Source organism: Streptomyces flavotricini (assembly GCF_020639365.1).
Taxonomy (GTDB): domain Bacteria; phylum Actinomycetota; class Actinomycetes; order Streptomycetales; family Streptomycetaceae; genus Streptomyces; species Streptomyces flavotricini.
Genome location: NZ_JAINUL010000001.1, coordinates 4278631 through 4335834 on the forward strand (window position 1 = coordinate 4278631; position 57204 = coordinate 4335834).

Sequence of the window (57204 nt, forward strand, 5' to 3'; positions counted from 1 at the left end):
TGCGTGACCTGCGCCCGCGCCGCCGACACCGCGGTGTCGGAGAGCGTGGTGGAGTCCGTACGCATGTAGGTGATGAAGCCGTTCTCGTACAGCTTCTGCGCCACCTGCATCGTCGCCTTCGCGCCGAAGCCCAGCTTGCGCGAGGCCTCCTGCTGGAGCGTCGTCGTGCGGAACGGGGCGTACGGGGAGCGGCGGTACGGCTTGGACTCGACCGAGCGGACGGCGAACGAGGTGTCCGCCAGCGCGGCGGCCAGCGCCCGCGCGTTAGCCTCGTCGAGGTGCAGCACCTCGCTCTTCAGCTGCCCGTTGGAGCCGAAGTCGCGGCCCTGCGCGATGCGCTTGCCGTCCACCGTGTTCAGGCGGGCGACCAGCGTCGAGGGGTCGGAGGCGTCACCGGCGCGGCCGGTGGAGAAGGTTCCGGTCAGGTCCCAGTACTCGGCGGAGCGGAAGGCGATGCGCTCGCGCTCCCGCTCGACGACGAGGCGGGTGGCCACCGACTGGACGCGGCCCGCCGACAGCTTCGGCATGACCTTCTTCCACAGGACCGGCGAGACCTCGTAGCCGTAGAGGCGGTCGAGGATGCGGCGGGTCTCCTGGGCGTCGACCATGCGCTGGTTCAGCTCGCGCGGGTTGGCGACGGCGTCGCGGATCGCGTCCTTGGTGATCTCGTGGAAGACCATCCGGTGGACGGGGACCTTGGGCTTGAGGACTTCCTGCAGGTGCCACGCGATGGCTTCGCCCTCGCGGTCCTCATCGGTGGCGAGGAAGAGTTCGTCGGACTCGGCCAGCAGCTCCTTGAGCTTCCTGACCTGGGCCTTCTTATCGGCATTGACGACGTAGATCGGCGCGAAGTCGTGTTCGACGTCGACGCCGAGACGGCGGACCTCGCCGGTGTACTTGTCGGGAACCTCGGCCGCGCCGCTCGGGAGGTCGCGGATGTGCCCGACGCTCGCCTCGACGACGTATCCCGGGCCGAGGTAGCCCTTGATCGTCTTCGCCTTGGCAGGGGACTCGACGATGACGAGTCGGCGGCCGCCCTTTGCGGTCTCGCTAGTCGGGGACAACTTGGCTCTTCTCTCCGGTCGGCACTCGGTCGCGGTACGGCGACGCTGCGGAGTGTGACGGTACAACCCGCCCCCGTGTCAAACGGCAGAAGCCCGCAACGGCCACTCGAACGGTAACCCGACAAGTGCCATTTCTGCCGCCCGGATACCGCGCCGGACCCGTAGCGATCACCGGGCCGAGTGGCCAGGGGGCCGTCTGGCCCCGCCCCCGCACCCCCTCTGACGTCCTGTTCACCCCGCGCATCCGCGGGTCGGCGCGTCGGTGGCCGGGCCTGCGATCAGGCTCCGATCCGGCCTGCGAGCGGGCCCGCGATCACCGTCGTACGAGGCACCGGACGCCGAGCGCCAGGCAGGTCCCGGCGGCGAGCAGCTCCAGCGGAACGGCCACGGCGGGGCGCACACCCTCGGCCACCGGCGCCCGGCGCACCGCGCACGCCCCCGTCCAGCCCGGCAGGGCGGTGCCGAACAGCAGGAACACGGTTGCCGCGAAGATCGCCGGACCGCTCTCCACGCCGTTCCCCCCTTACTCCCGCCTGCTCCGGGGCCGCTCAGCGGGCCCCGTACGGATCCCCCCGGATCCCCGTGGCCGGCCCGTGGCCTCCGCCTGGTTTCGAGCCTGCCAGACACTGCGTAACGGCGCGCGAACCCGGGGTTACATGAAGGTTTCGGCCACGGCCGGACGCCCCGGAACCAGACCGCGGCGGACAGGGCCGCGGAAGCCGGCCAAGAAGCCGGAGGGGGCGGCCGGGGCGGCCGCCGAGGACCCGGCCGGCCATCGGCCGAGGACCCGGTCAGCCGGCGTCCGAGGAGCCGGTCAGCCGTCGGCCGGCTCCAGGAATCCCTGCTCGACCAGCACCCGGATCGCCTCCGGAGTCCGGTCCCGCAGCACCACGGGATCCTCCTGCACCAGATGCGCGATCGCGTCCAGGATCCGTCCCGCCGTGAGTGAGCCGTCACACACTCCGGCGAAGCCCGCCCCGACCGTGTCGACCTTGGTCGCCCGACGCATCCCGCGGTTCTGCCGCAGCACCACGTGCTCCGGGTCCTCCGCGCCGGGCGCGCCGACCTGCTCCTGGACGACCTCCGCCGCCAGTACGAAGCGGGCCTCCAGCAGAGCCGCGTCGTCGTGGTCCCGCAGGTAGTCCTGTCGGGCGAAGTGGGCCACGACGGCGTCGCCGAGCGGCTGCTCCACCGAGTGCGGCCACTCCTCGACCACGATCGAGGGCTCCGCCGCGTCGCTGCGCCGCAGGGTGATCCAGCCGAAGCCGACGGCCTTGGTCTTGCGCGCCTCGAACTCGTCCAGCCAGTCCTCGTACCGCCGCGCGTACTCGGCGGGGTCGGCGCGGTGGTCGCCCGCGTCGCGCAGCCACAGCTCCGCGTACTGCGTGACGTCCTGCACGTCACGCTGCACGATCCACGCGTCGCAGCCGCGCGGCACCCAGGCACGGACCCGGTCGTGCCAGTCCTCGCCCTCCACGTGCTGCCAGTTGCCGAGGAACTGCGCGTACCCGCCCGGGTTGAGGTGCGCGCCGGCCTCCTGGACGAGGGTCCGGCACAGGTCGTCGCCGCCCATCCCGCCGTCGCGGTACGTCAGCCGGGCGCCGGGGGAGATCACGAACGGCGGGTTCGACACGATCAGGTCGTACGTGGCCCCGCCGACCGGCTCGAACAGCGACCCCTGGAGCAGCTCGGCCTCCTGGGCGCCGGACAGTGCCAGGGTCAGCCGGGTGAAGTCCAGGGCCCGGGGGTTGACGTCGGTGGCGGTGACCCGGGTGGCGTGCTGGGCGGCGTGCAGGGCCTGGATGCCGGATCCGGTACCGAGGTCGAGGGCGCTGCCGACCGGGGTGCGGACGGTGATCCCGGCCAGGGTGGTGGAGGCCCCGCCGACGCCGAGTACGACACCCTCCTCGCGGCTGCCGATCCCGCCGGCCCCGCCGACGGCGCAGCCGAGGTCGGAGACGATGAACCAGTCCTCGCCGTCGGGACCGCCGTACGGGCGCACGTCGACGGTGGCGTGCACCTCATCGCCCTCGCGGCGCAGCCAGCCGTCCGCCAGCGCGGCCTCGACGGGCAGCGCCCGGGCGGCGTTCACGTACGGCTCCGGCTGCTGCAGCAGGAACAGCCGGACCAGGCTCGCGAGCGGGCCGTCACCGCGGCCGCGCGTGGCGCGCAGGGCGGGGACCGTCTCGCTGCGGGCCAGCGCGGCGTAGGCGGGGGCGCCGAGCAGGTCGAGCAGGCCGTCGGCGGTGAAGCCGGCGGCGAGCAGGGCCGTGCGGAGCTCGGCGGCGCGATCGGGAGAGGGAAGGCTGGTGGTACTCACCCGTCCATTGTGTCGGCTGCCGCCGCCGATGCGTATGCCGCGCGGCCGCAGCTCCGCGGACGAATGCCGCGGCCTCCCTCAACGGCGGCCGCGGGCCCCATCACTTCGGCGACGCCGACGGCGCCGCGACCTGGCAGCCCTTCTGGCTGTTCATCGCCTTGTCCAGGCCGCCGGCCTTGAGCGTGCTGAGCGCGTTCTTGCCGCCCTTGGTGGCCTCCTCGAGTCCGCCGGCCACGTCCTTGAGGCCCTCGGCGAACTTCGTCTGGTCCTTCGGGTCCAGGCCGTCCATCTTCGTCTTCAGGTCGGCATAGCCCTTGGACGATTCCTCGAAGCCCTTGATCGCAGTCGTCTGCGTCGTCTGGCCGTCCTTGACCGGCGGAACTCCCGCACCCTGCAGGGCGGTCCCCATCGCCTTGTACGAGGTGGACATGGTCCCGAACGCCGCCGAGTCGGTCGTCTGGACCTCTTCGGGCTTGCTGCTCTCGGTCGCCACCCGCTTGATGTCCGCGTTGGCGGTCTCGATCTTCTTCAGCTCGGGCTGCCACTTGTCGCAGACCTTCTTGGCCCAGGCGTTGGCCTTCTCGTCCCCGTCGTCGCCGCCGCAGCCGGACAGCACGATCATCAGTACCGCACCGCCGGACACCGCGGCCGCAAACTTCTTGTTCACCGGATTGGTCCCTTCGAAGGCTCTCGGCCCGGAAGATACACGTCCGCCATCCGGGCACGCAGAAAGGCGGACAGACGGCGCGTCAGTCCGCGCCGCCTGTCCGCCGTTCGGGCGTGTCTTCGAGTACCTCGGGCCGGGCGGCCCGCAGGCCCCCCGGGGGTCACCCCTCGGGTCAGGAAACCGCCGCGGGATCGGCCTGCTGGGCCACCCGCTCGGCGGGCGCGTCCTCGCCCTCGGAGTCGTCCCCGACCGCGATGCCGCGGCGCTTGGAGATGTACACCGCGCCGATGATGACGCCGATGGCCAGGACCGCGACGATCGCGCGTACGGTCGCGCTCGTGTCGGGCCCGTAGCTGAACTGCACGACCGCGGGGGCGATCAGCAGCGCCACCAGGTTCATGACCTTGAGCAGCGGGTTGATAGCGGGACCCGCGGTGTCCTTGAACGGGTCGCCGACCGTGTCGCCGATGACGGTCGCGGCGTGGGCCTCGCTGCCCTTGCCGCCGTGGTGGCCGTCCTCGACGAGCTTCTTCGCGTTGTCCCACGCGCCACCGGAGTTGGCGAGGAAGACCGCCATCAGGGTGCCGGTGCCGATGGCGCCCGCGAGGAACGAGCCGAGCGCGCCGACGCCGAGCGAGAAACCGACGGCGATCGGGGTGAGGACCGCGAGCAGGCCGGGCGTGGCGAGCTCGCGCAGGGCGTCCTTGGTGCAGATGTCCACGACGCGCCCGTACTCGGGCTTCTCGGTGTAGTCCATGATCCCGGGGTGCTCGCGGAACTGGCGGCGCACCTCGTAGACGACGGCGCCCGCGGAGCGGGAGACGGCGTTGATGGCGAGGCCGGAGAAGAGGAACACGACGGCCGCGCCCAGGATCAGGCCGACCAGGTTGTTGGGCTGTGCGATGTCCAGGCTGAGGTTCATCTCGCCCGCCTTGGCCCCGACTTCCCTGACCGCGTTCGCGATGGCGTCGCTGTACGAGCCGAACAGCGCGGCCGCGGCGAGCACGGCGGTGGCGATCGCGATGCCCTTGGTGATGGCCTTGGTGGTGTTGCCGACGGCGTCCAGGTCGGTCAGCACCTGCGCACCGGCGCCCTCGACGTCGCCGGACATCTCGGCGATGCCCTGGGCGTTGTCCGAGACGGGCCCGAAGGTGTCCATGGCGACGATGACGCCGACGGTGGTGAGCAGGCCGGTGCCGGCCAGGGCCACCGCGAAGAGGGCGAGCATGATCGACGTACCGCCGAGCAGGAACGCCCCGTACACGCCGAGGCCGATGAGCAGCGCCGTGTAGACGGCGGACTCCAGGCCGACGGAGATGCCGGCGAGGACGACGGTGGCCGCGCCGGTCAGGGAGGACTTGCCGATGTCCCGGACGGGACGGCGGTTGGTCTCGGTGAAGTAGCCGGTCAGCTGCTGGATCAGGGCCGCGAGCAGGATGCCGATCGCCACGGCGACGAGGGCCAGGATGCGCGGGTCGCCGGAGTGGTTGGTGATCGTGGCGTTCTCTACGCCGATGAGGTCCTTGTAGCTGGACGGCAGGTAGACGAAGACGGCGATCGCGACCAGGACCAGCGAGATCACGGCGGAGATGAAGAAGCCGCGGTTGATGGCGGTCATTCCGCTCCGGTCGGAGCGGCGCGGGGAGACCGCGAAGATGCCGATCATGGCGGTGATGACGCCGATCGCGGGCACGATCAGCGGGAAGGCCAGGCCGAGGTCGCCGAAGGCGGCCTTGCCGAGGATGAGCGCGGCCACGAGGGTGACGGCGTACGACTCGAAGAGGTCGGCCGCCATACCGGCGCAGTCGCCGACGTTGTCGCCCACATTGTCGGCGATGGTCGCGGCATTGCGCGGGTCGTCCTCCGGAATGCCCTGCTCGACCTTGCCGACCAGGTCGGCGCCGACGTCGGCGGCCTTGGTGAAGATGCCGCCGCCGACGCGCATGAACATCGCGATCAGGGCGGCCCCGAGGCCGAAGCCCTCCAGGACCTTGGGGGCGTCGGCGGCGTAGACCAGGACGACGCAGGAGGCGCCGAGCAGGCCGAGGCCGACGGTGAACATGCCGACGACGCCGCCGGTGCGGAAGGCGATCCGCATGGCCTTGTGCGAGACGTCGGTGAGGTCCTTGGCGGGCTCGCCCTCGGCGGGGGTGGCCTCGCGCGCCGCGGCGGCGACGCGCACGTTGGCGCGGACCGCGAGGCGCATGCCGATGTAGCCGGTGGCCGCCGAGAAGATGGCGCCCACGAGGAAGAAGGCGGAACGCCCTGCCCGCTGCGTCCAGTCGTCGGCGGGGAGCAGGAAGAGCAGGAAGAACACGACGACGGCGAAGATCCCGAGGGTGCGCAGCTGCCGGCCGAGGTAGGCGTTGGCGCCTTCCTGGACGGCGGCGGCGATTTTCTTCATGCTGTCGGTTCCCTCGTCGGCGGCGAGTACCTGGCGGACCAGGATCTGCGCGACGACGAGTGCGGCGAGTGCCACGGCCGCGATCACCATGACGATGAGCCGATTGTCATCGGTGAGTACTGCGGCTGCCAGATCGGAGTTACCGATCGGCGCGTTGGGGGTGAAGAGCCCCGTCATTCGTCCTCCTTGACGTGATGAGCTCAAGATGTGGACGGATTGTAGGGAGCTCTTCCCGATCAAAACAGTGCGCAGGAAACGGAATTGGCCTGCTCTTGCTCCTCAGCAATAGATCGCGTCACTCCATTACCCCCGAAAGAGGTAATGGGACAAAGGCATTGACGCCTGATCATTGATCTAGGAAATGCCCCGGGGTATGAAAAAAGGCCCTGCTCGGCAGGGCCTTGATGAAGATCGGAAGAATCCCCGAACCGCGGGATTTGTGATACCGGCGGGACTGGCGGGACGTGCGAAGCCCGACGGGACTTACGGGAGATCGGACGCGGCGGACACGGGCCAGCTCATCCGGATGGTCCCGCCCGCCTCCCCGCTCGTCACCTCGACGTCGTCGACGAGCCCGCTGATCACCGCGAGACCCATCTCGTCCTCGGTGTCGGTGTCCGGATCCAGGGCGGCGTCGATGCCGGACACGGCGCCCTCCGGGCCGCCGGCCGGTCCGGGCACCTCGTCGCCGACCTCGATGGAGAACAGCTTCTCCTCCTCGGTCAGGACCACCCGGACGGGCGCGGTCAGCCCGTTGCTGAGATGCAGACCGACGGCGCGCGAGCAGGCCTCGCCCACGGCGAGGCGGACCTCGTCGAGCACGGCTTCGTCCACGCCGGCCCGCCGCGCCACGGCGGCCGCGACGAGGCGGGCCGTCCTGACGTGCTCGGGCTGGGCGCTGAAGCGCAGTTCAACGGTGGCCATGCGCGTCCCCCTCGGACTACGGGCGTGCCTTACAGAGGCCCGGACCGCTGTCGGTCCGCGCCCCCGCTCCTCTTCGGCTCCCCTCCGCGGCGCCCAGCGGCGCCGCGGAGGGTGAAACCGTCAGTCGGTGGCTGCGACGGCGTCCTCCACCGTCGTGTGGATCGGGAACACCTTCGTCAGACCGGTGATGCGGAAAATCTTCAGGATGCGCTCCTGGTTGCACACCAGACGCAGCGAGCCCTCATGTGCACGGACGCGCTTGAGACCTCCCACGAGCACACCAAGCCCGGTGGAGTCGAGGAAGTCCACTCGCTCCATGTCGACAACCAGGTGGTAGCTGCCGTCATTCACCAACTCGACCAACTGCTCGCGCAGCTTGGGCGCGGTATACACATCAATCTCGCCACCGACCTCCACGACCGTGCGGTCGCCGACAGTGCGAGTCGACAGGGACAGGTCCACGGATCCTCCAGCACCTTGCTATCGAGCGGCGCCCCCCAGGGGCCTCCCCACCCGTAGGCAGGGGAGGGATTGGCTGCCGCGATGGCATTCAATCACTTACCGGCAGGCGCGCACGACGCCTTCCGACCATTGTCCCGCACGCCGGTGACACACTCGGTTCCAATGGCCAATACTCACCGTCCCGGTCGGCCCACGGCACCCGAGGACCCTCGACCCACTCCCGGCACGGTCCTGGACCGGCTCTCACGGGGGCCTTCTCGAGCTGCGCGCATCACTCATACGGAGCACTTGCCCCCTCGGGAGGGTCGTCATGCAGTCTGGCCCGACCGCATCCGAACGGATGTCGTAGCCGCGATCCAGGCCGCGGGCATCGACCATCCGTGGGAACACCAGGCCGCGGCCGCCGCGCACGCCCTGGACGGCGAGTCGGTGGTTGTCGCCACCGGCACCGCCTCGGGCAAGTCGCTGGCCTACCTCGCGCCCGTGCTCTCCGCCCTGGCCGACGGGGCGCAGGCCCCGAACGGGCGCGGTGCGACCGCCCTCTACCTGGCCCCGACCAAGGCCCTGGCCGCCGATCAGCGGCGCGCCGTACGAGAGCTGGCCGCTCCCCTCGGCAACGCGGTCCGGCCCGCGGTCTACGACGGCGACACGCCGGTCGAGGAACGCGAATGGGTGCGCCAGTACGCGAACTACGTGCTCACCAACCCCGACATGCTGCACCGGGGGATCCTGCCCGCCCATCCCCGCTGGGCCTCCTTCCTGCGCGCGCTGCGCTACGTGGTCATCGACGAGTGCCACACCTACCGGGGCGTATTCGGCTCCCACGTGGCACAGGTGCTGCGCCGTCTGCGGCGGCTGTGCGCCCGCTACGGCGCCGATCCGGTCTTCCTGCTGGCCTCGGCCACCGCGAGCGATCCGGCGGCCGCAGCGTCCCGCCTGACGGGCGTACCGGTGCTGGAGGTCGCCGACGACGCCTCCCCGCGCGGCGAGGTCGTCTTCGCCCTGTGGGAGCCGCCCCTGACCGAGCTGCGGGGCGAGAAGGGTGCCCCGGTGCGCCGCACCGCCACGGCCGAGACCGCCGACCTGCTGACCGACCTGGTCGTCCAGGGGGTCCGTACGGTCGCCTTCGTCCGCTCCCGGCGCGGCGCGGAGCTGATCTCTGTGATCGCCAAGGAGCGGCTGGCGGAGGTGGACCGGTCCCTGCCCCGGCGGGTCGCGGCCTACCGGGGCGGCTATCTGCCCGAGGAGCGCCGCGCCCTGGAGCGGGCCCTGCACTCCGGCGAGCTGCTCGGGCTGGCCGCCACCACGGCCCTGGAGCTGGGCGTGGACGTCTCGGGCCTGGACGCCGTCCTGATCACCGGCTACCCGGGCACCCGGGCCTCCCTGTGGCAGCAGGCGGGCCGGGCCGGACGCTCGGGCCAGGGCGCCCTGGCCGTGCTGATCGCCCGGGACGACCCCCTGGACACGTATCTGGTCCACCATCCGGAGGCCCTGTTCCGCCGACCGGTGGAAGCCACGGTCCTGGACCCGGACAACCCGTACGTCCTGGCCCCGCACCTGTGCGCGGCCGCCGCCGAGCTCCCGCTGACGGAGCCGGACCTCGCCCTGTTCGGCCCGGCGGCCGCGGAGCTGATCCCGCAGCTGGAGGCGGCCAAGCTGCTGCGCCGCCGGGCGACCGCCTGGCACTGGACCCGCCGGGAGCGGGCCTCGGACCTGACCGACATCCGCGGCGAGGGCGGCCGCCCGGTGCAGATCGTCGAGGCGGCGACCGGGCGCCTGCTGGGCACGGTCGACGAGTCGGCGGCCCACACCGCCGTCCACGAGGGGGCCGTCCACCTCCATCAGGGGCGCACCTATCTGGTGAAGCAGCTGGACCTGGAGGATTCGGTGGCGCTGGTCGAGGAGTCCAGCCCGCCGTTCTCGACCACCGCGCGCGACACCACCTCCATCTCCGTCCTGGAGACCGAGACCGAGATCCCCTGGGGTCCGGCCCGGCTCTGCTTCGGCTCGGTCGAGGTGACCAACCAGGTCGTCTCGTACCTGCGCCGCAAACTGATCACCGGCGAGGTGCTCGGCGAGGCCAAGCTGGACCTGCCGCCCCGCACCCTGCGCACCCGGGCCGTGTGGTGGACCGTGACCGAGGACCAGCTGGACGAGGCCCGGGTCAACCCGGAGATCCTCGGCGGCGCCCTGCACGCCGCCGAGCACGCCTCCATCGGCCTGCTCCCGCTCTTCGCCACCTGTGACCGCTGGGACATCGGCGGGGTCTCCGTCCCGCTTCATCCCGACACCCTCCTCCCCACCGTGTTCGTCTACGACGGCCACCCCGGCGGAGCCGGCTTCGCGGAGCGGGCCTTCCACACGGCCCGCGCCTGGCTGACGGCGACCCGCGACGCGATCGCCGCCTGCGAGTGCGAGGCCGGCTGCCCGTCCTGCATCCAGTCCCCCAAGTGCGGCAACGGCAACGACCCGCTCCACAAACGCGGCGCGATCCGCCTCCTCACCCGCCTCCTGTCCGAGGCCCCGCCCGCCTGAGAGCCCTCGTTCGGGGCCCCCGGGCCGCTCCGAGCCGGCCCGACGGCCCCGTACGCGAACCCCGGGACGGTCGGCGGCCGGCCCGGGCGGGCCCGCCCGGGCGGTGATCGTCGGGGCGAAGGGGCCCGTCGCGGGGCGGGCCCCCACCTCGGCGACCTCACCGTGGACGGTGCAGGAGGCCAGCGCCGCGCTCTGGGCCCCTGCGACGCGGCGGGCCGCGGCGCAGGCGGCCTCGGGGCCGTGGGTCCATGTCGCGGCCGCCGCCAGGGCCGCCAGGTCGGCGGCCGCCGCCGCGCGGTGCCGGGCCACGACGGCCTGGCCGAGCAGCAGCACCCCGCCGAACACCGCCCCCAGCACCGTCGCGACCAGGGCCGCCCACACCGTCGCCGAGCCCCGGTCCCGGCTCATGGCGGCGGCCCCACGCTGTCCTCGGCCAGGGCCACCGCCTGCGCCCCGAGCCGCACCTGCAGCCCGCCCGGGCCCGGCGCCGGCGCGGACACCCGGACCCGCCACAGGTCCCCCTCCCGCTCCAGCCCCACCTGCGCCCCCGGCGGGGCGGCCGCCCGGGCCGCCGCCTCCGCCACGCCCGGCGGCTCCGAGCGGGCCGCCGCCCGGGCACCGGCCCGGGCCGCGTCCACGCACCGGATCTGCGCGGCCGCCGCCATCAGCGCCCACACCAGCAGCGCCGCGAAGAGCACCAGCGCGGGAATCACCAGGGCGGCTTCCGCCGTGACATAGCCCCGGTCGTCCGGACGCCGCCGCTTTTCCTCAGAACGGCACATCGAGTGCCTTCCCGATGGTCGATTGAAGTGCCGTGGAGACCACGTCACTCGTCACCACCTTGTACAGAACGGCTGCGAATGCACACGCCGCGATCGTGCCCATGGCGTATTCGGAAGTGGACATGCCCGCGTCGTTCGTGTGACCGCTCATCGCCGACCGCAGACGAAACCAGATGATCCTCATGACAACCTCCTGTTGATTCGGTTCTTGACGTGATCTCAGTGCTGATCCGAGTGGCCTTCTCAAGCGCCGAGTTGAGGGCCGCCGTGAGAGACGAGTTGCCGGTGTTTCTGATGTGACTTCAGGTGGAGGAGAGAAGACCGGAGGCCATTCCGATCACCACCGGGGCCACTCCGACCGCGAGAAAGGCGGGCAGGAAACACAGCCCCACCGGAGCGGTCACGAGCACCGCCGCCCGCTGCGCCCGGGCACCGGCCTGCCGGGCCCGGTCCTCGCGCAGGGCCGTCGCCAGGCGGGAGACCGGTTCCGCGGCCGGGGCCCCCGTCCGGGCGGCCCGTTCCAGGCACTCGGCGAGCGCCCGGGCGCCCGGTATCTGCGCCAGCCTCCCCCACGCGGCGCCCGGTTCTCCTCCGAGCCGCAGCTCCGCCCCGGCCAGCGCCAGCCGCTCGCCGACCGGGCCGCCCAGTGACTCACCCACCACCTCGGCGGCCTCCACCGGCGCCGCCCCGGCCGCGAGGCACGCGGCCAGCAGATCGGCCGCGAAGGGAAGCTGCCGCTGCACCTCCCGCGGATCCACCCCGGCCGGCGGCCGCGCCCGCCGCAGCCAGCGCCACACCCCGATCGCCGCAGCGCAGCCGGCCAGCACCCCCGGCACTCCGCCGACCAGCACCCATGCCGCGAGCAGCGCCCCCGTCGGGCCCGCCCACACCGTCACCAGCGCCCGTATCCCGGACCCGAACACCGGTGCCCGCCGGGCCGGTTCCACCGAGAGCAGCGCGGCGATCCGGCGCCGGGCCGCCCGCGCCCGGATCCGGGCCGCCACCGCCGAGGCCGCCCACGGCACCACCACCGCGAGGCACAGCGCCGTCCCCAGCCTGTGGATCACGAAGCCGCCCATCACCGCTCCCCCGCCCGTACGATCCGCCGGCACCACAGCAGCCCCAGCGCCTCCAGCACCCCGCCGGCCAGCAGGCAGCCCCACCCGACCGGGGTGTGCAGCAGCACGCGCAGCGGGTCCGCGCCGAGCCCGGTGCCGATCAGCAGGCCGACCAACGGCAGCAGGGCCAGCACCACCGTGGTCGACCTGGCCCCCGCCAACTGGGCCCGCAGGGACTCCTGCCGGTCCCGCTCGGCCCGCAACGCCCCCTCCAACCGGTCCAGTCCGGCGGCGAGCCCCGCGCCCCCGTCCACCGAGATCGACCAGCACGCGGCCATCCCGGCCAGCCCTTCCGCCCCGGGCTCCCCCGACGCCTGCCGCAACGCCTCGGGGACGTCCCCGCCGAACGCCGCGGCGGCCAGCACCCCCGCCTCCGCCGGGCGCGGACCACCCGGGCCCGCGACCGTCCGCCGCATCGCCGCCGTCAGCGCCTGCCCCGGTTGGGGTCCCGACCGCAGCTCGCCCACCACCGCCCCGCACAGGGCGATCACCCCGGCGGCCCGGGCGCCGCGCTCCCGCTCCCGCTCCCGGACCCGCAGCCACCGGCGCACCAGCGGCACCGCCGCCGCGCCCACCGCCAGCGGGATCACCGACCCGCCGAGCAGCGCGACCACGAGCCCGACCCCGAGGCAGGACCACTCCCGCCACCGCACGACCCGTACCCGGACCGCGATCAACAGCCGCTCGCGGCGCACCGGACCGCGGGGCACCACGGGCCCGCCCCCGGCCAGCACCACCCGGGCCCGCCGGGCCACCCGGTCTCCCCCGGCCAGCGCCCAGGCGGCCGTCCCCGCGCAGAGCACCCCGGCGAACAGCGGCACCGGCACCGCGGCCACCCCGCTCACCGCGCACCCCGCAGCAGCGGACTCAGCCGCTCCCAGCCCCGCTCCCGCGCGAAGCCCCGGGCCGACCAGCGCAGCGCCGGTACGGTGACCACCAGCCCGGCGGCGTCCCGCTCCAGCACGTGCACCTCGGCCACCCGGCGCCGCCCGGCCCGGTCCCGGACCAGATGGACCACCAGGGTCAGCGCGGCCGCCAGCTGGCTGTGCAGGGCCGCCCGGTCGAGCCCGGCGGAAGTCCCGAGGGCCTCCAGCCGGGCCGGCACGTGCGCGGCTGCATTCGCGTGGACCGTGCCGCAGCCTCCCTCGTGACCCGTGTTCAAGGCCGCGAGGAGATCGGCCACTTCCGCGCCCCGGACCTCGCCGACGACCAGCCGGTCCGGGCGCATCCGCAGCGCCTGCCGCACCAGATCCGCCAGGGTGACCAGGCCCGCGCCCTCCTGGTTGGCCGGCCTGGTCTCCAGCCGCACCACGTGCGGGTGGTCGGGTCGCAGCTCGGCCGAATCCTCGGCCAGGACGATCCGCTCACCGGGGCCGACCAGTCCCAACAGGGCGCTGAGCAGGGTGGTCTTGCCGGTGCCGGTCCCTCCGGAGACGAGGAACGACAGCCGGGCCTCGACCATCTCCCCGAGCAGCCGCTGGCCGCCGGGCGGCAGCGTGCCCGCTTCGACCAGCTCGTCCAGCGTGAACGCCCTCGGCCGTACCACCCGCAGCGACAGGCAGGCCGAGCCGACCGCCACGGGCGGCAGCACGGCATGCAGCCGGGTGCCGTCCGGCATCCGGGCGTCCACCCAGGGCCGGGCGTCGTCCAGGCGACGGCCGGCGACGGCGGCCAGCCGCTGGGCGAGCCTGCGCACGGCATCGGCGTCGGCGAAGGTCACCCCGGTCAGCTCGAGCCCGCCCCCGCGGTCCACCCACACCCGGTCCGGGGCGGCCACCAGGACGTCGGTGACCTCCGGGTCGGCGAGCAGGGCCTCCAGCGGGCCCGCGCCGACCAGCTCGGACCGCAACTCGGCGGCAACTCCCAGCACTTCCGCATCCCCGAGCAGCCGGCCCTGTGCCCGCAGGGCCGCCGCCACCCGCGCCGGGGTCGGCTCCGCCCCGCTCTCGGCCAGCCGCTGGCGCACCGCGTCCAGGAGTACGGCGCTCATGCCGCCACCCCCGGGGCGGGGCCGAGTGCCCGCCGCCAGAAGCCGTCGCAGAACCGGGCCAGCGCTCCCCGCCCCTGCCCGCCCGGCGGTTCCCCTTCGGCGACCCTCCCCGGGAGCCCCACCTCGACCGGCACCTCACCGGCGAGCGGCACCCCCAGGAGCCCGGCCACCGCCTCGGCGTCGAGCCCGCCCGGACAGCGGCCCCGTACGACCACGCGGACATCCCGGGCCACCATCCGCACCCCGGCCGCGACCCGGCCCGCCGCGGCCACCGCCCGCAGCTCGCCCGGCACCACCATCAGCACCAGGTCCAGCTGGGCCAGCGCCTCGGCCACGGCTTCGTCCACCCGCCGGGGCAGGTCGACCACCACCACCCCGCCCCGGCGGCGCGCGGCGGCCAGCACCGAGCGCATCGCCGCGGGCGGCACCACCACCCGGTCCCCGCGGTCCCAGCTGAGGACCCGCAGGGCGTGCAGCTCCGGCAGGGACTCCTCCAGGGCGCCGGCGCCCACCCGGCCCCGCGAGCCCGCGAAGTCCGGCCAGCGCAGCCCCTCGGCGCTCTCGCCGCCGAGCAGTACGTCCATACCGCCGCCGAGCGGGTCCCCGTCGATGAGGATGGTCCGCTCCCCGGCGCGGGCGGCCCGCAGGGCCAGGGCGCAGGCGAGGGTGGAGGCTCCGGCTCCGCCGCTGCCGCCGATCACCCCGACGGCGAGGGCCGGTTTGCCGGCGCCCTCCACCACATCGGCGATGCGGTCGACGAGCCGGCTCTCGGCGTCGGGGAGCCGGAGCACCTCCTCGGCGCCGATCTCCACCGCCCGCCGCCACACGAGGGGATCGTCCGGATCCCGGCCGACGAGCAGTACCCCGCCCCGACGCGGAGCGCCGCGCACCCGGCGGGCGGCGTCATCCCCGACGAGCACGAGCGGCGCGGACTCCCATCCGACGCTCCCGCCCGTCTCCAGGGCGGCTCCGGAACCGCTTTCGCCCCTCACGGCACCCCCGCCGCAACCGCCTCCGCTTTGCTCGGGCACCGCATGGTGCACATGCGGCTCGGCGCCCGCGGCGGCGCACAGCCGCAGCAGATCGTCGAGCAGCTGCGGGTCCTCGGTGATGATCAGCGGCCGCCCGGCACCGGGCACAGCCCCGCCCGGAGCGTCCGATGGCCTGTTTCCGCCTGCTTCCACGCGCTCCTGCAGTTCACACGACTTCGATCCAGCCACGATCTCCGCCCCCTTCTCACTGCAAATCCCGGCACCGCGGACTTCGCGGCCGGAATCACCGTGAGGCCATCCGGAAAAAGAAGTGGATCTTGCCCAAAAACTGTGGACAACAGGAGCCCTGTGAATAACTCCATCACCCCAACAGGTGAGTTCAGAGCGCGGCGGAACCACTACGCAGCGTCACGAATTCCGAAGGGTGAGGGCCTTCGCCGCACGGGGCCCGCCGAGGAAGGAGGGCCGCGGGAATGGTCACTTGGGGCCGAAGGCAGGGACGCGAACCGCGTCCGGACATGCGACGACCCCCGCCGGGGGGGAGAGCGGGGGTCGTCCCCACGGTCCGACTCGGGGGGGGAGGAGCCAGACCGGGTTAGCACGGTCGCGAACGATCCGTGACTTCCATGGTGTACCCGAGAGCCTTCTCAGGCAAACCCACGCGCCACACCTTACGCCGAATGGTGGGCGCATATGCTCGGGGCGTGGAAATCCAGCCCTTGCCGCACTCGTCGCCCCGCACCGCAGCCTTCTTCGACCTGGACAAGACGGTCATTGCGAAGTCAAGCACTCTGACGTTCAGCAAGTCCTTCTACCAGGGCGGCCTCATCAACCGCCGAGCCGTGCTGCGCACCGCCTACACCCAGTTCATCTACCTGGTCGGCGGCGCCGACCACGATCAGATGGAGCGGATGCGTGAGTACCTGTCCTCGCTCTGCAAGGGATGGAACGTCCAGCAGGTGCGCGAGATCGTCGCCGAGACCCTGCACGACCTGATCGACCCGCTGATCTACGACGAGGCCGCGTCCCTCATCGAGGCCCACCACACGGCCGGCCGCGACGTGGTGATCGTCTCGACGTCCGGCGCCGAAGTCGTCGAGCCCATCGGCGAGATGCTCGGCGCGGACCGGGTCGTCGCGACGCGCATGGTCATCGGCGAGGACGGCTGCTTCACGGGCGAGATCGGGTACTACGCGTACGGGCCGACCAAGGCCGAGGCGGTGCGGGAGCTCGCGGAGTCCGAGGGGTACGACCTCGCGCGGTGCTACGCGTACAGCGACTCGGTGACGGACATCCCGATGCTGGAGGCGGTCGGGCACCCGCACGCCGTCAACCCCGACCGGGCGTTGCGGCGGGAGGCGGTGGCGCGGGAGTGGCCGGTGCTCGTGTTCAACCGGCCGGTGCGGCTGAAGCAGCGGCTGCCGGGGCTGTCCATGCCGGCACGGCCGGCGCTGGTGGCCGCCGCGGCCGTGGGCGCGGCGGCGGCCACCGCGGGGCTGGTGTGGTACGCCAGTCGGCGACGGGCCAGCGCACTGGCCGCCGCCTCCGCGTGACCGGTTCGCGGCGTGGCCCGGCTCGGCGGCGGTCACCGGCTCGGCGGGCTGGACGCGGCGGCGGGGCCGGTCGCGCACAGGGCGCCCCGGGAGGCCGGCAGGCGGCCGGCGCACTCCGGGTGCACCGCCCCTGAGGTGCACGAACAACCCCTGTCCGGTTCGCCCCACGGTGTCCCGGAAAGTAAAAAAAGCGGGCAGGGGTTCCGCTTGTCAGCGAAGCGGAGTACAAAGGAGTCAACGGCCCGCGAGACCAAAGAACATCCGAGAGGATCATCTTTAAAACGCAGTAAGGCCCACGGACCGAAGCATGAACGCCGAGCACCCACGCGACGTCGACCCGTCGATTACGGGCCAGCCGCACCAGGTGACGGGCAAAGTTCCCGACCTGATGGGCAACCATCGAGGACGCTTGGTAACTGGGCGTGAATGCCAGCGGCGACACCAAAGCAAGACGGTGTCGCCGCAACCCTGTGCGGGTGGAATCAGGCGGCGCCGCGCTGCAGGGCCTCGCAGACCGCCGTCGACTCGCGGACACCCAGCTCGATCGCGCGGCCGCAGTGCGCGATCCACGCCGCCATCCCCTCCGCCGTCCCCGAGACGTATCCCTCGAAGGCCGCCAGGTACGCGTCCCGCCCCTGCTCCGCGTGACCGACCTCCGCCGGGCAGATCGCCTTCGGGTCCAGACCGCTGTTGATCAGTACGATCCGCTCCGCGGCCCGCGCCACCAGCCCGTTGTACGAGCCGAACGGCCGCAGCGCCAGCAGCTCGCCGTGCACCACCGCCGACGTGATCAGCGCCGGGGCCGAGCCGCCCGCGATGATCAGACGGGACAGGCCGTCCAGCCGGCCCGCCACCTCCTGCGCGCTCGGCAGCGCCGCCGTGACGAACGGTTCGTCCACGGGTTCGCCCGCCAGACGCGGGCGGCCCACCACGTCACCCTCGGCGGTCGACCCCGACGCCACCAGGTGCAGGCGCGCCAGCACCCGCAGCGGCGACTGCCGCCAGATGCTCAGCAGCTGCCCGGCCTCCGCCGTCAGGCGCAGCGCCGCGCCCACCGTGCGCGCCTGTGCCTCCGCCCCGAAGTCGGTGCGGCGGCGCACCTCCTCCAGCGCCCAGTCCGCCCCGGACAGCGCAGCACTGCCGCGCGCGCCGCGCAGCGCGGCCTCCGAGGTGATCTCCCCGCCGCGCCGGCGCATGACCCGGTGCCCGTAGACACGGTCCACGGCCTTGCGTACGGAATCCACGGATTCGGCGACGCCCGGGAGGGAGCCCAGGGCGGCCAGCGGGTCAGAAGCGCTACTCATAAGTAGGGAGCGTACGCACTGCGGGTCCGTGGCGCCGACCCCTCCTTGGAGTGGTCTTCTTCACTTACAGGCACCACGCAAAGCGACGGAGCCACTACTCTTGGTGAACATGAAGATCGCTTTCGTGGGAAAGGGCGGCAGCGGCAAGACGACCCTGTCCTCCCTCTTCATCCGCCACCTCGCAGCCAATGAGGCCCCTGTCGTCGCGGTGGACGCCGACATCAACCAGCACTTGGGCGCCGCGCTCGGACTCGGGGAGGAAGAGGCCGCCGCGCTGCCCGCCCTGGGTGCGCACCTGCCCCTGATCAAGGAGTACCTGCGGGGCTCCAACCCGCGCATCGCCTCCGCCGACACGATGATCAAGACCACACCGCCGGGCGCCGGATCGCGCCTGCTGCGGGTCACCGAGGACAACCCGGTGTACGAGGCCTGCGCGCGGACGCTGATGTTCGACGGGGAGCCCGTGCGGCTGATGGCCACCGGCCCGTTCACCGAGTCGGACCTCGGGGTCGCCTGCTACCACTCCAAGGTCGGGGCGGTGGAGCTCTGTCTCAACCACCTGGTCGACGGCCCGGACGAGTACGTCGTCGTCGACATGACCGCGGGCTCCGACTCCTTCGCCTCGGGCATGTTCACCCGCTTCGACATGACCTTCCTGGTCGCGGAACCGACCCGCAAGGGCATCTCCGTCTACCGCCAGTACAAGGAGTACGCGCGGGACTTCGGGATCGCGCTCAAGGTCGTCGGCAACAAGGTGCAGGGCACGGACGACATCGAGTTCCTCCAGGACGAGGTCGGCGAGGACCTGCTCGTCACCGTCGGGCACTCCGACTGGGTGCGGGCGATGGAGAAGGGCCGCCCCGCGGCGTTCGAGCTGCTCGAAGCGAGCAACCGGCTCGCCCTCCAGTCCCTCCAGGACGCGGCCGACGACTCGTACGCCGACCGCGACTGGGAGCGGTACACCGCGCAGATGGTCCACTTCCACCTGCGGAACGCGGAGAGCTGGGGCAACGCCAAGACCGGGGCCGACCTGGCTGCCCAGGTCGACCCCGATTTCGTCCTGCGGGAGAGCCCGCAGCTCCCTACTCCTCGCCCGACTCCTCTTCGGCCGGCTCCGCAGCCGGCTTGACCGCGGGGGCGGCCGGCTTGGCCGGCGGCCCCGCCGTCAGGAACTTCGTCCAGCCCTCCTTGGGCGCCTCGCCGACGTCGAGACCGCGCATCCACTCCAGGACCTTCGGGTCCTGGGCGTCCAGCCAGTCCACCAGCTCGCGGAACGGCACGCAGCGGACCTCCTTCTGCGTGCACATCGACTCGATCGAGTCCTCGACGGCCTTCATGTACGTGCCGCCGTTCCACGACTCGAAGTGGTTGCCGATGATCAGCGGAGCGCGGTTGCCGGCGTAGACCCGGTCGAAGGCTTGCTGCAGGCCCTCGCGCATCTGCTCACCCCAGTACGCGTGCTGCGAGGGGTCGCCCTGCGTGGTCGTACCGGACTGGTTGACCAGGTAGTTGTAGTCCATGCTCAGCGTGTCGAACGCGCGGCCCGGCATGGGGACGAGCTGCAGCGGGACGTCCCAGAGCCCGTCCGTCTTCTTCGGCCAGATCTGCTTGCTGATGCCGCTGGAGTCGTAGCGGAAGCCCATGTCCTTGGCCGCCAGCATGAAGTTCTTCTGGCCTTCGAGACAGGGGGTGCGGGCGCCGATGAGCTCCTTGTCGTAGTCGAACGGGAGCGCCTCCATGCCCTTCAGGTCCGGCGTGTTCGTCTTCCAGCTCTTCACGAACGACTTGGCCTGGTTGATCTCGCTCTTCCACTCCGGCACGGACCAGGTGCCCACGCCGCCGTCGGGGCCGCAGAAGTGGCCGTTGAAGTGGGTGCCGATCTCGTTGCCCTCAAGCCAGGCCCCGCGGACCTGCTCGGCCGTGTCCTTGATGCCCTGGACATCGCCGAAGCCGATGTCGGAGCGGCCGGACTCGTGCTGCGGGGCCGTATAGAGGGAACGTTTCTCCTCCGGGAGCATGTACACGCCGCTCAGGAAGTAGGTCATCCGGGCGTTGTACTTCTTGCCGACCTCGCGGAAGTGCGAGAAGAGCTTCTGGCTGTCCTCCCCTGCCCCGTCCCACGAGAACACCACGAACTGCGGCGGCTTCTCGCCGGGCTTCAGCTTCTGCGGCTTCCGCACGTTCGGCTGCGCACCCGTGTACGCCGTCGAGCCGTCACCGATGGGCCGGTTGACGCTCCCGGGAGCGGCCTCCGGGGCCGCCGCCCCCTTCTTGCCGTTCGGGCTGCCCGGGGACGGCTTGGCGGGTCCCGAGGTGCTGCACCCGGCGACGCCCAGCACCAACGCCGTGGCGACCAGGCCGCCGGCGATCCTCTTCGTGGCGGCGATCATCCGTCCACCTCTCCTCGCAGTTCCATCGCGGGTCTTCCGTGCCGCAACGTCCCATGCGGTCCGCCGTGAAGATGATGTGACAAGCCGTACAAAATGCTTAATCACCCCTGGGCGCTAATTTCTAGGCCATTTGCCCCTATTCCCTATCGCGATCCTTTACTCTCCATTACCTTTCATTTACTGAGTGTTGAGACTCCCGCCGCTTCATCCCTCCGCAGAGGAGACGGGACCTATGACAGCCACCTCCCCCAAGGCCGAAGGCGCGCCGCACAAGGGCCACCGTGCCGATCTCCACGCCGACCTGTCCGCATCCCTGACCGTGTTCCTGATCGCCCTGCCGCTCTCCCTCGGCATCGCGCTCGCCACCGGCGCCCCGCTCCAGGCGGGCCTGGTGGCCGCGGCCGTCGGCGGGATCGTGGCCGGGCGCCTGGGCGGCACACCCCTGCTGGTGAGCGGACCCGCGACGGGACTCACCGTCGTCACCGCCGAGTTGATCCAGCACTACGGATGGCGCACCACCTGCGCCATCACCGTGCTCGCCGGCTGCTGCCAGCTCGGGCTCGCCGCGCTGCGCACCGCCCGCTCCGCGCTCATGGTCAGCCCGGCCATCGTGCACGGCATGCTCGCGGGCGTCGGCGTCACGATCGCGCTGGCCCAGCTGCACATCGTCCTCGGCGGCACCCCGCAGAGCTCCGCCTTCGCCAACGTCCTTGGCCTGCCGGGCCAGTTGGCGAACCTGCATCCGGCCGCGCTCGGCATCAGCGTCCTGACCCTGGCCGTCCTGCTCGGCTGGCCGCGGATGCCCGGGCGGATCGGGCTCGCGCTGCGCAAGGTGCCGGCCGCGCTGGCCGCCGTGGCCACGGCCACCGCGTTCGCCACGCTGACCGGGCTGACCCTGCCGAGGGTGGACCTGCCGTCCTGGCGCAGCCACGCCCTGCCCGAGCTGCCCGAGGGCCCGGTCCTCGGCATCATCGCGGCCGTCCTGACGGTCACCCTGGTCGGCAGCGTGGAATCCCTGCTGTCCGCGGTCGCCACCGACAAGCTGATCGCCTCGCAGCGGCGTACGGGCCACCGTCCGCCGCGCGCCGACCTCGACCGGGAACTGCGCGGTCAGGGCGCGGCGAACGTGCTCTCCGGACTGCTGGGCGGGCTGCCCATCGCGGGCGGGGCCGTCCGCAGCGTGGCCAACGTCAAGTCCGGGGCCGTGAGCCGCCGGTCGGTCATGCTGCACGGGCTCTGGATCCTGCTCGCGGCCGCCCTGCTCGTCCCGGTCCTCGACCTGATCCCGCTCGCCGCGCTGGCCGCCCTGGTGATGGCGCTCGGCGTACAGATGGTGAACGCCACGCATCTGCGTACGGTCACCCGGCACCGCGAGATCGTGGTGTACGTGACGACGATCGCGGCCGTGGTGCTCGGCGGGGTCCTGGAGGGGGTCGCCATCGGCATCGCGGTGGCCGTCGCGATCGCCCTGCACCGGCTGGCCCGGACCCGGATCACGGTCGAGGTGCAGGACGGTGTCCACCGGGTGTGGGCGCGCGGGCAGTTGACCTTCCTCGCGGTGCCCCGGCTGAGCCGGGTGCTGAACCAGATCCCGCCCGGCGGGCGCGTGGTGGTGGAGCTGGACGGCTCGTTCATGGACCACGCGGCGTACGAGACGCTGCAGGACTGGCAGCACGCCCACCTGGTGCACGGGGGCTCGCTGGAGGTCACCGGCCGCTCCACCACCCGGATGGCGGGGGCGGAGCGGGCCCACCAGGGCCACCCGGCACACCAGCCTCACCAGACGCACCAGACGCACCGCGCCGATCAGCGCTCCCACCACCGCGGGGCCCATCGCGGCGGGCACCAGTGCTGCCGCCCCTGGACCCCGTGGATGAACCACTGCGACCACAGGCCGGCGGCCGAGCCCACGATCCCCGGCGCGGCAGCGGCTCCCGACTCGCTGGAGGCCGTGGAGACCCCGGCCCCGGCCCCGGCTCCGGCACCGGCACCGCGCCGGCGGGGCGCCGGCCAACTGGCCAACGGGATCAGCGCCTTCCAGCGGGACACCGCACCCCACGTCCGCGAGGAGCTGGCCCGGCTGGCCCGGGAGGGGCAGCGGCCCTCCCAGCTCTTCCTGACCTGCGCGGACTCCCGCCTGGTGACCAGCATGATCACGGCCAGCGGCCCCGGAGACCTGTTCACGGTGCGCAACGTCGGCAACCTGGTCCCCCTGCCGGGCGCCGAGGCCACGGACGACTCGGTCGCGGCGGCCATCGAGTACGCGGTGGACGTGCTCAAGGTGGACAGCATCACGGTGTGCGGGCACTCGGGCTGCGGGGCCATGCAGGCGCTGCTGAACTCCACGCCCGGGGGCCCGATGACCCCGCTGCGCCGGTGGCTGCGGCACGGGCTGCCGAGCCTGGAGCGGATGGCCAGCCGCCACCACGCCTGGGCCCGGATCGCGGGCCGGCTCCCGGCGGACGCGGTGGAGCAGCTGTGCCTGACCAACGTGGTGCAGCAGCTGGAGCACCTGCGGGCCCACGAATCGGTGGCCCGGCGGCTCGCGGAGGGCACGCTGGAGCTGCACGGGATGTACTTCCACGTGGGCGAAGCGCAGGCCTACCTGCTGTCGGAGGGCGAGGACTTCTTCGACTGCCGGGTCTTCGACAGCGTCGGGCACCAGGCCGGGGAGCACGTCGGACAGCACGCCGGACAGCACGCCTGAAAGATGACCGAATGATGACCGAATCGCCGTGACCGGCGGATCCTGATCATGGACGCGGACGAACCGGTAACCTCCGGTATCCGTGTCACAGAGTGGCCCCTTCCCGCACCCTGCAGCGGGAAGGGGCCACTCTGCACGTCCGCCCGGCCGTGATATAGGTCTAAACCAATTTTCGGCTACCCCTTGTCACCAGGGCCGCTGACTGATGAGCTATGCCCGGGGACACAACGGACACCCTGGGAAAGGGAGATGTCGTGAGCAACGAAAGCCTGGCCAACCTGTTGAAGGAGGAGCGCCGATTCGCTCCTCCCGCCGACCTGGCCGCCGCCGCCAACGTGACGGGGGCTGCGTACGCACAGGCCGACGCGGACCGGCTGGGCTTCTGGGCCGAGCAGGCCCGCCGCCTGACCTGGGACACCGAGCCGACCGAGACGCTCGACTGGACCAACCCGCCCTTCGCCAAGTGGTTCGCGGACGGCAAGCTGAACGTCGCGTACAACTGCGTGGACCGGCACGTCGAGGCCGGCAACGGCGACCGCGTCGCCATCCACTTCGAGGGTGAGCCCGGCGACAGCCGCTCGATCACCTACGCCGAGCTCAAGGACGAGGTCTCCAGGGCCGCCAACGCCCTGACCGAGCTGGGCGTCCAGGCCGGCGACCGGGTCGCGGTCTACCTGCCGATGATCCCCGAGGCCGTCGTCGCGATGCTCGCGTGCGCCCGCGTCGGTGCCGCCCACTCCGTGGTCTTCGGCGGCTTCTCCGCCGACGCCGTGGCCTCCCGCATCCAGGACGCCGACGCCAAGCTGGTCATCACCGCCGACGGCGGCTACCGCCGCGGCAAGCCCAGCGCCCTCAAGCCGGCCATCGACGAGGCCGTCGCGAAGTGCCCGCAGGTCGAGCACGTGCTCGTCGTACGGCGCACCGGCCAGGACACCGCGTTCACCGAGGGCCGCGACGTCTGGTGGGACGAGATCGTCGGCCGCCAGTCCGCCGAGCACGCCCCGCAGGCCTTCGACGCCGAGCACCCGCTGTTCATCCTGTACACCTCGGGGACGACGGGTAAGCCCAAGGGCATCCTGCACACCTCCGGCGGCTACCTCACTCAGGCCTCGTACACCCACCACGCCGTCTTCGACCTCAAGCCGGAGAGCGACGTCTACTGGTGCACCGCCGACATCGGCTGGGTGACCGGGCACTCGTACATCGTCTACGGGCCGCTCGCCAACGGCGCCACCCAGGTGATGTACGAGGGCACGCCGGACACCCCGCACCAGGGCCGGTTCTGGGAGGTCGTGCAGAAGTACGGCGTCACCGTCCTCTACACCGCGCCGACGGCGATCCGCACGTTCATGAAGTGGGGCGACGACATCCCCGCGAAGTTCGACCTGTCGAGCCTGCGCGTGCTGGGCTCGGTCGGCGAGCCGATCAACCCCGAGGCCTGGGTCTGGTACCGCAAGCACATCGGTGGCGACCGCTGCCCGATCGTGGACACGTGGTGGCAGACCGAGACCGGCGCCATGATGATCTCCCCACTGCCCGGCGTCACGGCGACCAAGCCGGGCTCCGCCCAGCGAGCCCTGCCCGGCATCGGTGCCACCGTCGTGGACGACGAGGGCCACGAGGTCCCGAACGGCGGAGGCGGCTACCTGGTCCTCACCGAGCCGTGGCCGTCGATGCTGCGCACCATCTGGGGTGACGACCAGCGGTTCGTCGACACCTACTGGTCCCGCTTCGAGGGCAAGTACTTCGCGGGCGACGGCGCCAAGAAGGACGACGACGGCGACATCTGGCTGCTGGGCCGCGTCGACGACGTGATGCTGGTGTCCGGCCACAACATCTCGACCACCGAGGTGGAGTCGGCCCTCGTCTCGCACCCGTCGGTCGCCGAGGCGGCCGTGGTCGGCGCCAAGGACGAGACCACCGGCCAGGCCATCGTCGCCTTCGTGATCCTGCGCGGCAGCGCCTCCGAGACCGACACCCTGGTCGGCGAGCTGCGCAACCACGTGGGCGCCACGCTGGGCCCGATCGCGAAGCCCAAGCGCATCGTTCCCGTGCAGGAGCTGCCGAAGACCCGCTCGGGCAAGATCATGCGGCGCCTGCTGCGCGATGTCGCCGAGGACCGCGCGGTCGGCGACGTCACGACCCTGGCGGACTCCTCGGTCATGGACCTGATCCAGAACAAGCTGCCGTCCGCCTCCAGCGAGGACTGAGCGGCACACCGAGCGGCACAGTGAGAAGGGGCATCCGGCACATCGCGCCGGATGCCCCTTTCGCACATAAAGTGAAGATCGCCGGATTCGTTCTCGCGCACTCCTGTAAAGTATTGAAAGCGTAAAAAAGCAAGTCCACAGGGTGCGCCGGGAAGTCTGGTCGGCAACGAGTTCCGCCATGCCGTCCAACCACCCGGAGGTGTCCCCTCGTGGCCGCGCCCAGCCCCACCGACCGCCACAACCGCAAGTTCCTCGGCAGGCTCTCCCTGCCCGAACGGCGCTTCGTGGCCGACGCCCTGCGCGCCGAGACCGTCGGCGGCGTGCTCCTGCTCGCGGCCGCCATCGCCGCCCTGCTGTGGGCGAACATCCCCGCGCTCTCCGGCAGCTACTCCACCGTCAGCGACTTCCACATCGGCCCCGCCTCCCTCGGCCTGGACCTCTCGATCCAGCACTGGGCGGCCGACGGACTGCTGGCGATCTTCTTCTTCGTCGCCGGCATCGAGCTCAAGCGCGAGCTCGTCGCGGGCGATCTGCGCGACCCCAAGGCGGCCGCCCTCCCGGTGATCGCCGCCGTCTGCGGCATGGCCGTCCCGGCGCTGGTCTACGTACTGGTCAACACGGCCGGCGGCGGCTCGATGAACGGCTGGGCGGTCCCCACCGCCACCGACATCGCCTTCGCCCTCGCCGTCCTGGCCGTGATCGGCACCTCGCTGCCGTCCGCGCTGCGCGCCTTCCTGCTGACCCTCGCCGTCGTCGACGACCTGTTCGCCATCATGATCATCGCGGTGTTCTTCACCAGCGAGATCGACTTCCTGGCCCTCGGCGGCGCGGTCCTGGGCCTGGTCGTCTTCTGGTTCCTGCTCCGCAAGGGCGTCCGCGGCTGGTACGTGTACGTCCCGCTCGCCCTGGTCATCTGGGGGCTGATGTACAACAGCGGCGTCCACGCCACCATCGCCGGCGTGGCCATGGGCCTGATGCTCCGCTGCTCCCGCAAGGAAGGCGAGGAGACCTCCCCCGGCGAGCACATCGAGCACCTCGTGCGGCCCGTCTCGGCCGGCCTGGCCGTCCCGCTCTTCGCTCTGTTCTCCGCCGGGGTCTCGCTCTCCGACGACTCCATCGCCCAGGTCTTCACCCGGCCCGAGACGCTCGGCGTCGTCCTCGGCCTGGTCGTCGGCAAGGCCGTGGGCATCTTCGGCGGCACCTGGCTGGCCGCCCGCTTCACCAAGGCCGAACTCAACGAGGACCTGGCCTGGCCCGACGTACTCGCCGTGGCCTCCCTCGCCGGCATCGGCTTCACCGTCTCGCTCCTCATCGGCGAGCTCGCCTTCACCGGCGACGAGACCCTGACCGACGAGGTGAAGGCCGCCGTCCTGTTCGGCTCCCTCATCGCCGCCGTGGTCGCGAGCGTCATGCTCAAGCTCCGCAACCGCAAGTACCGGGCCCTCACCGAGGACGAGGAGCGCGACGAGGACCTCGACGGCATCCCGGACATCTACGAGCAGGACAAGCCGGAGTACCACCTGAGGATGGCGAAGATCTACGAGGCGAAGGCCGCGGAGCACCGGCGCAGGGCCGAGGCGGCCACGGCCGCCGCGCTCGAAGCGGCCACCGGGTCCAGCGCCGAGCGCGACCGTCCGGCATGATCTGAACTGACGCCGTGACGGGCGAAGGACAGCCGCCGCGCGGGGCGTCGACAGCAGACGACGGCAGAAGACAGAGGGAGAGAGCGATGAGCGCAGTGGACCAAGGGGCGCAAGGAGCCGAGCGCACACTCGGCCAGCTGGTCGCCTCGGCCACCGCCGAGATGTCCGCCCTGGTGCACGACGAGATCGCCCTCGCCAAGGCGGAGATCCGCCAGGACGTCAAGCGCGTGGGCATCGGCGGCACCGCCATCGGGATCGCAGGGGTGTTCGCCCTGTTCTCCCTGCCCGTGCTGAGCTTCGCCGCGGCGTACGGGATCCACAACCTCGGGCTCGGGCTGGCCTGGTCGTTCCTCATCGTCGGCGTGGCGTTCCTGCTGCTCGCGGGCCTGCTGGCGCTGATCGCCGTATCGAAGTTCAAGAAGGTCAAGCCGCCGGAGAAGACCATCGCCTCCGTCAAGCAGACCGCGGCGGTCGTCGGGACGGTCAAGCCGCACCCGCGGTCGGTGAGTGACCAGGCCGTGGGTGTGGCACGCTCGTCCTCATGACAGCGCCCTCTCCGGACTCCAGCACGCCGCCCACCGCCGCGACGGCGGTCCGGATCGATGTGCCCGGCGGGAGGACGGTGACCCACCGGGACGTCGCGGCCAACGGGGCCCGGTTCCACGTGGCCGAGATGGGCGACGGGCCGCTGGTCCTGCTGCTCCACGGTTTCCCACAGTTCTGGTGGACGTGGCGGCACCAGCTGACCGCGCTCGCAGACGCCGGATACCGGGCGGTCGCGATGGACCTGCGCGGGGTGGGCGGCAGCGACCGCACCCCGCGCGGCTACGACCCCGCGAACCTGGCGCTCGACATCACCGGGGTCGTACGGTCCCTCGGCGAGCCGGACGCCGCCCTCGTGGGGCACGACCTGGGCGGCTACCTCGCCTGGACCGCGGCCGTGATGCGCCCCAAGCTGGTGCGCCGGCTCGTGGTCTCCTCGATGCCGCACCCGCGGCGCTGGCGCTCGGCGATGCTCTCCGACTTCGGCCAGACCCGGGCCAGTTCGCACATCTGGGGCTTCCAGCGGCCGTTCATCCCGGAGCGGCAGCTCGTCGCCGACGACGGGGCGCTCGTGGGCGAGCTGATCCGGGACTGGTCCGGGCCGCTGCCGCCCGCGGCGGAGGACCTCGACGTGTACCGGCGGGCGATGTGCATCCCGTCCACCGCGCACTGCTCGATCGAGCCGTACCGCTGGATGATGCGTTCCATGGCCCGGCCGGACGGGCTCCAGTTCAACCGCCGGATGAAGCGACCGGTGCGCGTGCCGACGCTGCACCTGCACGGCTCCCTCGACCCGGTGATGCGGACCCGGAGCGCGGCCGGCTCCGGGGAGTACGTCGAAGCCCCGTACCGGTGGCGGCTGTTCGACGGCCTCGGGCACTTCCCCCACGAGGAGGACCCCTCGGCCTTCTCGACCGAGCTGGTGAACTGGCTGAAGGACCCCGAGCCGGACCGCTGACCCGACGGGATCTCAGCTGACCAGCCATCAGTACGACTGTCTTACGAACATTCAATTGCCTGGCGCATAGGCCAATTGGCCGCCCCGGACGGGGTTACCGACCTTGGGGCCCGGGCACAGCTCGTTGTATGGGCTGGACGCACGACTACGGTGACACCGCACGCGAACGCCGCCCGGCAGCGACGCCGGGCATGCACGGGAGGACGGGCCGGGACGGCCACGACCCCCGACTCGGGATTCCACGCATCCTGCGCCGCCGGGCCCGCTGGGTCTCGGCACGGCTGCGCCATCCACGGACGTAGCCGCGGCCGCGGCCCTTCCCGTACGGGCGCCCCGCGCGGACACGCCCGTACGGGGCCTGCGGACCCTACGGGCCCTCCGATCGGTACGGGCCCCACACGGACCCGCACGGATCAGAGGGCGCAGCCCTGGCTGTCGGCCCGCCGGTCGGAGACCTTCCCGATCCGGATGTCGTCGCGGACCTCGTCCGCCGTCAGCGCGTACCCGGTGTTCGGGTCGTCGAGCGACTTCGCGAAGACGACCCCGTACACCTTGCCGTCGGGCGTCAGCAGCGGCCCGCCGGAGTTGCCCTGGCGGACGGTCGCGAACAGCGAGTAGACATCGCGCCGGACGGTGCCCCGGTGGTAGATGTCCGGGCCGTTGGCGTTGATCCGGCCGCGGACGCGCGCCGCGCGGACGTCGTACGCGCCGTTCTCCGGGAAGCCGGCGACGATCGCGTCGCTGCCGCTCGTCGCGTCCTTGTCCGTGAACTCCAGCGCGGGCGCCTTCAGCTTGGGCACGTCCAGGACGGCGATGTCGCGCTCCCAGTCGTAGAGCACGACCTTGCCGTCGTAGAGCTTGCCCTCGCCGCCGATCTGCACGGTCGGCTCGCCGACCCCGCCGACCACGTGCGCGTTGGTCATGACCTTGCCGGGCGCGAAGACGAAGCCGGTGCCCTCCAGGACCTTGCTGCAGCTCGGCGCGGTACCGACGACCTTCACGATCGAGCGCTTGGCCGCCTCGGCGACGGGGCTGCGGGCGAGCGCCGGATCGGGTGCCTTCACCTCGGTGATCGGCTCGTTCGAGAACGGGCTGAAGACCTGCGGGAAGCCGCTGCGCGCGAGGGTGGAGCTGAAGTCCGAGAACCAGGTGTTGGCCTGGGCGGGCAGCACCCGCGACACGCCCAGCAGCACCTTGGAGTTGCGGACCTCCTTGCCCAGCGTGGGAAGCGACGTCCCGGCGAGGGCGGAGCCGATCAGCCACGCCACCAGCAGCATCGCGACGACGTTGACCAGGGCCCCGCCGGTCGCGTCGAGCGCGCGCGCCGGTGACCACGTGATGTGGCGGCGCAGGCGGTTGCCCAGATGGGTGGTGAAGGCCTGCCCGATCGAGGCACAGACGATGATCACGACGACGGCGATGACCACGACCGTGGTGGACACCTGGGTGCCGTTGTCGGTCACCCGGTCCCAGACCAGCGGGAGCAGGGACACGGCGATGAGACCACCGCCGAGGAAGCCGATCACCGACAGGATGCCGACGACGAACCCCTGGCGGTAGCCGACGATCGCGAACCACACGGCGGCGAGCAGCAACAGGATGTCCAGCACGTTCACGAGGGTCACCGTCTCATGCGCGCCAGTCGAGGGGGACCTGCCTCGAGCGGTCCCACGGCAGCTCCCATCCCGCGAAATGCAGGATCCGGTCGATCACTCCGGCGGTAAAACCCCAGACCAGAGCGGATTCGACGGTGAAAGCGGGCCCCAGGTGGCCGCTCGGGTGGACGGCCATGACCCGGTGATCGGGATCCGTGAGATCGGCCACGGGAACCGTGAAGACACGGGCGGTCTCGGCCGGGTCCACGGCGCCGACGGGGCTGGGATCGCGCCACCAGCCGAGCACCGGGGTCACCACGAACTCGCTGACCGGGATGTACAGGCGCGGCAGGACGCCGAAGAGCTGGACGCCCGCGGGGTCGAGCCCGGTCTCCTCCTCGGCCTCGCGCAGGGCCGCCCGCAGCGGGCCGGTGGTGTGCGGATCGCCGTCCTCCGGGTCGAGGGCGCCGCCGGGGAACGAGGGCTGGCCGGCGTGCGAGCGCAAGGTCCCGGCGCGCTCCATGAGCAGCAGCTCGGGGCCGCGGGGGCCCTCGCCGAAGAGGATCAGCACGGCGGACTGGCGGCCCCGGCCGTCCTCGGGCGGCAGGAACCGGCTGAGCTGGGTCGGCCTGAGGGTCGCCGCGGCCTCGACGACGGGACCGAGCCACCCGGGCAGGCCCTGGGTGCTGACGCGCAGAGCGCCCTGCTCCTCGTACGGGGCATGCGGCCCGCCCCGCTGCGGCCGCGCGGCCGCCTGGGTCACACCGCTGTCGTCCCGCGCTCCGCGCGTCATAGGCACCCCTGCTCCTTGCCGTCGCCGACACCGTCGCCGTCCCGATACGGGGACAACGCAGCCCCGGGCCGGATTCGTTCCTCCGCGGGCCGCCGTGCGGCGGCCCGCGGTCGTGCTGCGTGCTTCCGCGTTCCCGCGTTCCGGTCTCAGGGGCCGGTCGGGGCCGCCTGGGCGGCTTGGGCGGCCTGGCCCGCGCCCAGCGGCGGGGCCGGGAGGCCCGGGTAGTCCGGCGGCGGGCTCAGCCGCTGGCCGGGCTGGCCGCCCTTCTCGTACTTGAGCAGCTTCCGCGCCTTCTCCGGGTCCGTCTCGCCCTCCCCGTACGCCGGGCAGAGCGGGGCGATCGGGCAGGCGCCGCAGGCGGGCTTGCGGGAGTGGCAGATCCGGCGGCCGTGGAAGACGACGCGGTGCGAGAGCATCGTCCACTCGCTCTTCGGGAAGATCGCGCAGATCTCCGCCTCGACCTTCTCCGGGTCCTCCTGCTCCGTCCACTTCCAGCGGCGCACCAGCCGGCCGAAGTGGGTGTCCACGGTGATCCCGGGGACTCCGAACGCATTGCCGAGGACCACGTTGGCCGTCTTCCGGCCGACTCCCGGGAGCGTCACCAGGTCCTCGATCCGGCCCGGCACGTTCCCTCCGAAGTCGTCCCGCAGGGCCTGCGAGAGGCCGAGGAGGGAGCGCGCCTTCGCCCGGAAGAACCCGGTCGGCCGGATGATCTCCTCCAGATCCTCGGGCGCGGCCGCGGCCATGTCCTCGGGGGTCGGGTAGGCGGCGAACAGGGCCGGGGTCGTCTGGTTCACGCGCAGGTCGGTGGTCTGCGCGGAGAGGACCGTGGCGACCAGCAGTTCGAAGGGGTTCCGGAAGTCGAGCTCGGGATGGGCGTACGGATAGATCTCGGCCAGCTCGCGGTTGATGCGGCGGGCCCGGCGCACCATCGCCAGATGCGATTCCGGTTTCTTGGCCGAACCTTTGCCCTGGGGGCTCGGTTGGGCCGTCCGGCGCTTCCCGGGCGTCTTCTCGGGGGCTTGTTCGCCCACAGCTGAATTAGGGCCGCCCGTCACTCCTGCGGACCCCTTGGCCTGTGCTCTCACCGGCTTGTTGGACACCCGGCCAGCCTAAGGCCGGGCGCCGACACCCGTCTGGACCTCAGGTAACACCACTCTGATTGGCCTCTCACCGCACAGCACACGCGTACGTCCGGCATCCTTGGTAGTGATTGATCGCACTGTTTGAGCCGTCCGGCAAAATGGGGGACCAGGTCCCCCTGAGCCGGTCGACATAGGAGAGACACTCGTGGACGACGTTCTGCGGCGCGCCCCGCTCTTCGCGGCGCTCGATGATGAGCAGGCCGCGGAGCTCCGCGCCTCCATGGGCGAGGTGACCCTCGCACGCGGTGACGCCCTGTTCCACGAGGGCGACCCCGGCGACCGGCTGTATGTCGTGACCGAGGGCAAGGTGAAGCTGCACCGCACCTCCCCCGACGGTCGCGAGAACATGCTGGCCGTCCTCGGCCCCGGCGAGCTGATCGGCGAGCTGTCGCTGTTCGACCCCGGCCCGCGTACCGCCACCGCCACCGCCCTGACCGAGGTCAAGCTCCTCGGCCTCGGCCACGGCGACCTCCAGCCCTGGCTCAACGCCCGGCCCGAGGTCGCGACCGCGCTGCTGCGCGCGGTGGCACGGCGCCTGCGCAAGACCAACGACCAGATGTCCGACCTGGTCTTCTCCGACGTCCCGGGCCGCGTCGCCCGCGCCCTCCTGGACCTGTCGCGCCGCTTCGGCGTGCAGTCCGAGGAAGGCATCCACGTCGTGCACGACCTGACGCAGGAAGAGCTGGCCCAGCTGGTGGGCGCCTCCCGCGAGACGGTCAACAAGGCCCTCGCGGACTTCGCGGGCCGCGGCTGGCTCCGCCTGGAGGCCCGCGCGGTCATCCTGCTGGACGTGGAGCGGCTGGCCAAGCGGTCGCGCTGACCGCGCTCCGGATGTGCGTGGAGGGGTCCTGCCCGGTCGGGCGGGGCCCCTCTGCCGTCTCCGGGTACGGCGGCCGGACCTCGGCGCGTACGGCGGTCAGACCTCGGTCAGGGCCTCGACCGCCTGCTTCGCCTCCAGCAGACCGGCCCCGGTGATCCGCCGGTAGACCTTGATGGCCTCCACGGTGCGGCCGTCGCGCACGAGCGCCCGTACCTCGTCCAGCCCCGCCGGCTCCGGCTCCTCGATGCCGAAGTGGTCCAGGAGCAGGCCCAGCCGGCGCTCCAGCCGCTCCGAGCGGCGCTCCAGTGCCTTCATGCGCAGGGTCACCGACGAGGTGATCCACGAGGCCGTGGCGATGAGCGCGAGCAGCAGGAAGAGCGTGTTCATTCGGGTCCCCCGGGGATCAGTCCGTGATCTTGAAGGTACTCCAGCTGCGCCCGTACGGACCATTCCGCGGCCGGCCACAGCGAGCGGTCCACGTCCGCGTAGACGTGGGCGACCACCGCCTCCGGGCTCGTGTACCCGTCCTCCACGGCGGTCTCGACCTGGGCGAGCCGGTGCGCGCGGTGGGCGAGGTAGAACTCCACCGCTCCCTGTGCGTCGTCCAGGACCGGCCCGTGGCCCGGGAGCACCGTGTGCACGCCGTCGTCGACCGTCAGCGAGCGCAGCCGGCGCAGCGAGTCCAGGTAGTCGCCGAGGCGGCCGTCGGGGTGGGCCACGACGGTGGTGCCGCGGCCGAGGATCGTGTCCCCGGTCAGGACGGCGCGGTCGGCGGGCAGGTGGAAGCAGAGCGAGTCGGCGGTGTGGCCGGGGGTCGGGACCACGCGCAGTTCCAGGCCGCCCGTGCGGATCACGTCCCCGGCTCCGAGCCCTTCGCCGCCGAGACGCAGGGCCGGGTCCAGCGCGCGGACCTTCGTACGGGTCAGCTCGGCGAACCGGCCCGCGCCCTCGGCGTGGTCGGGGTGGCCGTGGGTGAGGAGGGTCAGCGCGATCCGCTTGCCGGCCTGCTCGGCGGCCGCCACGACGGCCCGCAGGTGGGCCTCGTCCAGCGGGCCGGGGTCGATGACGACGGCTTCCGCGGAACCGGGCTCCGAGACGAGCCAGGTGTTGGTGCCGTCCAGGGTCATCGCGGAGGCGTTGGGCGCCAGGATGTTGACCGCGCGGGCGGTGGCGGGCCCCGAAGTGACGATTCCGCGGGGCTGTCCGGGCAGAGCGGACGCATTCGTCACGGGGTGCCTCCGAGTCGGACGTGCTTGGTGAACTCGTCGTGGCCGGGCCAGCTGAGCACCAGTTCCCCGTTCTCCAGCGTGGCCTCGGCCAGTACGGGGGTCAGGTCCTGGGCGGTGGCCGCGGCGAGGGCGTCCACCGCGCTCCCGTACGGCTCCAGGGAGCGCAGCGTGGAGATGGTGGGCGGCATCATCAGCAGCTCGCCCTTGTCGTACCCGGAGGCGGCGTCCGCGGGACGGATCCAGACGGTCCGGTCGGCCTCGGTGGAGGCGTTGCGGGTGCGCTGCCCCTCCGGGAGGGCGGCGACGAAGAACCAGGTGTCGTAGCGGCGGGGCTCGAACTCCGGGGTGATCCAGCGGGCCCAGGCGCCGAGCAGGTCGGAGCGCAGGAGCAGGCCCCGGCGGTCGAGGAACTCGGCGAAGCTGAGCTCGCGGGCGACGAGGGCCACCCGATCGGCCTCCCAGTCGTCGCCGGTCGTGTCGCCCACGACCGTGTCGGGGGACTCGCCGGCGAGCAGGACGCCGGCCTCCTCGAAGGTCTCGCGCACGGCGCCGCAGACGATCGCCTGGGCGGTGCGGGGGTCGGTGGCGAGGCGGGCGGCCCAGTCGTCCCGGCTCGGACCGGCCCAGCCGACGAGGTGGTCCTCGTCGCGGGGGTCGACCCCACCGCCGGGGTAGGCGTACGCGCCGCCCGCGAAGGCCATGGAGGCCTTGCGGCGCAGCATGTGCACGGCGGGTCCGGCGGGGGTGTCGCGGAGCAGCATGACGGTGGCGGCCCGGCGGGGTGCCACCGGGACGAGGGAACCGTCCATGAGCGCGCGGATGCGGTCGGGCCACTCCGGCGGGTACCACTGGCCTCCGGCGGGGGGCTGCTGCTGACCGTGCTGACCATTCGGCATGTCGGGATGCTACGGGTATCCGGCCCGATGTTCGAGAGCCCCCCGGAGCGGGCCCGGGCGGGTGTCGGACCGGGTGGAAGAGGACGCCGGCCCGCCGGGGCCGGACGCGAACGGCCCCGGCGGGCCGCCGGACGGAGTCCGGCGCAGCGGCGCGAAGCCGGTGGGGCCCGCCAGGGCCGAAGCGCGCGAGTGGCGCGTCAAAAGAGGTACGGCGCGTCAGGAAGGGGCGCGGCGCGTCAGGAAGCGGAAACCTCGACCTGGAGCTCGACCTCGACCGGGGCGTCCAGCGGCAGGACCGCCACGCCGACCGCGCTGCGGGCGTGGACGCCCTTCTCGCCGAGCACCTCGCCCAGCAGCTCGCTCGCACCGTTCAGCACGCCGGGCTGGCCCGTGAAGTCGGGGGCCGAGGCGACGAAGCCGACGACCTTCACGATGCGCTCGATCTTGTCGAGGTCACCGATCACGGACTTCACCGCGGCCAGGGCGTTCAGCGCGCAGACCGCGGCCAGTTCCTTGGCCTGCTCCGGCGAGACCTCGGCGCCGACCTTGCCGGTCACCGGCAGGCTGCCCCGGACCATCGGGAGCTGCCCCGCGGTGAAGACGTACGAGCCCGAGCGCACGGCCGGCTGGTACGCGGCCAGCGGCGGGACGACGTCCGGCAGGGTCAGGCCGAGCTCGGCGAGCTTCGCCTCGACAGCGCCGCTCATGCCTTCTCCCGCTTGAGGTAGGCCACGAGCTGCTCGGGGTTGTTGGGGCCGGGCACGACCTGGACGAGCTCCCAGCCGTCCTCGCCCCAGGTGTCCAGGATCTGCTTGGTGGCGTGGACCAGCAGCGGGACCGTCGCGTATTCGAACTTCTTGGTCATGGGGGCGAGCGTAACGCGTGAGACAGAGGGCTCATGCGCAGCCCGAGGGGCGAGTGGTTAGGCTCAGACGCTGTGAGCAGGCTCCAGGTGGTCAGCGGCAAGGGCGGAACCGGAAAGACCACGGTCGCCGCGGCACTCGCGCTCGCCCTCGCGCGCGAGGGCAGACGGACGCTGCTGGTCGAGGTCGAGGGCAGGCAGGGGATCGCGCAGCTCTTCGGGGCCGAGGCGCTCCCGTACGAGGAGCGGAAGATCGCCGTCGCCTCGGGCGGCGGGGAGGTCTTCGCCCTGGCCATCGACGCCGAGCGGGCGCTCCTCGACTACCTGCAGATGTTCTACAAGCTGGGCTCCGCCGGCCGCGCCCTCAAGAAGCTCGGCGCCATCGACTTCGCGACGACCATCGCGCCCGGACTGCGGGACGTCCTGCTGACCGGCAAGGCGTGCGAGGCGGTCCGGCGCAAGGACAAGACCGGGCGGTACGTCTACGACCACGTGATCATGGACGCGCCGCCGACCGGGCGGATCACCCGCTTCCTGAACGTCAACGACGAGGTGGCGGGGCTGGCCCGGTTCGGGCCGATCCACAACCAGGCGCAGGCCGTCATGAAGGTGCTCAAGTCCCCGGAGACGGCCGTCCACCTGGTCACGCTGCTGGAGGAGATGCCCGTCCAGGAGACCGCCGACGGGATCGCCGAGCTGGAGCAGGCCGGACTGCCCGTGGGCCGGGTCGTCGTCAACATGGTGCGGCCGCACCACCTGGACGAGGACGCCCTGCGCGCCGCCGCCGGCGAGCGCCGGGCCGACGTGGCCAAGGCACTGTCCCGGGCGGGCCTGGGCGGCGCGCGCCGCGGCGGGCTCGCGGAGCGGCTGGTGGACCCGCTGCTCGCGCAGGCCGCCGAGCACGCGAGCCGGGTGGAGCTGGAGCGCGCGCAGCGGACCGTACTGGAGCAGCTGGACGTGCCGACGTACGAACTCCCGCTGCTCGGCGCGGGAATGGATCTGGCCGGGCTCTACGAGCTGGCCTCGGAGCTGCGGAAGCAGGCGGGCGAGGAATGACCGAGGTCACGACCGGAACGAAGGCCGGCGCCCGCATGGACGCGGCCCCGCGGCTGCCCGTGGACCGGCTGCTGGACGACCCCGGGACGCGGATCATCGTCTGCTGCGGCGCGGGCGGGGTCGGCAAGACCACGACCGCCGCGGCCCTCGGCGTACGGGCGGCGGAGCGCGGGCGGAAGGTGGTCGTGCTGACCATCGACCCGGCGCGGCGGCTCGCGCAGTCGATGGGGATCGACTCGCTGGACAACACCCCCCGCAGGGTGAAGGGGGTCGGGGGCGCGGACGGCGGCGAACTGCACGCCATGATGCTGGACATGAAGCGGACCTTCGACGAGATCGTCGAGGGGCACGCGGACGCCGAGCGCGCGGAGGCCATCCTCGCCAACCCCTTCTACCAGTCGCTGTCGGCCGGCTTCGCCGGCACGCAGGAGTACATGGCGATGGAGAAGCTGGGGCAGCTGCGGGCCCGCGACGACTGGGACCTGATCGTCGTGGACACCCCGCCGAGCCGGTCCGCGCTGGACTTCCTCGACGCGCCGAAGCGGCTGGGGTCCTTCCTGGACGGGAAGTTCATCCGGGTGCTGATGGCTCCGGCGAAGGTGGGCGGCCGGGCGGGGATGAAGTTCCTCAACGTCGGCATGTCCCTGATGACCGGCACGCTGAGCAAGCTGATGGGCGCCTCGCTGCTGAAGGACGTACAGACGTTCGTGGCGGCGATGGACACGATGTTCGGGGGCTTCCGCACCCGCGCGGACGCGACCTTCCGGCTGCTCCAGGCTCCGGGCACGGCCTTCCTCGTGGTCGCGGCGCCCGAGCCGGACGCGCTGCGGGAGGCGGCGTACTTCGTGCAGCGGCTGGCCGCGGAGGACATGCCGCTGGCCGGGCTCGTACTGAACCGGGTGCACGGCAGCGGCGCCGACCAGCTGTCCGCGGAGCGGGCGTTGGCCGCCGCAGAGAATCTTGAAGAAGGCGGCATTGTCGATCAGGAGTCCGGGAATGCTGGACTTCGTGACCCGGCCGCGGAAGCCGACGGGGCAGGGGCCGACGCGGCGGACGCCGGTGCCGACGCCTCCGTGGATGCCTCCACGGACGCCGACGTGGACGCCGACGTGGACGAGATCACCGCGGGACTGCTGCGTCTGCATGCCGAGCGGATGCAGGTGATCGCGCGTGAACAGCGCACACGCGACCGTTTCACCTCGCTGCACCCCGAGGTCGCGGTGGCCGAGGTGGCCGCCCTGCCCGGCGACGTGCACGACCTCGCCGGGCTGCGGGCCATCGGAGAGCGACTCGCGGCCGGGGTGCCGGCCGGAGCATAGGCGTTCGCAGGCCTACCCGTTCGTACGGCCTACCCGGCTGCCGCGTACGTCTCGTACGCGACGTCGATGTCCGCCATGTCCGCATCGACATCCACGGTGAGGATGCCCGTACTGCGCTCGTACTCCGTGCGGGCGGTTTCGAGCAGCCGTCGCCACGAGGTGACGGTGGGGCGCCGGCGCAGCAGTGCGCGACGCTCCCGCTCGGTCATTCCGCCCCATACTCCGAACTCGACACGATTGTCGAGCGCGTCGGCCAGGCACTCGGTCCGCACCGGACATCCGGTGCACACCGCCTTGGCCCTGTTCTGTGCCGCTCCTTGAACGAACAGTTCATCCGGATCGGTAGTGCGGCAGGCTGCCTGCGCACTCCAGTCGGTAACCCAGCCCATCCCGGCGCCGTCCTCTCCCGAATCGAGGCTCCCCCACGGCGGTAGCGGCATATTCACCGCTGCCAGTTGAGGACGTTACGGAAGGCGGGCACAGTGCAACACCCCCGACGGGCCCAATCTTGAATGGTCCGAACGGACTATGGGTAAGCGGCAGATCACCCGACGGAGTGATCCGGCGACATGCCCGACCATTCCGGCAATTCGGGTGGAATCGGCGGACCGTGGACGGGCGACCGTCGGAGTGAGGGGCGAGATTCGGACGTAAGTCCACCCCATTCGGGAAGGGTGAAAATCAAGCCGAGGGGTTGATGTCGCACCGCACTGCTGTGACAGTTGAGGACAGCTTAGGCCAAGGCATTCGCGCGTGTCCGGCGAATGAGAACGTAGGCTGCCCTCCATGGGAAAGAAGCGCTCGGGCGCCGGGCTCACGGGGCCGCAGCAGGCGGCCAAGTTCCTCGGGGTGTCCGTTCTCTCCGGAGTTGTGCTGGCCGGCATCGCGATCCCGGGCGCAGGCGCCCTGGGGCTCGCCGCCAAGGGAACGGTCGAGGGATTCGACGAGATCCCGGCCAATCTCAAGACACCGCCGCTGAGTCAGCGCACGACGATTCTGGACGCCGAGGGTGGCTTGATCGCCACGGTCTATTCGCGGGACCGGCAGGTGGTGCCGCTGACGGCCATCTCCCCGTACATGCAGAAGGCGATCGTCGCGATCGAGGACTCGCGTTTCTACGAGCACGGCGCGGTCGACGCGAAGGGCATCCTGCGCGCGGTCAACCGCAACGCCCAGGAGGGCGGAGCCGCACAGGGCGCCTCCACGCTCACGCAGCAGTACGTGAAGAACGTGTTCGTCGAAGAGGCCGGCGATGACGAGACCAAGGTGCGCGAGGCCCAGGAGAAGAGCCTCGGCCGCAAGGTCCGCGAGCTGAAGTACGCGATCCAGGTCGAGGAGGAACTCGGGAAGAAGAAGATCCTCGAGAACTACCTCAACATCACGTACTTCGGCCAGCAGGCATACGGAATCGAATCCGCCGCTCAGCGCTACTTCAGCAAGCCGGCCAAGGACCTGACCCTGGACGAGTCGGCGCTGCTGGCGGGCGTGGTGCAGTCGCCGAGCCGGTTCGACCCGGTGAACGACGCGCAGGAGGCGATGAAGCGCCGGAACGTCGTCCTCCAGCGGATGGCCGACATGAAGGACATCTCGCAGGCCGAGGCGGACGAGGCGAAGAAGAAGCCGGTGACGCTGAAGGTGACACGGCCGAAGAACGGCTGCATCACCGCGGTCAAGGGCGCGGGCTTCTTCTGCGACTACGTGCGCAACACCTTCCTGACCGACCCGGTCTTCGGCAAGACCCGCGAGGAGCGGGCCAAGCTCTGGAACCAGGGCGGCCTGACGGTGCGGACGACGCTGGACCCGCAGTCCCAGGAGTCCGTCAACGAGTCGATCAAGGACCACGTCAACCAGGACGACAAGGTCGCCACGGCCGTCACCCTGGTGCAGCCGGGTACGGGCCGGGTGCTCGGGATGGGCCAGTCCAAGCCGTACGGCTTCGGGAAGAACGAGACGCAGATCAACTTCTCGGTCGACAAGCGGATGGGCGGATCGAACTTCGGCTTCCCGACCGGTTCGACCTTCAAGCCCTTCGTCGCGGCCGCGGCCCTGGAGCGGGGCGTGGCGCCGGGCAAGACGTACCAGTCCCCGCACGACATGGAGTACCCGAGTCCGGTGCAGACCTGCGGCGACAAGCCGTGGGTCAACACCTCGCACGACCGGGTGGAGAACGAGTCGGAGTCCGAGGTCGGCCCGTACGCGATGAAGGACGCGATGGCCAAGTCGGTCAACACGTACTTCGTGGAGATGATCTCCGAGAACGGGCTCTGCCCCGTGACCGAGATGACCACCAGGCTCGGCGTGATCCCGGCCGACGGGACGAAGCTGCCGGAGGTCCCGGCGATCGCGCTCGGCACCGAGGGCATGTCCCCGCTGACCATGGCGAACGCGTACGCGACCTTCGCCAACCGCGGCGTGTACTGCACCCCGGTCGCCCTCGAGTCCATCACCGACGCGCACGGCAAGGCGCTGGCCGTGCCGAAGTCGAAGTGCGACCGCGTGATGAGCGAGAAGACCGCCGACACCGTCAACACGCTGCTGCTCGGCGTGATCGACTCCGGTACGGGTACGGCGGCGGGTCTGACCGACCGGCAGAGCGCCGGCAAGACCGGCACCACCGACAGCCGCTACAACGCCTGGTTCGTCGGGTACACGCCGAACATGGCGGGTGCGACGTGGGTCGGCTCGGGCGGTGCGAAGCAGGTCTCGATGGAGAACATCACCATCGGCGGCCAGTACTACGACAAGGTCTACGGCGGCGGGCTGCCCGGCCCGATCTGGAAGCAGGCGGTCTCGGGCGCGCTGGACGGCCGGGAGTCGGCGAACTTCGTCACGGTCGGCCTCGGGCCGGAGACCGGCATGCCGGCGGGCGGCGGCCGGCCCACCACCCCGAACCCGAACCCGAACAAGCCGGGCAAGCCCGGCAAGCCGGGTGGCGACAACAAGCCCGGCGGCCGCCCCGGCGGCCAGACGGCGGCGGGGGCCACGGGCGGCGCGACAGGCGGCGCGACCGGTGGCGCCACGGGTGGCGCCACGGGCGGTGCAACGGGCGGCAACACCCCGACCGACCCGTTCCCGGGCGGCGTGATCGGCGGCCTCGAGGACTAGCGGGCAGACGGAAGGACAGAGGGCCCCGGCCCGCGCACCGCGCGGCCGGGGCCCTCTGTCGTGCGCGCGCGTCCTCTCAGGACAGGTGCTTCTTGACGGCGGCGGCGACGCGGCCGCCCTCCGCCAGACCGGCGACCTTCGGGTTCACGATCTTCATGACGGCGCCCATGGCCCGCGGCCCCTCGGCACCCGCGGCCTTGGCCTCCTCGACGGCCTGCGCCACGATCGCGCCGAGCTCCTCGTCGCTGAGCTGCTTGGGCAGGTAGGTGTCGAGGAACTCGCCCTCCGCCGTCTCGCGCGCGGACTGCTCGGGACGACCGCCCTGCGCGAAGGCCTCCGCGGCCTCGCGGCGCTTCTTCGCCTCCTTGGCGATCACCTTGAGGACCTCGTCGTCGGAGAGCACACGCGCTTCCTTGCCCGCGACCTCCTCCTTGGTGATGGCGGCGAGGGTCAGGCGCAGCGTGGACGAGTGCAGCTCGTCGCGCGCCCTGATGGCGGTGGTGAGGTCTTCCTGGAGCTTGGCCTTGAGCGTGGTCATGACCCGAGTCTGCCAGGTGGAGGGGCAGTGGCGCCCGCCGGTTTTCCGCGTCTGCGACGATGGGGCCATGCGTGCGCGTTACGGAGTACCCCTGAAGGTCACGGCGTCGATCGCGGCGGTGGGGGCCGCCGGTGTGGCTTATGCCGCCGGTTTCGAGGCGCGGTCGTTCCGGCTGCGCCGGATCACCGTTCCGGTGCTCCCGGCCGGGATGCGCCCGCTGCGCGTCCTGCAGGTCTCCGACATCCACATGGTCGGCGGGCAGCACAAGAAGCGCGCCTGGCTGCAGTCGCTGGCCGGCCTGCGGCCGGACTTCGTGGTGAACACGGGCGACAACCTCTCCGACACGGAGGGCGTTCCGGAGGTGCTGGACGCCCTGGGCCCCCTGATGTCCTTCCCCGGGGTGTACGTCTTCGGGTCGAACGACTACTACGGGCCGCGGCTGCGCAACCCCGGGCGCTACCTGATCGAGAAGGTCCAGGGCCGGCACGGGCTGAACGGCAACAAGCCGGTCGTCGGCGCCGTGCACAACCCGTGGGAGGAGATGAGGGACGCCTTCGACGCGGCGGGCTGGGTGAACCTCACCAACACGCGCGGCCGCCTGAAACTACCTGGACTGGAGCTCGCCTTCACCGGGCTCGACGACCCGCACATCAAGCGCGACCGGTACGAGCGGGTCGCGGGCGGGCCGGAGGCGGACGCCGACTTCTCGATGGCCGTCGTGCACGCCCCGTACCTGCGGGTCCTGGAATCCTTCACGGCCGACCGGTACCCGCTGATCCTGGCCGGGCACACGCACGGCGGGCAGCTGTGCATCCCCTTCTACGGGGCGCTCGTCACCAACTGCGACCTGGACACGCAGCGCGTGAAGGGGCTCTCCACGCACGAGGCGAACGGGCACCGCGCGTACCTCCACGTCTCGGCGGGCTGCGGCACGAACCGCTACACCCCGGTCCGCTTCGCCTGCCCCCCGGAAGCCACCCTCCTGACGCTGACCCCGAAGGCGTAGCACCCCCGGCGACCCCCTCGCGAAAACCGGATTTCGTCTCCGGCCGAGGGTCCGCTAAAGTAATCGATGTCGCCAGGACAGCAGCAGCTGCAAGGCGGCGATCGGGGTGTAGCGCAGCTTGGCAGCGCGCTTCGTTCGGGACGAAGAGGTCGTGGGTTCAAATCCCGCCACCCCGACTTCGTAAGATCAGATCAGAGCCGGTGTCCTTTCGGGGGCACCGGCTCTGACTGTTTCCCCGGGGCGGGATGCCGGTCAGGGCGTCTCGCGGGCCTGCTGCCAGTGCTGCGCGACGGTGGCGTCGACCGTGTAGAAGAACTCCGTCTTGTAGTCCGGGCTCGGGCTGAGCTGCTCGATCCACGTCATCGGCCAGGGCCGGCGGTCGAAGTGCTTCTTCACGTGCCGGCTGAAAGCGGAGAGGGCGCCGCGCAGTTGGGTGCGGTCCATGTCCAGGAGTTCGACGAGGCGTGTGGTGCTGACGTAGTCGCCGGGGTGCTCGGCCAGGACGTCGAGCAACTTGCCGACGCTCTGCGTGGACGAGAGCCGGGTCTGCGACAGCCGCCGGAGGACCTCGACGGTCCACTGTTCGCTCAGCGTCTCGCCGGTCGGCCTTTCTTCCGCGTCCCCCCGGCCCGCCGCCTCGGCGGAGAGCTGAACGACGTAGGCCTGAACCTCCGGGACGAACTGCCGGGGCACCGGCACGTACACGTACTCGCTGTCCTGCAGCTGCATGGTCTCCACCCCTGAACGAAGCCGTTCCGACGATCACATCGTGACAGGCGAGCGAGGTTACGTCTACCCGAATCAAGACTCCATGTCTCCTGGAGTCTTGATTTGTTGGTTTCTAGCCTCTTGGCTAGACCAGGTGTCTCCGCTTCCCGCGTGAACCACCACCCGGGGCGCCGGGGCGCCACTGGGGGGCCACCGGGGGGACACCGGGGGTGGGGATGCTGTTCGGCAGTAGGTGACCGCTGACGCCGAGCGGAGGTGAATCAGATGAAGGTTTACGTCAAGCCGGAGGCCAAGAAGGTCGACCAGGGCACCATCGTCGCCGCTGTCCGCTAGCAGCGACCCCCATGCCACGCCTCCCGGTCGGGGGGGCGTGGCATGTCCGCTCCAGTCACCAGCCACAGGGGAATCGGAAGGCTTATGTGCGGAATTGCTGGATTCGCCCACACGGACGGAAGCGCTCTCGCCGGGTCCGCCGACGCGATTCTCCGGGACATGGCCCATGCGCTGCGGCCGCGCGGGCCGGATGACATGCAGTTCCACCACGCCGGGCCGGCCTGCATGTCGTTCACGCGGCTCGCGCTGATCGACCCCGAGGGCGGGCGGCAGCCGTTCATCAGCGAGGACGGGAACGTCATCCTCGCGGCGAACGGCGAGATCTACAACCACCGGGAGCTGCGGAAGGGCTTCGAGGGACGGGTCCCCTTCCGGAGCGAGTCCGACTGCGAAGTGCTGCTCCACCTGTACATGGAGAAGGGGCTCTCCTTCCTCGATGACGTGCGGGGGATGTTCGGGATCGCCGTCATCGATCTGCGGGAGCAACGGCTGCTGCTCGCCCGCGACCGGCTCGGCATCAAGCCGCTGTTCATCCACCGCAACCGCGACACCGTGCTCTTCGGCTCCGAGGTCAAAGCGCTCTTCGCGCACCCCGACTGCCCGCGTGAGCTGGACTGGGCGCGTGCCCTCGCCGACCAGGGGCTCAGCTCCGCGCCCGTGATGAGCCACGACGAGGCCATGACCTGGTTCGTCGGCGTCGATCAGGTCCCCGCCGGGGCCATCGTCGACATCAGCCTGCGCGGCGGGGACACCCGCGTCCACCGGTACTGGGAGCTGCCCGCACCGGCCGAGGCCGGCGGGCTGCCCGAGAGCTTCTTCGTGCGGAGCATGGGCGATCTGCTCGCCTCCTCCGTACGGGAGTGCCTGATCGCCGATGCCGAGATCGGGGTCTTCCTCAGCGGGGGCCTGGACTCCGCCGCCATCACCTCCCTCGCCGCCCACACCGGACTGCACACCTTCTCCGCGCTGACCGGCGCCACCGTCGTCAACAAGGACGCGCAGTACGCCCGCGAGACCGCCGACCTGCTGGGACTGCCCAACCACCAGGTCGCCTTCGGGGCCGACCGGATCCCCTCCCCCGACGAGTGGCGGCGGCTGCTCTGGCTGATGGAGACGCCGCTGTGCGGCCCCGAGCAGTTCTACAAGAGCGAGATGTACCGCTTCGCCCGCGCCGAGCGCCCCGAGCTCAAGGCGATCCTGCTCGGCTCCGGCGCCGACGAGTTCAGCGGCGGCTACAGCGTGGCCCTCTCCGGCGGCGGCGACTGGGAGGACTTCGAGGGCAACCTGCGCACCATGGCCCGCCGCAAGGCCCTCGGCTCGCAGTCCGCCCTCTCCGTCTGGTGGGAGGGCACCGACCTGCCGCTGCTCAGCGACGACGCCGTCGGCGCGTACGCCCCCGGCGCGGTGGACGACCCGTACGGCTCCTACCTGGCCTGGAAGTTCCGGGACATGCAGCAGTACAACTTCTGGGTCGAGGACCGCACCGCCTCCGGCAACGGCGTCGAAGCCCGCGTCCCCTTCCTCGACCACCGCATCATCGAGCTGCTCGCGACCGTGCCGCGCGCCTACCGCAAGCGGCTGTTCTGGGACAAGCGGGTGATCCGCGAGGCGGTGCGGGACATCCTGCCCGCCGAGGTGATCAGTCGGCCCAAGCTGGCCTTCTACGAGGGCGAGGGCGTGCGCCACACGCACCGCACCTTCACCCGCATGCTCGCGCAAGGCGGCGACGAGCTCGTCGAGCAGGCCCTGTCCTCCCCGCGAGCCGCCCAGTACCTCGACGGCGCGAACATGCACCGCGCCCTGCGCCGGCTGGAGCGGGACCAGGGCTCCGGCCACGTCGAGCTGCTCCTGCGCGTGGTCAACCTGGGCATCCTCGACCTGATGGCCGTAGACGTCCCCGGCAGCCGCGCACCGAACGGCCCGGCCCCGTACGAACTGCGCGTCACGGACTTCGAGGGCCCCGAGGTCCAGGAGCTCTTCCCACGGCAACGGATCGAGGAGGACTCGGTGTTCCGCCTCGCCGAGGGCGTCCTCGTGCTCGACGACGTACAGGGCGCGAACACCTCGTACGTCGTGGTCGACGGCGGCATCCGCTTCGTCATCGACCACCTCACCCACGCGGACTGGCTGCGGCTGCTGCGTGGATTCGACGGGCGCCGGCCGCTGTCGGAGGCGCTCGCCGCCACCGACAGCGCACTCGACGCGATGCGGCCGCTGCTGGACGGATCGCTCGAAGCCGGCCTCCTGGAGCCCGTCGAAGCCCCCTGAAAAGTGATCACGAGTGAGGTCATCCGATGACAGCCCATCTCTACTGGGACGAGGTCTGGCGCACCGACAGCGGGCGCACAGGCGACTGGTCGCGGCCGCACCCGTGGGTCGTGGACGAGGCCGCGCGACTGCGCAAGCTCGGCGCGCAGGACGTACTGGACCTCGGCTGCGGCGTGGGCCGGCACGCCCTCTGGTTCGCGGAGGCCGGCTTCGCCAGCTCCGGCACCGACGCCAGCGAGGCCGCGATACGCGCGGCCCGCGAGGAGAGCGAGAAGCGCGGGGTCCGGGTCGCCCTCGACATCGGCGACTTCGGCCGGCTCCCGTACGCGGACGACAGCTTCGACTACGTCCTCGCCTTCAACGTGGTCTACCACAACGACGAGGCCGGGCTCGGCCGCGTGCTCGAGGAGGTCCGGCGCGTCCTGCGCCCCGGCGGCATCTACCAGTCCACGATGCTCTCCAAGCGCAACGGCGAGTACGGGCACGGCATCGAGGTGAGCCCCAACACCTTCCGCCGGCCGGAGGCCACCGACGACAAGGTGCACCCGCACCTGTACGTCGACGCCGCCGACCTGCTGCGCCTGCACCCCGGGTTCCGCCTGCTCGGCGCGACCGACGCCGAGCACGCCCGGCCCGGCTCCTTCCACTGGCACTGCGTGTTCGAGTCGGCGGGGGAGGACGTGGCGGGTACGCACCACGGCCGTTTCGCGCAGAGGGCCGGGGCATAGTGTCGAAGGCGACGCGACTGCGCGAACTGCTGGAACGCAGGGCACTGGCCCGGATCGTCGGATCCCGGGACGCGCTGACCGCCCTGCTCGTCGAGGAGGCCGGGTTCGACGGCCTGTGGGCTTCGAGCTTCGAGATCTCCGCCTCCCGGGCCCTGCCCGACCTCGGCCTGCTGACCATGTCCGAGCTGCTCGACGCCTGCTCGCACGTGAACCAGGCGACCGGGCTGCCGCTGCTCGCGGACTGCGACACCGGCTTCGGCGGCAACATCAACGTCGTCCGCACGGTCCGCCAGTTCGAGGCGGCCGACATCGGCGGCATCTGCCTGGAGGACAAGGTGTTCCCCAAGCGGAACAGTTTCCTCGGCGGCGGCCAGAACCTGGAGGACGCGGGCGAGTTCGCCGGCCGGATCCAAGCCGCCGTACGGGCCCGGACCACCGCCGACTTCACCGTCGTCGCCCGCGTGGAGGCGCTGATCGCGGGGGCCGGGCTCGCCGAGGCGCTGCGCCGCGCGCACCTGTACGCGGACGCCGGGGCCGACGCGATCCTGATGCACTCCAAGAAGTCCACGCCGATCGAGATCCTGGAGTTCCTCCAGGCCTGGCAGGCGCGCACGCCCGTGGTCGTCGTACCGACCACCTACCCGCACTGGGACCTCGCCGAGGCCGAGGCGGCGGGCGTCTCGATGGTGATCTACGCGAACCACGCGCTGCGCGCCTCGGTCTCCGCGATGCGCGACGTCCTCGGCGAGATCCGGCTCCAGGGCGGCACCGGCGGGGTCGAGGACACCATCGCCCCGATGAAGGAGCTGTTCGGCCTCACGCAGGTGAACCGGTGGGAGGAGTGGAGCGCATGATCAGCGCCGAGTTCTTCTGCGCGGAGCTGGACCGCCGCGGGTACGGGTTCTTCAGCGGGGTGCCGTGCTCCTTCCTCAAGGGCCCGTTCGCGGTGCTGGAGCGGCGGGAGGGCTACGTACCGGCGCCCAACGAGGGCATCGCGCTCTCCATGGCCGCCGGCGCCGAGCTGGGCGGGACCCGGGCCGTGGTGCTGGCCCAGAACTCGGGGCTCGGCAACCTCCTCGACCCGCTGACCTCGCTCACCATGGCGTACGAGATCCCGCTGCTGCTCTTCGTCAGCCTGCGCGGCTGGCCCCGCGCCGAGGACGACGAACCGCACCACGCGGCCATGGGCGCCGGGACCATCGGCGTGCTGGAGGCCCTCGGGGTCGCCCACGGCATCCTCGGTCCCGCCGAGGAGAGCCTCGGCGGGCTCCTCGACCGGGCGGAGGCGGCCCGGCGCGAGAACCGCTCCTTCGTCGTCCTCGTCCCCGCGAAGACCGTCGACGCCCACCCGGCGGCGGCGCCCGCCCCGGACGCGCGGATGGACCGCCGCGACGCGGTGTCCCTCATCGCCGGGCACCTGGGCGACGCGCTGGTCTACAGCACCACCGGCATGATCAGCCGGGAGCTGTTCGGCGTCGTCGACGACCCGCGCAACTTCTACATGCAGGGCTCGATGGGGCACGCGATCGGCCTCGGCCTCGGCACCGCGCTGAACCGTCCCGACCGGGACGTCGTGGTCATCGACGGCGACGGCGCGGCGGTCATGCACCTCGGCGGGCTGGCGCTCGTCGGCGAGCGGCGGCCGCCGAACCTGACCCACTTCGTGCTCGACAACGGCGCCTACGACTCCACCGGCGGCCAGCGCACCCGCACCACGGCGGTGCGCTGGGACGAGTTGGCGCTCGCGGCCGGCTACCGCACGGCCGCGGTCTGCCGTACGCCCGAAGAAGTCACCGCCCATCTGGGGGAGATCAAGGGGCGGCCCGGCCCGCATCTGGTGGCGCTGCACATCGGCAGGGGTGGGCCCACGCCCCCGCGGGTAACTTCGGCGCACACCAACGCCGAGGTCAGGGCCCGTTTCCAGGCCGCGGCGAATCGAGCCCGGAAGGAAGACCTGCCGTGACGACCACCGTCATCGCCCATGTCAGCGATCTGCACCTGGACCTCTCGGAGCGCGCCACGCAGCGCGCGCTGACGGTCGTGAACCACCTGCGCGACATGCCCGGACCCATCGACGCCGTCCTGGTCACCGGTGACATCGCCGACCACGCGACGGCGGACGAGTACGCGCAGGCCCGCAAGTTGTTCGACCTGCCGTACCCGGTGCTGGTGCTGCCCGGCAACCACGACCGGCGGGGCCCGTTCCGCGCGGGCCTGCTCGACGCCGCGCCCGAGGACGGGGAGCTGAACCAGGTCGTCCGGACGCCCGGAGCCGTCTTCCTGCTGTGCGATTCGACGATCCCGGGCAGCGACGAGGGCCTGCTCGGCGACCCGACCCTGCGGTGGCTGGACGAGACGCTGACCGCCGCGGGCGGGGAGCTGCCCGTCTTCGTCTGCTTCCACCACCCGCCGGTCGATCTGCACACCCCGTACGTGGACCGGGTCCGGCAGTTCGGCGAGGAGCGCCTCGCCGCGGTGCTGGAACGGCATCCGCAGGTCGTGGCCCTGCTGTGCGGTCACGCGCACGTCGCCGCGGCCACGACGTTCGCGGGGCGTCCGCTGCTCGTGGCGCCCGGGGTCGCCTCGACCGTCCCGCTGCCCTTCGAGGGGCGGCCCGCCGTGGACTACGAGCTGGCCCCGGCGCTGGCCTTCCACGTACTCGACGACCGGCGGCGGCTGGTCACGCACTACCGGGCCCTCGGGCAGCCGCATCCCGAGCGCTGAAGCCACCGAGAGCCACCGCGAGCCACCGATTGCCACGAGAGGTGCTGGGAGAAGGCCATGAGAAGAGTCCTGATCGCCAACCGCGGTGCGATCGCGGCCCGGGCCGTCGACACCTTCCGCACGCTGGGCTGGTCGCCGATCGCCGTCGTCGCCTCATCGGACCCCCAGCGCCTCCACGCGCTCGCCGCGGACGGGTGCGAGTACCTCGAAGGCGACGGGCTCGCGGAGACGTACGACCACGTGGGCCGGATCGTCGAGGCGGCGCGGCGCTGCGGCGCCGCCGCCGTCTACCCGGGCTACGGGGCGCTGGCCGAGGACCCGGAGCTGCCCGGGCGGCTGGCCGCGGCGGGCATCGCCTTCGTCGGGCCGACGGCGGAGGTGCTCGCGGCGGCCCGCGACAAGGACCACGCGGTCGCCACCGCCGACCGGCTGGGCCTGCCCGTGCTGCCGCACGCGACCGGGCACGAGCGGATCGCCAAGCTGGTGGCGGACATCGGCCTGCCGGTCATCCTCAAGCCGGTCACCGGGTGCGGCGGCCTGGGCGTACGCATCGTGCGGACGGAGTCGGAGGCGGAGCGGGCGCTCGCGCTGATCGGCGCGGACGAGGACGACGGGGGCGATGGGGGCGACGGCTGGTACGCCGAGCGGTACGTGGAGCACGGGGCGGTGGTCGGGGTCACGGTCGCCGTCGACGCGGCCGCGACCGTGCACCCGCTCGGCGAGCGGGAGAGCCTGCTGGTCGACGGCAGCATGAAGCTGCTGGAGGCCTCGCCCGTCCGGAGCGTGGCCCCGGAGCTGGTCGAGCGGATGCGCGCGGACACGGCCCGGCTCGTCACCGGGATGGGGTTACGCGGCGTGGCGACGGTCGAGTTCATCGTCGGCTCGGGATCCGGCGCGGGCGCCGGAGGCCGGCGCCACTGGTTCCTGGAGGTCAACGGGCGGCTGCCGCTGGCCTACCGGATGTGCGAGGCGCAGACCGGCCTGGACGTGGTGGCCCTCCAGATGGAGCTGGCCCGGGGCACGCTGCCCGCCCCCGGCCGCATCCGCGTCGACCGGGACGCGCACTGCATGGAGGCCCGCCTGTTCATCGAGCCGGCGGCGGGCGGGGCACCCGGCCGGATCACCGCCCTGGAGCTGGCGCCCGAGCCGGGGGTGACGTACAACTGCGCGCTGGACGTACGCAGTCCGGTCGTCCTCGACAACATCGTCACGCAGGTCCTGGCCCTGGGCGGGAGCCGCGCGGCGGCGGCCGGGGCGGTGCTGCGGGCCGTCGAGGGCAGCGGGGTGTCGGGGGTCGGAACGTGCGCGGAAGAGATAGCCGTGTGGTTGCGGGGTTCGGGGCTGGTCCCGGAACGCCTCGGCAGCCAGGCCTTGGGAGTCTGATCTGAGATGAACAGCAACGATCCGTTCTCGACCGTCCGCCACCCCGTCGACCGCGCGCTCGCGACGGCCGTCGCCGAGGACGGGGAAGAGGACGTACGCGCGGACTGGTACCGGGAGTTCGGGGAGACCCTCGGCGGCCACGTACGGCGCCACCTCGACGCCCGTCCCGGCTACTTCGTGCTGAGCGGCCTGGACCACCTGAGCGAGGAGCAGGCGCGCCGGTTCACGGTCGCGGTCTCCCGGCTGGCCGGGGAGCTGCTGCCGCAGGACGGCGCGGGAGCGCTGCTGCGGGACGTACGGGACCGGGGGGTGCGGCTCGGCGAGGGCGCGACCGGCCGCTACTCGGACAGTCGGCAGGGCGGCAGCCTGCACACGGACGCGGCGCACCGGCCGGGGCGGCTTCCGGACATTTTCACGCTGTTCTGCGTTCGACAGGCCTCCAGCGGCGGGGCCCTCGTCACCGTGCACGTCAGCGATCTGCTGGAGATCCTCAGGGGTCACCCCGAGGAGCTGGCGGCGCTGCGGCTGCCGGTCCACTTCGACACCCGGGACGACACGCCGGGGGTGCCGCTCACGACCGAGCGGCCCGTACTGGAGTTCACGGACGGCCGGGAGCGCATGTACTACCTGCGGGACTACATCGAGATCGGGCACCGGCACGCGCACGTTCCGGCGCTGACGCCCGAGCAGGTCAAGGCGCTGGACCTGCTGGACTCGCTGCTGGAGCGGCGCGACCTGCAGACGCACGGGCGGCTGGCACCGGGCGAGATGATCTTCATCGACAACCGGTCGATCGTGCACGGCCGGACCGCGTTCGACGAGGACGGGCCGGTGGACGGCGGGCGGCTGATGCTCCGCACCTGGATCGGACTCCCGGCGCGGCACGGGGCCGGGGCCGGGGCCGGGGCGGGGGCCGACACCGACGCCGGGGCGGTCCGGTGACCCGGGTCGTCGCCGAGCTCGAACGGCTCGGACTGGCCGAGTTCCTGGCCGACTTCCCCGGGGACTCGGTGGACCGCCGCCAGTGGGCCGCCGGCGCCCGCGGCCTCGACGGGGAGCTGCGCGCCCTCGCCGGGTTCCTGCTGCTCGGGGAGCCCGCGGCGGCGGACCGGCTGCCGCCCGCCCTCGCCGGGGCGCTGCCGGCCCTGGTCGAGAGCGGGGTCGCGCACCGGAGCGGGGGCGAGGTCCGGCTGCTCGACGTCAGCCTGTTCCGCTCCGCCGGGGTGTGGCTTTTCGCGGAGCCGCCGAGCCCCTTCCCCGTCCGCCACTACTTCGGCCGGGACTCCGTCGCGCTGGCCAGGCGGACCGGTTTCCGGGCGGGGGCGCGGGTGCTCGACCTGTGCTCCGGGCCGGGGTTCCAGGGGCTGGTGGCCGCCCGCGGCGGCGCCCGGGCCACGCTGGTGGAGCTGCTGCCCGAGACCGCCGAAGTGGCCCGGCTCAACGCGGAGATCAACGGGGTGGCCGACCGGATCGAGGTCCTCGTGGGCGACCTGTACGAGCCGCTCCCGGCCGGGGCGCGGCCGTACGACCACGTCATCGCGAACATCCCCTTCCTGCCCACCCTCGCGGCCCCGGGCGAGGAGGCCGCCCACGACGGCGGCGAGGACGGGTTCGGCGTCGGGCGCCGGGTCCTCGCCGGACTCCCCCGGCACCTGGCCGCGGACGGCACGGCCCATCTGACCGCGCTCCTCCTCCAGGCGGACGAGCGGCTCGTCACCGACGGCGAGCTGCGGGCCTGGGCCGCGGAGAACGGCTACGGACTGACGGTCACGCTGACCGAGCGGATGGCGGTGGACGCCGACTCGGACCTCGTCCAGACCACGGTCTCGGACCACCTGGAGACCGACCCGCAGGCCGACCCCGAGGAGCTCACCACCGCCGCCGTCGCCATGTACGCGAGCCGGGGTGCGACGGCCGCCCGGCTGGCCTATCTGCGGATCGACGCCGGGATGGCCGACTTTCGTGTCCTCGACCGCACGGGCGGGTGAAGGTGGCTAGCGTGACCGGCGCACTCGATCACGACCGGGAAGGACGCACAGCGTGACGACGGCAGGGACGGCGGGGACGGACGGCGCGGGCAACGGCGGGACGCGGGGCACGGGCGACGGAGTGAACGGCTCGCAGCGCCCCGAGCTCGTCGAGCTCACCTCGATACGGGACGCGGAAGCCGACCGGTGGAACGCCCTCGCGGGTGACGCCGCCCTCTACTCGACCCACCGCTGGCTGCTCTACGGCGAGGAGCTGGCCGACGCCGGCTCCCGCCACCTGGTCGCCGCCTCCGGCGGCTCGTACACGGTCGGGCTCCCCACCCACCGCTTCACGGGGAAGGTCCCGCACTTCTACGATCCCGCCGTCCTGTTCCCCGGCGCCGCCGAGCCGGCGACGCCCGAGCGCCCGCTGCTCCTCGGCGGCACCCGCCTCGGCTACACCAGCGAGGTGATCGTCGCCCCCGGCACCGCCGGACCGGTCGCCGCGGCGGGCGTGCGGACCGTACTGGACCGGTTCCGCGCGCTGGGCGCCGACGGCGGCGGCCTCGCGGCGCTGCTCTACCTCACCGACGAGTCGGTGGAACGGCTCCTGCCGCACCTGGGCCCCCGGGACCAGGTGGTGATGATGGACGCGACCGCCGTCCTGCCCGTCGACCCCGACGGCCTGGAGGGTTACCGCAGACGGTTCACCTCGCACCAGTTCACCTCCATCCGCCGGGAGATGCGCCGCTACACCGACGCCGGCTGCCGCACCGAGGTCAAGCGGCTCTCCGAGTGCCACCACCTGCTCGGCCCGCTCTCCGCGCAGGTGCTCATCCGGTACGGGCACCCCGTCACCGACGCGAGCGAGTCGGAGCGCTTCGCCCAGCAGGCCGGGCTGTTCGACGACAACTGCCGGATCCTGGGCGCCTACCAGGGCGACCGGATGGTGGGCTTCACCCAGTACTTCTTCTGGGGGGACACCATGTACGCCCGCTCGCACGGCCTGGACGACTCCATCGCCCGCGAGGCCAAGCTCTACTTCAACCTCACCTACTACGAGGCGGTGAAGTACGCGGCGGACCACGGCTACCACCGCGTGGACCTGAGCTGCGACGCCTTCCAGGCCAAGGTGTCCCGGGCCGCCCGGCTCCAGCCCCTGTGGGGCGTGGTCCTCGACGCCCCGTGGACCGGGCCGGTCCTGGAACGCGTACGCGCCGAGGAGAAGGCGCGGCGCGAGGAGTTCGCCTCCCACGACCCCGGCATCGAGTCGCGGGTGGCGCAACTGGTGGACGCGCGCGGCCGGTAGCCCCCGCCGCGCCCCGAAGACGGGCCCAGGCCGGCCGCGACGCTCACCCGGCCGGTCTGGGCTCCCGCTCCCTCTCCCGTTCCCGCTGGTCACGCCCGCGCTCCGCGATCGCCGCCACCGGCGGCACCGCCGCCCCGGCCGCGACGATGAGCGTGACGAGCACCGCCCACCCCAGCGGGCCCGCGCTCAGGCAGAGCGCGTTCAGCACGGTCGGCGCCACGGCACCGCCGATGCCGACCCCGACGGAGAACACGCCCTGGTACTCGCCCTGCGCGTGCTCGGGGGCCAGCCCGAACGACAGCGCGTACTCCCCCGCCGTGAACAGCATCTCCCCGAAGGTCAGCGCCGCCGTGCCGATCAGGATCAGCCCCATCGCCGCGTACATCGGCACGTGCGCGGCGGCGAAGACGAGCCCCATCGCCAGCGCGATGACGGGACCGCTGCGCCGCATGGCCAGCGCCCCGTCCCGCGGGGTCTCGACCCCCTTGGCGACCTTGGTCTGGAGCAGGACCACCAGCGCGCAGCTCAGCGCGAAGACCAACGACACCGTCCAGCGGGGCGCCTTCGTGTACTCGGCGATCCACACCGGCATCAGCACCGTCATGAAGACGTCGAACATGACGAGGGTGCCCGCGAGCACGCTGACCGCGAGGAACGGGCGGTCGGTGAGCGCGTAGTGCCGACCGCTCCCCGGCTCCCTCGGGATAGGCGGCAGGTGCGGCAGCCGGGCCACCAGCACCGCCGCGACGAGGTACGAGACGACGTCGGCGCAGATCGCGATCACGTACGCGGTCCGGGTGTCGGCCTGCAGCGCCAGGCCGCCGAGGAGGGAACCGGAAACCATCGCGAGGTTCTGGAGGGAGTAGATCCGCGCCCGGTACGCGACCCGGTCCTCACCGCCGACGTACGCGATCAGCGCCCCGCTGATCGCGGGGAAGGCGCCGCGCCCCAGGGCGATCAGGGTGATCACCACGAGGAACCCGGTCATGCCCTCCACCAGCAGCAGCGCGCCCGCGGCGGCCGCCTGGGCGATCAGTCCGGCGATGCCCACCTCGCGCGGCCCGAACCGGTCGGCGAGCCGGCCGACGACCGGCCCGGCGACCAGGCCCGCGAGCCCGGCCGCCGTCAGCCCCATGACCACGTTGCCCGTGGACAGACCCACGGACCTGACGAAGAACAGGACTTGGAGAGGGGCCCAGCTGCCCGCCCCGAGGTAGCGGACGAACAGTGCGGCCGCCAGGCCGCGTCTCAGGCTCCGTCCGTCGCGCAGCATCAGTGGCCCGCCGGGGCGTCGACGACGGCGGGGCGGGGTTCGCCCACCGTGGGGCGCGGGTTGACCTCGACGCCCAGCTTGGGCGCCAGCAGTTTGCGCAGCTGCTGCGCCGCCGCCTCGGCGGTGTTCGCCCGTACGACGTCCCAGCCGCGGCGGGCCGCCCAGTCGAGCATGACGTCCCGGACGGCGGCCTGGTGCCTCAGGAAGCTCTCCGGCCGGCACTGCGGGTCCCGGCCGCATTCGTACGGGGTGATGTCGCCCTTCTTGCGGCGCAGTGCCTCCTCGGGGGTGACGTCGAAGAAGACGACGCTGTCCACCGGGGCCATGGCGTGCACGATCGCGTCCACCAGCTCCTCGGGACAGCCCGCCAGCAGTTCGGTGGCCGCGTGCTTGACCCAGTAGCCGTCGAGGACGACGAGGTCCGCGTCGGCGGCGCGGGCCCGCTCGGCGGCCAGGGTGTTCAGCCAGCCGAGGAAGAGCATCCGGGCCGGGTTCGGCATCTCGGCGATGCAGACCCGCAGTTCGTCGAGGGTGGTGCCGCGCAGGAAGCGGGCCTGCGGCACCTGCGACTCCTCGAACACCTGCCACTTGCCGACGACGCGGAACGACAGGCCCTGGCCCTCGGCCCAGCTCTGCACCCGCTTGACCTGCGTGCTCTTGCCCGCGCCGTCGGGTCCGTCCATCGCAACGATCACTGTTCGCATCCCTTCGGAAGATCCGCCACGGGCCATCGCCGCGCGGAAGTCATGCGGTGGTGCGGGTGCTGCCGCGGTGGTACGCGAGAGCCCGCTCGATCAGCGCCTCGGCGGCGCCGGTGTACTCGGCCGGTTCGAGCAGCCGTTCCAGCTGCTCCGCGGTGAACTCCTCGGCCAGTTCGGGCGCCTGCGCGAGGAGCCGGTCCACGAGGGGGTCCGCACTCCCGGCGGACTCCACGGCCACCCGGCTGACCAGCCCTTTCGCACCCGCCTTGCCGAGTACGGGGGCCAGCGCGGCGGCCAGCCGCTCGGTGACCACCGCCCCGCCGGTGAGCCGCAGGTTGGCCGCCATCCGCTCCGGGTACGCCTCCAGCCCCTCGGCCAGCTCCGCCGCGGTGCACGCGGCCCCGCCCACCAGCCGCAGCGCCTCGCGCAGCGGCTGCCATTCGCCGTGCCAGGCCCCGGCGGGCCGCTCGTCCTCGGCGGCGGCCGCGCAGTGGGTCAGCGTGAGGACCAGCGAGGGCACCTGCAGGGCGGCGGAGCGGATCATCGCGGCGAGCACCGGGTTGCGCTTCTGCGGCATGGCGGAGGAGACCCCGCGGCCGGCCCCGGCGGGTTCGGCCACCTCGGCGAGCTCGGTGCGGGCCAGGGTCTGCACATCGGTGGCGAACTTACCGAGCGCCGCCGCGGCATGCCCGAGGACGGCGCCCGTGTCGCCGATCGGCGTGCGCAGGGTGTGCCAGGGCAGAACGGGCTCCGCGAGCCCCGCCTCGGCGGCGAAGAGGGCGATCAGCTCCCCGGCGTACGCACCCCCGTCCCCGTCCGCCTCCGCTCGGGCGGGCACCGGCCGCGCGTACTCCAGATA

General features: G+C 72.2%; 51 protein-coding genes, 1 tRNA gene and 1 pseudogene (2 of these 53 cut by a window edge). 23 read left to right on the plus strand and 30 right to left on the minus strand.

Annotated elements, in window-relative coordinates; all coding sequences use genetic code 11:
- From topA to bldG, 7 genes are all read right to left on the minus strand, one after another.
- Positions 1-1064 carry the start of a type I DNA topoisomerase gene (topA, locus tag K7B10_RS19300; RefSeq protein WP_229337497.1) on the minus strand. 1756 nt of this gene lie to the left of the window's left edge, so the window shows 1064 of its 2820 coding nt (coding positions 1-1064); its start codon is at positions 1062-1064; the stop codon falls past the left edge of the window.
- A 313-nt stretch (positions 1065-1377) separates the two neighbouring features.
- Positions 1378-1575 (minus strand): hypothetical protein, encoded by a 198-nt coding sequence (locus K7B10_RS19305; RefSeq protein WP_229337499.1) that lies wholly within the window; start codon positions 1573-1575, stop codon positions 1378-1380.
- Positions 1576-1878: 303 nt separating this feature from the next.
- The gene (locus K7B10_RS19310; protein ID WP_229337501.1) at positions 1879-3384 is read right to left on the minus strand and encodes a DUF7059 domain-containing protein; all 1506 of its coding nucleotides are present in this window, start codon (positions 3382-3384) and stop codon (positions 1879-1881) included.
- A gap of 100 nt (positions 3385-3484) precedes the next feature.
- Positions 3485-4051, minus strand: coding sequence for a small secreted protein (locus K7B10_RS19315; protein ID WP_229337503.1), 567 nt, complete (start codon positions 4049-4051; stop codon positions 3485-3487).
- 172 nt (positions 4052-4223) lie between these two features.
- Positions 4224-6632 (minus strand): sodium-translocating pyrophosphatase, encoded by a 2409-nt coding sequence (locus tag K7B10_RS19320; protein ID WP_229337504.1) that lies wholly within the window; start codon positions 6630-6632, stop codon positions 4224-4226.
- A gap of 306 nt (positions 6633-6938) precedes the next feature.
- The gene (locus K7B10_RS19325) at positions 6939-7379 is read right to left on the minus strand and encodes an ATP-binding protein (RefSeq protein WP_229337506.1); all 441 of its coding nucleotides are present in this window, start codon (positions 7377-7379) and stop codon (positions 6939-6941) included.
- A gap of 120 nt (positions 7380-7499) precedes the next feature.
- Complete coding sequence (gene bldG, locus K7B10_RS19330; RefSeq protein ID WP_030152678.1) at positions 7500-7841, minus strand: anti-sigma factor antagonist BldG; 342 nt, start codon at positions 7839-7841, stop codon at positions 7500-7502.
- Positions 7842-7922: 81 nt separating this feature from the next.
- Between bldG and sftH the strand changes: the two genes are divergently transcribed.
- Complete coding sequence (gene sftH / locus K7B10_RS19335; protein ID WP_229337508.1) at positions 7923-10376, plus strand: DEAD/DEAH box helicase; 2454 nt, start codon at positions 7923-7925, stop codon at positions 10374-10376.
- 147 nt (positions 10377-10523) lie between these two features.
- Here the strand turns inward: sftH and K7B10_RS19340 are convergent.
- From K7B10_RS19340 to ssd, 7 genes and pseudogenes are all read right to left on the minus strand, one after another.
- A pseudogene (locus K7B10_RS19340) lies at positions 10524-10784 on the minus strand (Rv3654c family TadE-like protein); the annotation flags it as partial.
- On the minus strand, positions 10781-11158 hold the full coding sequence (locus K7B10_RS19345) for a TadE family type IV pilus minor pilin (RefSeq protein WP_229337510.1): 378 nt from the start codon (positions 11156-11158) through the stop codon (positions 10781-10783). The pseudogene K7B10_RS19340 and the gene K7B10_RS19345, both read right to left, overlap by 4 nt.
- Positions 11145-11342, minus strand: coding sequence for a DUF4244 domain-containing protein (locus K7B10_RS19350; RefSeq protein WP_229337512.1), 198 nt, complete (start codon positions 11340-11342; stop codon positions 11145-11147). The genes K7B10_RS19345 and K7B10_RS19350 overlap by 14 nt, the downstream gene beginning before the upstream one ends.
- Before the next feature lie 118 nt (positions 11343-11460).
- Positions 11461-12237, minus strand: coding sequence for a type II secretion system F family protein (locus tag K7B10_RS19355; protein WP_229337514.1), 777 nt, complete (start codon positions 12235-12237; stop codon positions 11461-11463).
- Positions 12237-13112, minus strand: coding sequence for a type II secretion system F family protein (locus K7B10_RS19360; protein WP_229345207.1), 876 nt, complete (start codon positions 13110-13112; stop codon positions 12237-12239). The genes K7B10_RS19355 and K7B10_RS19360 overlap by 1 nt, the downstream gene beginning before the upstream one ends.
- Positions 13113-13117: 5 nt before the next feature.
- On the minus strand, positions 13118-14266 hold the full coding sequence (locus K7B10_RS19365) for a TadA family conjugal transfer-associated ATPase (RefSeq protein WP_229337516.1): 1149 nt from the start codon (positions 14264-14266) through the stop codon (positions 13118-13120).
- A complete protein-coding gene (gene ssd, locus K7B10_RS19370) occupies positions 14263-15405 on the minus strand; it encodes a septum site-determining protein Ssd (protein WP_229337519.1) in 1143 nt (380 codons plus the stop codon). The genes K7B10_RS19365 and ssd overlap by 4 nt, the downstream gene beginning before the upstream one ends.
- Positions 15406-15977: 572 nt before the next feature.
- On the opposite strand from ssd, the gene K7B10_RS19375 reads away from it, so the two are divergent.
- Positions 15978-16811, plus strand: coding sequence for an HAD family hydrolase (locus tag K7B10_RS19375; RefSeq protein WP_229345210.1), 834 nt, complete (start codon positions 15978-15980; stop codon positions 16809-16811).
- 482 nt (positions 16812-17293) lie between these two features.
- Here K7B10_RS19375 and K7B10_RS19380 read toward each other — a convergent pair whose 3' ends face one another.
- Positions 17294-18115: a Fic family protein gene (locus tag K7B10_RS19380; protein WP_229337521.1), complete on the minus strand. Its 822-nt coding sequence runs from the start codon at positions 18113-18115 to the stop codon at positions 17294-17296.
- Positions 18116-18224: 109 nt separating this feature from the next.
- On the opposite strand from K7B10_RS19380, the gene K7B10_RS19385 reads away from it, so the two are divergent.
- On the plus strand, positions 18225-19244 hold the full coding sequence (locus K7B10_RS19385) for an ATP-binding protein (protein WP_229337523.1): 1020 nt from the start codon (positions 18225-18227) through the stop codon (positions 19242-19244).
- On the opposite strand, the gene K7B10_RS19390 is transcribed toward K7B10_RS19385, so the two are convergent.
- Complete coding sequence (locus K7B10_RS19390; protein ID WP_229337525.1) at positions 19198-20505, minus strand: polysaccharide deacetylase family protein; 1308 nt, start codon at positions 20503-20505, stop codon at positions 19198-19200. The genes K7B10_RS19385 and K7B10_RS19390 overlap by 47 nt on opposite strands.
- A gap of 232 nt (positions 20506-20737) precedes the next feature.
- On the opposite strand from K7B10_RS19390, the gene K7B10_RS19395 reads away from it, so the two are divergent.
- The 5 genes from K7B10_RS19395 to K7B10_RS19415 all read left to right on the plus strand — a co-directional run bounded on the left by K7B10_RS19395 (position 20738) and on the right by K7B10_RS19415 (position 28566).
- Entirely contained in the window at positions 20738-23212 is a 2475-nt protein-coding gene (locus K7B10_RS19395) for a SulP family inorganic anion transporter (RefSeq protein WP_229337528.1), read from the plus strand.
- A 212-nt stretch (positions 23213-23424) separates the two neighbouring features.
- Positions 23425-25422, plus strand: coding sequence for an acetate--CoA ligase (gene acs / locus K7B10_RS19400; RefSeq protein WP_229337530.1), 1998 nt, complete (start codon positions 23425-23427; stop codon positions 25420-25422).
- A 209-nt stretch (positions 25423-25631) separates the two neighbouring features.
- Positions 25632-27065: a Na+/H+ antiporter NhaA gene (gene nhaA, locus K7B10_RS19405; RefSeq protein ID WP_229337532.1), complete on the plus strand. Its 1434-nt coding sequence runs from the start codon at positions 25632-25634 to the stop codon at positions 27063-27065.
- Positions 27066-27151: 86 nt separating this feature from the next.
- Positions 27152-27610: a phage holin family protein gene (locus tag K7B10_RS19410; protein ID WP_099890244.1), complete on the plus strand. Its 459-nt coding sequence runs from the start codon at positions 27152-27154 to the stop codon at positions 27608-27610.
- Positions 27607-28566 (plus strand): alpha/beta fold hydrolase, encoded by a 960-nt coding sequence (locus K7B10_RS19415; protein ID WP_229337534.1) that lies wholly within the window; start codon positions 27607-27609, stop codon positions 28564-28566. The genes K7B10_RS19410 and K7B10_RS19415 overlap by 4 nt, the downstream gene beginning before the upstream one ends.
- A gap of 413 nt (positions 28567-28979) precedes the next feature.
- Here K7B10_RS19415 and K7B10_RS19420 read toward each other — a convergent pair whose 3' ends face one another.
- The 3 genes from K7B10_RS19420 to nth form a co-directional block, all read right to left on the minus strand.
- Entirely contained in the window at positions 28980-30182 is a 1203-nt protein-coding gene (locus tag K7B10_RS19420) for a MarP family serine protease (RefSeq protein ID WP_229345213.1), read from the minus strand.
- Between the two features lie 13 nt (positions 30183-30195).
- Positions 30196-30954 (minus strand): NUDIX hydrolase, encoded by a 759-nt coding sequence (locus K7B10_RS19425; protein WP_229337536.1) that lies wholly within the window; start codon positions 30952-30954, stop codon positions 30196-30198.
- A 146-nt stretch (positions 30955-31100) separates the two neighbouring features.
- Positions 31101-31988: an endonuclease III gene (nth, locus tag K7B10_RS19430; RefSeq protein ID WP_372481433.1), complete on the minus strand. Its 888-nt coding sequence runs from the start codon at positions 31986-31988 to the stop codon at positions 31101-31103.
- Positions 31989-32244: 256 nt separating this feature from the next.
- On the opposite strand from nth, the gene K7B10_RS19435 reads away from it, so the two are divergent.
- Positions 32245-32919, plus strand: a complete 675-nt coding sequence (locus K7B10_RS19435) for a Crp/Fnr family transcriptional regulator (RefSeq protein ID WP_003981529.1) — start codon at positions 32245-32247, stop codon at positions 32917-32919.
- A gap of 96 nt (positions 32920-33015) precedes the next feature.
- Here the strand turns inward: K7B10_RS19435 and K7B10_RS19440 are convergent, their stop codons facing one another.
- The 5 genes from K7B10_RS19440 to sp36 form a co-directional block, all read right to left on the minus strand.
- Positions 33016-33306: a hypothetical protein gene (locus K7B10_RS19440; protein WP_229337540.1), complete on the minus strand. Its 291-nt coding sequence runs from the start codon at positions 33304-33306 to the stop codon at positions 33016-33018.
- Positions 33303-34148, minus strand: coding sequence for an MBL fold metallo-hydrolase (locus K7B10_RS19445; RefSeq protein WP_229337541.1), 846 nt, complete (start codon positions 34146-34148; stop codon positions 33303-33305). The genes K7B10_RS19440 and K7B10_RS19445 overlap by 4 nt, the downstream gene beginning before the upstream one ends.
- Positions 34145-35044, minus strand: coding sequence for an NUDIX hydrolase (locus K7B10_RS19450; RefSeq protein ID WP_229337543.1), 900 nt, complete (start codon positions 35042-35044; stop codon positions 34145-34147). The genes K7B10_RS19445 and K7B10_RS19450 overlap by 4 nt, the downstream gene beginning before the upstream one ends.
- A gap of 236 nt (positions 35045-35280) precedes the next feature.
- Positions 35281-35751, minus strand: a complete 471-nt coding sequence (locus K7B10_RS19455) for a RidA family protein (protein WP_030866174.1) — start codon at positions 35749-35751, stop codon at positions 35281-35283.
- The gene (sp36, locus tag K7B10_RS19460; protein ID WP_007264966.1) at positions 35748-35909 is read right to left on the minus strand and encodes a Sp36 family protein; all 162 of its coding nucleotides are present in this window, start codon (positions 35907-35909) and stop codon (positions 35748-35750) included. Before sp36 ends, K7B10_RS19455 begins: the two co-directional genes overlap by 4 nt.
- 72 nt (positions 35910-35981) lie before the next feature.
- Here sp36 and bagA point away from each other — a divergent pair, with 72 nt between their 5' ends.
- Both bagA and bagB read left to right on the plus strand, forming a co-directional pair.
- Positions 35982-36962 carry an ATPase BagA gene (gene bagA / locus K7B10_RS19465; protein ID WP_229337545.1) on the plus strand — a complete coding sequence of 327 codons (981 nt, stop codon included), beginning with the start codon at positions 35982-35984 and terminating at the stop codon, positions 36960-36962.
- Positions 36959-38281 (plus strand): ATPase BagB, encoded by a 1323-nt coding sequence (bagB, locus tag K7B10_RS19470; protein ID WP_372481434.1) that lies wholly within the window; start codon positions 36959-36961, stop codon positions 38279-38281. Before bagA ends, bagB begins: the two co-directional genes overlap by 4 nt.
- A 29-nt stretch (positions 38282-38310) precedes the next feature.
- Here bagB and K7B10_RS19475 read toward each other — a convergent pair whose 3' ends face one another.
- Positions 38311-38670 carry a WhiB family transcriptional regulator gene (locus K7B10_RS19475; RefSeq protein ID WP_229337546.1) on the minus strand — a complete coding sequence of 120 codons (360 nt, stop codon included), beginning with the start codon at positions 38668-38670 and terminating at the stop codon, positions 38311-38313.
- A 397-nt stretch (positions 38671-39067) separates the two neighbouring features.
- Here K7B10_RS19475 and K7B10_RS19480 point away from each other — a divergent pair, with 397 nt between their 5' ends.
- A complete protein-coding gene (locus K7B10_RS19480) occupies positions 39068-41386 on the plus strand; it encodes a transglycosylase domain-containing protein (protein WP_229337548.1) in 2319 nt (772 codons plus the stop codon).
- A 76-nt stretch (positions 41387-41462) separates the two neighbouring features.
- Here the strand turns inward: K7B10_RS19480 and K7B10_RS19485 are convergent, their stop codons facing one another.
- Positions 41463-41924: a GatB/YqeY domain-containing protein gene (locus tag K7B10_RS19485; protein ID WP_053690981.1), complete on the minus strand. Its 462-nt coding sequence runs from the start codon at positions 41922-41924 to the stop codon at positions 41463-41465.
- 67 nt (positions 41925-41991) lie between these two features.
- Here K7B10_RS19485 and K7B10_RS19490 point away from each other — a divergent pair, with 67 nt between their 5' ends.
- Both K7B10_RS19490 and K7B10_RS19495 read left to right on the plus strand, forming a co-directional pair.
- Positions 41992-42930, plus strand: a complete 939-nt coding sequence (locus tag K7B10_RS19490; RefSeq protein ID WP_229337550.1) for a metallophosphoesterase — start codon at positions 41992-41994, stop codon at positions 42928-42930.
- A gap of 102 nt (positions 42931-43032) precedes the next feature.
- A tRNA-Pro gene (locus K7B10_RS19495) sits at positions 43033-43106 on the plus strand.
- 76 nt (positions 43107-43182) lie between these two features.
- Here the strand turns inward: K7B10_RS19495 and K7B10_RS19500 are convergent.
- Complete coding sequence (locus K7B10_RS19500; protein WP_229337552.1) at positions 43183-43659, minus strand: hypothetical protein; 477 nt, start codon at positions 43657-43659, stop codon at positions 43183-43185.
- Between the two features lie 417 nt (positions 43660-44076).
- Here K7B10_RS19500 and asnB point away from each other — a divergent pair, with 417 nt between their 5' ends.
- The 9 genes from asnB to K7B10_RS41295 are packed head-to-tail and all read left to right on the plus strand — an operon-like array spanning position 44077 to position 54371.
- Positions 44077-46260, plus strand: coding sequence for an asparagine synthase (glutamine-hydrolyzing) (gene asnB, locus K7B10_RS19505; protein WP_229337554.1), 2184 nt, complete (start codon positions 44077-44079; stop codon positions 46258-46260).
- Between the two features lie 26 nt (positions 46261-46286).
- Complete coding sequence (locus K7B10_RS19510; protein WP_229337556.1) at positions 46287-46988, plus strand: class I SAM-dependent methyltransferase; 702 nt, start codon at positions 46287-46289, stop codon at positions 46986-46988.
- Positions 46988-47842 carry an isocitrate lyase/phosphoenolpyruvate mutase family protein gene (locus K7B10_RS19515; protein ID WP_229337558.1) on the plus strand — a complete coding sequence of 285 codons (855 nt, stop codon included), beginning with the start codon at positions 46988-46990 and terminating at the stop codon, positions 47840-47842. The genes K7B10_RS19510 and K7B10_RS19515 overlap by 1 nt, the downstream gene beginning before the upstream one ends.
- Positions 47839-48951: a phosphonopyruvate decarboxylase gene (gene aepY / locus K7B10_RS19520; protein ID WP_229337560.1), complete on the plus strand. Its 1113-nt coding sequence runs from the start codon at positions 47839-47841 to the stop codon at positions 48949-48951. The genes K7B10_RS19515 and aepY overlap by 4 nt, the downstream gene beginning before the upstream one ends.
- The gene (locus tag K7B10_RS19525; protein ID WP_229337562.1) at positions 48948-49712 is read left to right on the plus strand and encodes a metallophosphoesterase; all 765 of its coding nucleotides are present in this window, start codon (positions 48948-48950) and stop codon (positions 49710-49712) included. The genes aepY and K7B10_RS19525 overlap by 4 nt, the downstream gene beginning before the upstream one ends.
- Positions 49713-49769: 57 nt before the next feature.
- Positions 49770-51095, plus strand: a complete 1326-nt coding sequence (locus K7B10_RS19530) for a biotin carboxylase N-terminal domain-containing protein (RefSeq protein WP_229337565.1) — start codon at positions 49770-49772, stop codon at positions 51093-51095.
- 6 nt (positions 51096-51101) lie between these two features.
- The gene (locus tag K7B10_RS19535; RefSeq protein WP_229337567.1) at positions 51102-52037 is read left to right on the plus strand and encodes a TauD/TfdA family dioxygenase; all 936 of its coding nucleotides are present in this window, start codon (positions 51102-51104) and stop codon (positions 52035-52037) included.
- Entirely contained in the window at positions 52034-53083 is a 1050-nt protein-coding gene (locus tag K7B10_RS19540; RefSeq protein WP_229337569.1) for a methyltransferase, read from the plus strand. The genes K7B10_RS19535 and K7B10_RS19540 overlap by 4 nt, the downstream gene beginning before the upstream one ends.
- A 52-nt stretch (positions 53084-53135) precedes the next feature.
- Positions 53136-54371, plus strand: a complete 1236-nt coding sequence (locus K7B10_RS41295) for a GNAT family N-acetyltransferase (protein WP_229337571.1) — start codon at positions 53136-53138, stop codon at positions 54369-54371.
- A gap of 43 nt (positions 54372-54414) precedes the next feature.
- Here K7B10_RS41295 and K7B10_RS19550 read toward each other — a convergent pair whose 3' ends face one another.
- The 3 genes from K7B10_RS19550 to K7B10_RS19560 all read right to left on the minus strand — a co-directional run.
- Entirely contained in the window at positions 54415-55644 is a 1230-nt protein-coding gene (locus K7B10_RS19550) for an MFS transporter (RefSeq protein WP_229337573.1), read from the minus strand.
- Entirely contained in the window at positions 55644-56327 is a 684-nt protein-coding gene (locus tag K7B10_RS19555) for a thymidylate kinase (protein ID WP_229337575.1), read from the minus strand. The genes K7B10_RS19550 and K7B10_RS19555 overlap by 1 nt, the downstream gene beginning before the upstream one ends.
- A gap of 61 nt (positions 56328-56388) precedes the next feature.
- Positions 56389-57204 carry the 3' portion of a lyase family protein gene (locus K7B10_RS19560; protein ID WP_229337577.1) on the minus strand. 624 nt of this gene lie beyond the right edge of the window, so only the last 816 of its 1440 coding nucleotides appear in the window; its start codon lies off the right edge, out of view — the gene reads right to left on this strand; the stop codon is at positions 56389-56391.

What these genes read in the sequence shown, in the direction of transcription:
- K7B10_RS19320 (WP_229337504.1), bottom strand. Translation starts at nt 6,632, where the DNA reads ATGACGGGGCTCTTCACCCCCAACGCGCCGATCGGTAACTCCGATCTG.
- K7B10_RS19325 (WP_229337506.1), bottom strand. Translation starts at nt 7,379, where the DNA reads ATGGCCACCGTTGAACTGCGCTTCAGCGCCCAGCCCGAGCACGTCAGG.
- sftH (WP_229337508.1), top strand. Translation starts at nt 7,923, where the DNA reads ATGGCATTCAATCACTTACCGGCAGGCGCGCACGACGCCTTCCGACCA.
- K7B10_RS19345 (WP_229337510.1), bottom strand. Translation starts at nt 11,158, where the DNA reads ATGTGCCGTTCTGAGGAAAAGCGGCGGCGTCCGGACGACCGGGGCTAT.
- K7B10_RS19350 (WP_229337512.1), bottom strand. Translation starts at nt 11,342, where the DNA reads ATGAGGATCATCTGGTTTCGTCTGCGGTCGGCGATGAGCGGTCACACG.
- K7B10_RS19355 (WP_229337514.1), bottom strand. Translation starts at nt 12,237, where the DNA reads ATGGGCGGCTTCGTGATCCACAGGCTGGGGACGGCGCTGTGCCTCGCG.
- K7B10_RS19365 (WP_229337516.1), bottom strand. Translation starts at nt 14,266, where the DNA reads ATGAGCGCCGTACTCCTGGACGCGGTGCGCCAGCGGCTGGCCGAGAGC.
- K7B10_RS19380 (WP_229337521.1), bottom strand. Translation starts at nt 18,115, where the DNA reads ATGAGTAGCGCTTCTGACCCGCTGGCCGCCCTGGGCTCCCTCCCGGGC.
- K7B10_RS19385 (WP_229337523.1), top strand. Translation starts at nt 18,225, where the DNA reads ATGAAGATCGCTTTCGTGGGAAAGGGCGGCAGCGGCAAGACGACCCTG.
- K7B10_RS19390 (WP_229337525.1), bottom strand. Translation starts at nt 20,505, where the DNA reads ATGATCGCCGCCACGAAGAGGATCGCCGGCGGCCTGGTCGCCACGGCG.
- K7B10_RS19395 (WP_229337528.1), top strand. Translation starts at nt 20,738, where the DNA reads ATGACAGCCACCTCCCCCAAGGCCGAAGGCGCGCCGCACAAGGGCCAC.
- acs (WP_229337530.1), top strand. Translation starts at nt 23,425, where the DNA reads ATGCCCGGGGACACAACGGACACCCTGGGAAAGGGAGATGTCGTGAGC.
- K7B10_RS19410 (WP_099890244.1), top strand. Translation starts at nt 27,152, where the DNA reads ATGAGCGCAGTGGACCAAGGGGCGCAAGGAGCCGAGCGCACACTCGGC.
- K7B10_RS19415 (WP_229337534.1), top strand. Translation starts at nt 27,607, where the DNA reads ATGACAGCGCCCTCTCCGGACTCCAGCACGCCGCCCACCGCCGCGACG.
- K7B10_RS19425 (WP_229337536.1), bottom strand. Translation starts at nt 30,954, where the DNA reads ATGACGCGCGGAGCGCGGGACGACAGCGGTGTGACCCAGGCGGCCGCG.
- K7B10_RS19440 (WP_229337540.1), bottom strand. Translation starts at nt 33,306, where the DNA reads ATGAACACGCTCTTCCTGCTGCTCGCGCTCATCGCCACGGCCTCGTGG.
- K7B10_RS19450 (WP_229337543.1), bottom strand. Translation starts at nt 35,044, where the DNA reads ATGCCGAATGGTCAGCACGGTCAGCAGCAGCCCCCCGCCGGAGGCCAG.
- K7B10_RS19455 (WP_030866174.1), bottom strand. Translation starts at nt 35,751, where the DNA reads ATGAGCGGCGCTGTCGAGGCGAAGCTCGCCGAGCTCGGCCTGACCCTG.
- sp36 (WP_007264966.1), bottom strand. Translation starts at nt 35,909, where the DNA reads ATGACCAAGAAGTTCGAATACGCGACGGTCCCGCTGCTGGTCCACGCC.
- bagB (WP_372481434.1), top strand. Translation starts at nt 36,959, where the DNA reads ATGACCGAGGTCACGACCGGAACGAAGGCCGGCGCCCGCATGGACGCG.
- K7B10_RS19475 (WP_229337546.1), bottom strand. Translation starts at nt 38,670, where the DNA reads ATGGGCTGGGTTACCGACTGGAGTGCGCAGGCAGCCTGCCGCACTACC.
- K7B10_RS19480 (WP_229337548.1), top strand. Translation starts at nt 39,068, where the DNA reads ATGGGAAAGAAGCGCTCGGGCGCCGGGCTCACGGGGCCGCAGCAGGCG.
- K7B10_RS19485 (WP_053690981.1), bottom strand. Translation starts at nt 41,924, where the DNA reads ATGACCACGCTCAAGGCCAAGCTCCAGGAAGACCTCACCACCGCCATC.
- K7B10_RS19490 (WP_229337550.1), top strand. Translation starts at nt 41,992, where the DNA reads ATGCGTGCGCGTTACGGAGTACCCCTGAAGGTCACGGCGTCGATCGCG.
- K7B10_RS19500 (WP_229337552.1), bottom strand. Translation starts at nt 43,659, where the DNA reads ATGCAGCTGCAGGACAGCGAGTACGTGTACGTGCCGGTGCCCCGGCAG.
- asnB (WP_229337554.1), top strand. Translation starts at nt 44,077, where the DNA reads ATGTGCGGAATTGCTGGATTCGCCCACACGGACGGAAGCGCTCTCGCC.
- K7B10_RS19510 (WP_229337556.1), top strand. Translation starts at nt 46,287, where the DNA reads ATGACAGCCCATCTCTACTGGGACGAGGTCTGGCGCACCGACAGCGGG.
- aepY (WP_229337560.1), top strand. Translation starts at nt 47,839, where the DNA reads ATGATCAGCGCCGAGTTCTTCTGCGCGGAGCTGGACCGCCGCGGGTAC.
- K7B10_RS19530 (WP_229337565.1), top strand. Translation starts at nt 49,770, where the DNA reads ATGAGAAGAGTCCTGATCGCCAACCGCGGTGCGATCGCGGCCCGGGCC.
- K7B10_RS19535 (WP_229337567.1), top strand. Translation starts at nt 51,102, where the DNA reads ATGAACAGCAACGATCCGTTCTCGACCGTCCGCCACCCCGTCGACCGC.
- K7B10_RS19550 (WP_229337573.1), bottom strand. Translation starts at nt 55,644, where the DNA reads ATGCTGCGCGACGGACGGAGCCTGAGACGCGGCCTGGCGGCCGCACTG.
- K7B10_RS19555 (WP_229337575.1), bottom strand. Translation starts at nt 56,327, where the DNA reads ATGGACGGACCCGACGGCGCGGGCAAGAGCACGCAGGTCAAGCGGGTG.